We start from the raw sequence: 56,272 nt of genomic DNA on the forward strand, positions 1-56,272 counted from the left end.
ACCCCCCCCCCCCCCCCCCCCCCCCCCCCCCCCCCCCCCCCCCCCCCCCCCCCCCCCCCCCCCCCCCCCCCCCCCCCCCCGGCGCCTCAGCCGCGGTCGGCGCCTCCGCCGGACTCCAGGTCACCCCGGAAGCCGCGCAGGGCGACGGGCGTGGGTGTCGTCTGCTGCACCCAGGGCTGGTTCCACAGGAAGAGGGCGCCGTTGATGGCGCCCTTGGTCTGCCAGACTGTCCCCGTGGTGGTGACCACCTTCACGAAGGCGTCGTTCCCCTGGGCCTCGATCGCGATCCCGCAGGCGTTGGCCGGGTAGTTGGGGTTGCCCGGGTCCGTCCCGACGAGCGTCGGATTGGTGAGGTCCTGCCAGGCGATCGTCCCGCCGGGCACGCTCGCCTTCCCGACGAACGCCTTGCCGTTGTAGAGCACGGCCTGGAAGTCCTCGGTGTTGGACGGGCTGTACGTGTCGATGTCGATGCAGGGGGCGGTGGCTCCGGTCGCGCCCGTGGCGCCGGTGGCACCGGTGGCTCCCGTGGCGCCGGTGGCACCTGTGGCACCTGTGGCGCCGGTCGCGCCGGTGGCTCCCGTGGCTCCGGTCGCTCCGGTCGCTCCCGTGGCGCCCGTGGCGCCCGTCGGGCCGGTCTCGCCCGTGGCTCCGGTCGCTCCGGTGGCTCCCGTGGCGCCGGTCTCGCCCGTGGCTCCGGTCGCTCCGGTGGCTCCCGTGGCTCCCGTGGCTCCGATCGCTCCGGTCGCGCCCGTGGCCCCCGTCGCTCCGGTCGCCCCCGTCGCGCCGGTGTTGCCCTTGGGGCCGGTCGGGCCGGTCGGGCCGGTGTTGCCCTTGGGGCCGGTGGGGCCGGTGTTGCCCTTCAGTCCCTTGGGGCCAGTGGGACCAGTGGGTCCGGGCGGGCCGGGCTCGCAGCCGTCGTCGCCGCCGGCGAGGGCGCGGGGGGTGTGGAGGCGGGCGGCGTCGACGAGGGGCTGGACCTCGTGGTCCAGGAACTCCTGGAGGGCGTCCGTGGGCGCGTGCCCCGGCGCGGACGGGGCGCGGTGACCGTGCTTCTGGCAGCCGCCGCCGGAGGGGGCGGTCGTCAGGGGCGCGCTGGCCGCCCCGGGCGCGCCGGGGGCGGGCGTCCTGCCCCACGCGGCGGCCGAGGGGGTCGCGAAGCCGGTGAGCACGAGGGCGACCGAGGCGATCGCCCCGCCGCCGAGCCATGCGCGACGGCGGGGCAGCGGGCCCAGCGGGGTCCGGGTCCTGGCATCAGGGCGCATCCGTGCTCCTTCCTCCGCCGGCCTCCGGGCCGGCGCGAGCGATGTCCGGTAGGCACCTGTGTGCCCCCTTTGTCGGATCATCGGATCGCATGGTCGGCGGCTTGACCCCACGGCGGCACTGTCAGCGCCTTGGCGCAGCGCCGACAGCCGAACGGATGCGTACACGACGGGGAACTCGCGCCCGCCCACCGGCGTGCCGACGGCGCCGCCGGGCCCGGCGTCCGTAGGGTCGCGCAACCCCGACCGCTCCTCCGTTCCCTCCGGAAGTGGTGTTGCCGTGCAGCCGTCCATCTGCCTGTGCATGATCGTCAAGAACGAGGCCGCCGTGATCGAGCGCTGTCTCGCCTCCGTCCGCGGTCTCGTGGACACCTGGGTCATCTCCGACACCGGTTCCACCGACGGGACCCAGGAGCTCATCCGCACCGCGCTCGCCGGCATCCCGGGCGAGCTGCGGGAGGAGCCGTGGGTGGACTTCGGCCACAACCGCAGCCTGAACATCGCCCGCGCCCGCGGCCGGGCCGACTACCTGCTGCTCCTCGACGCCGACCACGTCCTGCGCCGGGAGGGGCCGTTCCCCGCGCCGACCGCCGACGCCTACATGATCCGTCACGAGGGGACGGTGGAGTACCGCATCAAACGCCTGGTCAGGGGCGATCTGCCGTGGCGGTACGAGGGGGTCACCCACGAGTACCTGACGGCCGACCGCGAGCACGTCCAGGCGAACCTGGACGCGCTCGTCGTCGAGGACCACGCCGACGGCGGCTCGCGCCACGACAAGTTCGAGCGCGACGCCCGGCTGCTGGGCGCCGAACTCGACCGCGACCCGGCCAACCCCCGCACGGTCTTCTACCTCGCGCAGACCCTCCGCGACATGGGCCGCTCCGAGGAGGCCGTCGCCCTCTACGAGCGCCGGGCGGCGATGGGCGGCTGGGGCGAGGAGGTCTACTACGCGCTGCTCCAGTCCGGCGTCCTGCGGGCCGAGGCGGGGGAGTGGCCCGCCGCGATGGACGCCCTCTCCCGGGCCTGGGAGTCGCGGCCCGACCGGCTCGAAGCCTGCTACGAACTGGTCGCGCGGCTGCGGAAGATGCGCCGGCACCACGCCGCCCACGCCGTCGTCTCCGCCGTCCTGGACCGGGAGCCCCCCGACGACCTGCTGTTCATCCAGCCCTGGGTGTACCGGTGGGGGCTGCTCTTCGAGTACTCGATCACCGCGTACTGGACGGGCGACCACGCCGCCTCGCTGGCCGCCTGCGACCGGCTGCTCGCCCTGCCGGACCTCCCCGAGGCGTACCGCGAGCAGACGCGCGCCAACCGCGAGTTCGCCGTGGCCCGGCTCGACGAGGCGGCCGCCCCCGCGCTCGTCTGACGGGCGCGGAGGCGTGGCGGGGCGTCAGCGCACCCGGGAGCGCGACTCCATCGCGTCGCGGGCGGCGCTCTCCGTCTCGTACACCTCGCACATGTGCCGGCCGTCCGGGGTCGCGGTGTGCTCGACCTCCCACAGGCTGGCCTCGCTGCCGTCGAGCAGCAGGAACTGGTGCTCGTAGAGGGTGAAGCCGGCGTCCCGGCCGCCCTCGGCCGGGCCGTGCCGCCCGAACGCCTGGGTGATGTGGTGTGCGAAGGCCAGTCGGAGGCGGCGGGCCGTCCGCTCGCCCGGTCGGTCCGCGTTCTCCGCGCGCCGCAGGACGCGGCGCGCGTGGTCGGCGGAGTCGTCCGGCACGTACATCCGGGGCTGGGCGGGTATCGGGCGGGCCAGCAGGGAGTTCAGCAGCTCCAGGTCGTCGTCCTCGCCGAAGACGGGCCGGTCCGAGAGGTCCGCGGTCCGGCCCGGCAGCGGCCCGGACGGCAGCCGTGACGCGGCGAGCCGCGCCTCCGACTCCTCGGCGTACAGCTCGTGCCGGCGGGCGCCGTCCCGGCCGGCGTTGTGCGTGAGCTCCCAGAGGCTGAGCGCGCTGCCGTCGGCGAGCAGGTAGGTGTGGCGGTGGGTGGTGCGGTGCAGCGACGCACTGTGGCGCGAGGAGTGCAGCGCGCTGGAGTGGGCGAGCGCCGTGCCGAGGCGCTCGACCGTCGAGTCGGGCAGGTCGAAGGAGTTGAGCGCCCGGCCGAGGAGGCGCTCAAGGTGCGTCTCGGTCGTCTCGAAGGGATCGTGGGGATCCTGCGGATCGTTCAAGAGGGTCTCCAGGCCGTCGCCGCATGTCACTTGGTGCTTGCTTAACGTAGTCCCTGGGTCCGACATCGTGTCCGGGGTTCGGAAAAACGAAGGGCCCGCCTGGGAAGTTCCCGACCGTTTCTTTCAACTCCCTTTATCTTACTGGGAGTACGCGGCCGCGTCCGCTCCGTACAGCTCGCGGTACGAGGGGAAGTCCCCGCCCGGACCCCGCAGACCGCCCGGGGCCGCGAGGACCGCGCGCACGATCGCGCGCGTCACCAGGTCGGCGCCGGCCGCCAGGATCTCGTTCAGGGCGAGCGGACCGCTCGCCGCCGGCAGCTCCCGCGCCCCGGTGGCGAGCGCGAAGACGGTGTCCCCGTCGTTCATCAGGTGCACCGGCCGGACCGCGCGCGCGATGCCGTCGTGCGCCGTGCCCGCGACCTTCAGGGCCTGCGCGCGGGTCAGGGCCGCGTCCGTGGCGACGACGGCGAGCGTGGTGTTCAGCGGCGGCGGCGCGGCCGCCTCCCGTGCCCGGGCGAGCCGCCGCAGCGCCGCCTCGTGCACCTCCCGCGGCGGGACCTGCCGGTGCCCGCCGTCGACCAGGCTGCCGTACGGCACCCCCGTCGCCGGATCGACCGCCGAGCCCACCGCGTTCACCACCACCAGCGCGCCGACCGTGATGCCCGACTCCAGGAGGGCGCTCGCCGTCCCCACACCGCCGCGCATCCCGCCGACCACGGCGCCCGTGCCCGCGCCGACCGCGCCCGTCTCCACGCGCGCGTGGTCCCCGCTCGCGTCCGCCGCCTCCACCGCCGCACGGCCCGTCGCCGCGTCCGGCCGGGCCGCGAAGTCACCGCCCCGTCCCAGGTCGAAGACGCACGCGGCCGGGACCACCGGCACCACGTGGGACGGGTCGGGGCCCACCCGCACGCCCCGGTGCCGCCCCTCCAGCCAGGCCATCACGCCGGCCGCCGCGTCCAGGCCGTAGGCGCTGCCGCCGGTCAGGACCACGGCGTCGATCCGCTCCACCACGTTCCGCGGGTCCAGCGCGTCCGTCTCCCGCGTCCCGGGACCGCCGCCGCGCACGTCCACCGCGGCCGTCATCCCGCCCGCCGGGGCCAGCACCACCGTCGTGCCGCTCAGCGCCCCGGGCCCGGCCACGCGCGCGTGGCCCACCCGCAGCCCCCGTACGTCGGTGAGCGCGTCCCGGCGGTTCCCCTCGGCGTCTGTCATGACCCCTGCCTACCACGGGCCGCCGGGCCCCGGTGGCGTCGGCCGCCGTGAGCGGTCCGAGGAGGCGGAAGAGCAGGAACCGGACGGCGCAGGGTCCCGCGTCCCTGTCACACCGGTGGGGGCAGGCCGTCCGGCGGGCCCCCACCGGCCCGCCGTCACTCCGCGGCGGGGTGGGTCGCCGGGTTGCGGGCCGTCAGCGTGACCCCGACCGCGACGGTGGCGGCGGCGACGAGCCCGGCGGCGAGGACCGCCCAGCGGCCGGCGAACGAACACATGAGGACGGCGAACGCCGACACCGGCAGCACGAGCTGCTGGGCGATGCCGACCTTGAAGTACCGGGCGTGCAGCAGCCACACGGAGAGCAGGAAGACGGCGGTCGGGATCGTGACGGCCGCGGAGGCGGCGAGGGCGGAGATGTGGGCCTTGCCCACCGCCTGCTCGACGGCGATCTCCAGGCCCGCGCCGACGGCGGCGGCCGAGGTGAAGATGACGTAGTGGCCGTATCCCCACAGGAAGCCCTGGCGGCTGGAGGTCAGCCGGTCGTGGGCGGGCACGACGAAGTAGATCCACCAGGCGGCGAAGACGATCAGCAGACCGCCGGCGGCGATCGGCAGCAGGTCGCCGAGCGCGTCGTGCTCGACGATGCCGGACTTCACGGCGACGGTGGCGGCGGCGACGGTCTCGCCGAGGACGATGATGGTGAACAGCCCGTACCGCTCGGCGATGTGGTGCGGGTGCCAGGTGCTGGGGGCGTCCTTCTCCGCGAACACGGGCACGGTCATCTCGGCCAGCGCCATGACGAGGAAGACCCAGGGGCGGGCGGGCTCGGGCGCGAGGACCAGCGCGAGCCAGCCGATCTGGCAGGCGAGGACCCCGCCCGCGTACCGCCGGCACATCGTCCGCTCGGCGGGGTCGGTGGCGTGGTGGGCGGCGCGCAGCCACTGCGAGGCGAGCGCCAGGCGCATGACGAGGTAGCCGAGGTAGACGACGAGGAAGTCGTGGTCCTGGGCGGCGCGCGAGACGCCGGCGGCGAGGACGAGGACGCCGGCGATCTGGACGAGGGTGACGACGCGGTACAGCACGTCGTCGTTGTCGTAGGCCGAGGCGAACCAGGTGAAGTTCATCCACGCCCACCAGATCGCGAAGAACACCATGGCGTAATCGGCGATCCCCTCGCCGGTGTGGCCCTCGGCCACGGCGTGCACGAGCTCGGCGCCCGCCTGGGCGACGGCGACGACGAAGCACAGGTCGAAGAAGAGCTCCAGGGGGGTCGCGGCCCGGTGCGACTCCTCGCGGGAGCGTGCGGTGAGGGGGAGAAACGGTTGTGTCATGGCCCCAGCACAGCAGAGCCGGAGGCCGGCCCGCTCCCGTGCCACGCGGTACGGCCGCCGACGGCGTCAGGCGGCCCGGTCCCCGGCCCGTCCCGCCGGGTCCCCGGAGGCGGCTCCCCGCCCGCCCGGGACCCGCCGGACGCCGCCCGCCGCCGCGGCGTACCGGGCCACCACCAGGCCCGCCAGGCGCGGATGGTCGGCGAGCGGCTCCGTGACGGCCCAGGTGTCCGGGACCGCGGCGAGGGCCCGGGTGAAGCGGCCCGGGGCCAGGAGGTGCGCGGCGAGCGCGACCCGCCGCGAGCCCCGCGCGCGGAGCCGGGCGACGGCGTCGGCCGGTGCGGGGGCGGCGGCGGAGCAGTACGCGGCCGTCACGGGTACGGAGAGGAGCGGACGGAGCTGCTCGACCGCCCGGAGCGTGCCGTCGTCGCCGCCCGGCCGGGAGGAGCCGGCCCCGGCGACGACGACCGCGTCGGCGGGGCCGCCGGCCGCCCGCTCGGCGGCGCGCAGCCGGTCGTACAGCGCGAGGGCCACGGCGCGTTCGCCGCTCAGCCCGGGCGTGACCGCGCAGTCGAAGCGGCGGGCGACGGCGGGCAGGTCGACCGTGCGGTGGTAGCCGTCGCCGAGCAGCAACGGCACCACGACCGCGCCGGGCCGCTCCGCGAGGACCTCGGACAGCGACGGGGCCCGGTGGTCGAGGTAGCCGACGGCGACGGGCGCCCCGCCCAGGCGCCGCACCGCCTCGGCGAGCCGCCCGACCGGAACCGCGGTCCCGGGCAGGGCGCTTCCGTGGACGGCCAACACCAGGTCCCTCATCCGTGCCTCCTCGAAACGGCCGTGCCGGCGCCCGCCTCGGACCGGCGCCCGCCTCGGACCGGCGCCCGCCTTGGACCGGTGGCCGCCTCGGACCGGCGCCCGCCCCGTGCCGGCGCCCGCCTCGGACCGGTGGCCGGACGCCCGGGCCGCCCGGAGTCCCGGGGCCCGGGCGCCCGGGGAACCCGGCCCGGCCGGCGCGGGTCCGCGGGGCCGCGCCCGGCGGTGTCGTTCGCCGGCGCGGCCCCACGGAGTCACGCTAGGCCCGCCGCGGGGGGCCGGGCCGCCGCCGGAAGACCCCGGAGGGAGGGCCACACGTCCCGTGATCCGGGGACCTTCTCGGCGCCGACACGCCCGTCCCGCGCTCCTACGGTCGGAGGGAAGAGACCCGCGACCCCCACGGAGACCGCCATGGCCGCCCCACGGACCCAGACCCTCGTGCTCATCGGCCACGGCATGGTGGGCCACCGCCTCCTGGAGGCGCTGGCCGAGCGCGGCGCGCTCGCGGACCCGGCGGACCCCGCGGGCCCCGGCTGGCGGGTGACGGTCCTGGCCGAGGAGGACGTGCCCGCCTACGACCGGGTGCACCTCTCGTCCGTCTTCACCGGTACCGATCCGGAGCGGCTCGGCCTGTCCGCCCCCGGCTTCCTCGCCGGGCACGGGGTCGACCTGCGGCTCGGCGACCCGGCGGAGCACGTCGACACCGCGGCCCGCACGGTCACGACCACCTCCGGCGCGGTCGTCGGGTACGACGCGCTGGTCCTGGCGACCGGCTCGTACCCGTTCGTGCCGCCGATCCCCGGCGCCGACGCCGCCGGCTGCTTCACCTACCGCACCCTCTACGACGTCGACGCGCTCACCGCGTACGCCGGGGACGCCCGGACCGGTGTCGTCGTCGGCGGCGGGCTCCTCGGCCTGGAGGCGGCCGGGGCCCTGCGCACGCTCGGACTGGCCACGCACGTCGTCGAGTTCGCGCCGCGGCTGATGCCGCTCCAGGTCGACGACGGCGGCGCGGCGGCGCTGCGGACCACCATCGAGTCGATGGGGGTCGCCGTCCACACCGGGGTGGGGGCCGCGGAGGTCGAGACGGACGCCGACGGGACGGTGCGGGGCCTGCGGCTGTCGAGCGGCGAGCGGCTCCCCGCCGACCTGGTCGTCTTCTCCGCCGGGGTCCGGCCGCGCGACCGCCTGGCCCGGGAGGCCGGGCTGGCGGTGGGCGACCGCGGGGGAGTGGCGGTGGACGAGCACTGCCGGACGACCGACCCGTACGTGTACGCGATCGGGGAGTGCGCCCAGACCTCCGACGGGCGGGTGTACGGCCTGGTCGCGCCCGGCTACCAGATGGCGGAGGCGGTCGCCGACCGGCTCGCGGGGGCGGGGACGACGGTGTTCACCGGCGCCGACACGTCGACGAAGCTGAAGCTGCTCGGCGCGGACGTGGCCTCCTTCGGCGATCCCTTCGCGGACGGCGGCGACGGCGGACCGCGCCCCACCGAGATCGTGTTCTCCGACGGCCGCGAGGGCGTCTACAAGAAGCTGCTGCTCGGCCCCGAGGGGCAGCTCATCGGCGGCATCCTGGTCGGCGACGCCGAGGCGTACGGCGCGCTCAGGCCGCACGCGGGGCGGCGGCTCCCGGCCCCGCCCGAGGCGTTCCTGCTGCCGGCCGGCGGGGGCGTCGAGCCGCCCGGCGCGGACGCGCTGCCCGACGACGCCGTCGTCTGCTCCTGCCACAACGTGACCAAGGGCGCGGTGGCCTCGGCGATCGCCGCCCACGGCCTCGACGACATCGGCGGGATCAAGCGGCACACGAAGGCCGGCACGGGCTGCGGCGGCTGCGTGAACACTCTCCGGGGCGTCCTCGACGCGGCGGGCGTGGAGCGGAGGCGCGGCCTGTGCGAGCACTTCCCCGACCTCTCCCGGCCCGAGGTCTACGCGCTGGTCAGGTCCGAACGCCTCCGCTCCTACACCGAGCTGGCCGAGCGGTACGGCGCCGGGGGCGCCGGCTGCACCGTGTGCAAGCCGGTCGTCGCCAACGTCCTGGGCACCCTGGCGCCGGAGCTGGGACTGCGGCACGTCCTCGACGGCGAGCAGGCCGCGCTCCAGGACTCCAACGACCTCTTCCTCGCCAACCTCCAGAAGGACGGCACCTATTCGGTGGTGCCGCGCGTCCCCGGCGGCGAGATCACCGCCGCACAGCTCATCGTCCTCGGCGAGGTGGCCCGCGACCACGGCCTCTACACCAAGATCACCGGCGGTCAGCGGATCGACCTCTTCGGCGCACGGAAGGAGGAACTCCCGTCCATCTGGCGCCGGTTGATCGCGGCGGGCTTCGAGTCCGGGCAGGCATACGGGAAGTCGCTGCGGACGGTCAAGTCCTGTGTCGGCTCGCGGTTCTGCCGGTTCGGGCAGGGCGACTCGGTCCGGCTCGCCGTCGACCTGGAGCTCCGCTACCGGGGCCTGCGCGCCCCGCACAAGATCAAGGGCGGCGTCTCGGGCTGCCTCCGCGAGTGCGCGGAGGCCCGCGGCAAGGACATCGGCGTCATCGCCACCGCCGGCGGCTGGAACCTGTACGTCTGCGGCAACGGCGGCACCGACCCGCGCCACGCCGAGCTGCTCGCCGCCGACCTGCCGGCCGCCGAACTCCTCGCCCTGACCGACCGCTTCCTCATGTACTACGTGCGGACCGGGGAACGGCTGGAGCGCACCTCCGCCTGGCTGGAGCGCCTCGGAGCCGCGCACGGCGGGACGGGCCGAGGCGCGGGCTCCGGCGCTTCGGGCGGCTCGGGCGCTTCGGGCGGCTCCGGCGGGTCCGGGGCCCCGGGCGGTTCGGCCGGCTCGGGCGGATCCGCGCGGGCCGCGGGGATCGCGCACCTCCGCGAGGTCCTGATCGAGGACTCCCTCGGGCTCCGCGACGAGCTGGAGGCCCAGATGGAGCGGCACGTGGCCGCCTACCGGGACGAGTGGCAGGCGGTCCTCGACGACCCCGCCGCCCTGGCCCGGTTCGCCCCGCACACGGCCGGGGCGGAGTTCCTGGAGCCGGGCCGCGGCCGGCCCGCCGTCCTCGCGGACGGCACCGAGGCGGCGCTCTTCCGCGCCGGCGACGGCACGGTGTACGCGGTGGGCAACCGGGACCCCTTCACGGGTGCGGCCGTCATCGCCGACGGGATCATGGGCAGCAGGGACGGGGTACCGGTGGTCGCGTCCCCCCTGCACAAGCAGGAGTTCGACCTGCGCACCGGCGCCTGCCTCGACGACCCCGAGGTCGCCCTGCCGGTCCTCCCGGTCCCTCAGTCCCTCCGCTGACGGGACCTTCACCCGGCCGCCCGGCGACCATCGGCACTCACCCGCCCCCGCGTCCCGGAGCAGCCTGGAAGGGCAAGGAAAGACCCGAACGCCAGGGAAGTCAGGGAAGCGCCATGAGTTCCGTACTCCAGGACAGCAGAGCGACGGGCGGGCCGGCCGGCTCGTACGACACGGAGCAGTACCGCCCCGGCAGGCCGATCACCGACTGGGAGCCGGAGAACGAGCTGTTCTGGAAGTCGATCGGCCGGAAGGTCGCCGCCCGCAACCTGTGGATCGCGGTACCGGCGCTGCTCGTGGCCTTCGTCGTCTGGCAGGTGTGGTCGGTCACCGCGACCAACCTGAAGGACGTCGGCTTCGGCTACTCGACCTCCCAGCTGTTCTGGCTGACGGCCGTCCCCGGCCTGACCGGCGGCACGGCCCGCATCCTCTACACCTTCCTCGGCCCGATGGTCGGGCAGCGCCGCTTCACCGCCCTGTCGACGGTGATCCTGATCGTGCCGCTGATCTGGCTCGGCGTCGCGATCCAGGACCCGACGACCCCCTACGGCGTGATGGCCGCCATCGCCGCCCTCTGCGGCATCGGCGGCGCGAACTTCGCCTCCTCCCTCGCCAACATCGGCTTCTTCTTCCCCAAGGCGCGGAAGGGCGGCGCGACCGGCGTCAACGGCGGCCTCGGCAACCTCGGCGTCTCCGTCGTCCAGCTGCTCACCCCGATCGTCATCACCTGGTCGGCCCTCGCGATCGGCTCCGCCCAGCACAGGGCCGACGGCACCGCCGTCCACCTGCAGAACGCCGCCTTCCTCTGGGTCCCGGTGATCCTCGTGCTCGCCGCCGTCGCCTGGTTCGGCCAGAACGACCTGAAGGTCGCTGCCACCCCGTTCAGCCGGCAGAAGGTCATCTTCGGGCGCAAGCACACCTGGCTGATGACCTGGCTGTACGTCGGCACCTTCGGCTCCTTCATCGGCTTCGCCGCCGCCCTGCCGATGCTGATCAAGACGACCTTCCCGGACTACTCCGTCGCCACCTACGCCTGGATGGGCCCCGCCGTGGGCGCGCTCGCCCGCTGGGGCGGCGGCTGGATCGCCGACCGCTGGGGCGGCGCCCGGGTCACCGTGCTGTCCTTCGTGGGCATGGCCGCCTCGATCGTCGGCGTCATCGCCTTCCTGCCCTCCGGCGGCGACGGCGGCTCGTTCCCGGGCTTCTTCCTCTGCTTCCTCGCCGCGTTCTTCTTCTCCGGGATCGGCAACGGCTCCACCTTCCGGCAGATCCCGGTGATCTTCCGCGGCACCCACCTCAGGGGTCTGACGGAGGGCACCCCGGAGCACGCCCGGGCGCTGAAGCAGGCGGAGATGGAGTCCGGCGCCGTCACCGGCTTCACCTCGGCCGTCGCGGCCTATGGCTTCTTCTTCATCCCCGCCCTCTTCGCCTCGGTGTCCGTGACCAGCGCCATGTGGGGGTTCGTCGCCTTCTACGCCGGCTGCACCCTCGTGACCTGGTGGTTCTACGCCCGAAGGAACGCCGAGGCGCCCAGCTGACCGACGCCCCGACACCCGGCCGACCGACGCCGGGACACCCGGCCGACCGGCCCTTCCGGGTCCGCCGAGGAAAGGCCCCGCCGCACGGCGGGGCCTTTCCGCACGCGCGGGCCGGGACCTACGGCCCTCGACCGGGGACCATTGCCGCCCGAAATGATCGATCAAAAGGAGTGGAATGGAGGCAAGCAACGACGCGATCGAATGACTCGAAGAAGGCGGTGCGGGCAGTGACTGCGACCCCTGCTGAGGCGACGGCGAACGGAACGGCCTGGAAGGGCTTCAAGGGCGGACTCTGGCGCGACGCCATCGACGTCCGCGACTTCATCCAGCAGAACTACACGCCGTACGAGGGCGACGGCTCCTTCCTCGCCGGACCCACCGAGCGGACCACCGCCGTGTGGAAGGCGATCACCGACCGCTTCCCCGAGGAGCGCGCCAAGGGCGTCCTCGACGTCTCCCACGACGTGCCCTCCACCATCACCGCCCACGCCCCCGGCTACATCGACCGCGACCGCGAGCTGATCGTCGGCCTCCAGACCGACGCCCCGCTGAAGCGCGCGATCATGCCGTACGGCGGCTGGCGCATGGTCGCCGGCGCGCTGGAGACCTACGGCTACCCGGTCTCGGCCGAGCTGGAGAAGGTCTTCACCGAGTACCGCAAGACCCACAACGCCGGCGTCTTCGACGCGTACACCCCCGAGATCCGCGCCGCCCGCAAGGCCGGCGTCGTCACCGGCCTCCCCGACGCCTACGGCCGCGGCCGCATCATCGGCGACTACCGCCGCGTCGCCCTCTACGGCGTCGACCGCCTCGTCGAGGTGAAGAAGGAGGAGAAGGCTGAGCTCGACTCCCTGCCCGCCGGCGGCCGTTCGCTGGAGGAGACGATCCGCCTCCGCGAGGAGCTCGCCGAGCAGATCCGCGCCCTCGGCGAACTCAAGGCGATGGCCGCCTCCTACGGCCACGACCTCTCCGGCCCCGCCACCACCGGCCACGAGGCCGTCCAGTGGCTCTACTTCGCCTACCTCGCCGCCGTGAAGGAGCAGAACGGCGCGGCGATGTCCCTCGGCCGGACCTCCACCTTCCTCGACGTCTACCTCCAGCGCGACATCGACTCCGGCGTCCTCACCGAGGAGCGGGCGCAGGAGCTCGTCGACGACTTCATCGTCAAGCTCCGCATCGTCCGCTTCCTGCGCACCCCCGACTACGACGAGCTGTTCTCCGGCGACCCGACGTGGGTCACCGAGTCCCTCGCCGGCATGGGCGAGGACGGCCGGCCGCTCGTCACGCGGACCTCCTTCCGCTACCTCCAGACCCTCTACAACCTCGGCCCGGCCCCCGAGCCGAACATGACGGTCTTCTGGTCGCCGCGGCTCCCGCGGGGCTTCAAGGAGTTCTGCGCCCGGGTCTCCATCGACACCTCCTCCGTCCAGTACGAGTCGGACGAGCTGATGCGCCCCCGCTTCGGCGACGACACCGCCATCGCCTGCTGCGTCTCCGCGATGCCGGTGGGCAAGCAGATGCAGTTCTTCGGCGCCCGGGTGAACCTCGCCAAGACCCTCCTCTACGCGGTCAACGGCGGCCGCGACGAGAAGTCCGGCGCCCAGGTCGGCCCGGCCACTGGTGCTCTCACCTCCGAGGTCCTCGACTACGACGAGCTCATGGAGCGCTTCGACGCCCAGCTGGAGTGGCTCGCCGAGGTCTACGTGCACGCCCTGAACGTCATCCACTACATGCACGACCGGTACGCCTACGAGCGGATCGAGATGGCGCTCCACGACCGCGACGTGCGCCGCACCATGGCCTGCGGCATCGCCGGCCTCTCCGTCGCCGCCGACTCCCTCGCCGCCGTGAAGTACGCCCGGGTCACCCCGGTCCGCGACGACACCGGCCTCGCCGTCGACTACGTGATCGAGGGCGACTACCCCGCCTTCGGCAACAACGACGAGCGGGTCGACGCCATCGCCGTCGGCCTGGTCGAGGAGTTCATGCGGAAGGTCCGCAAGCACCCCACCTACCGCGACGCCGAGCACACCCAGTCCGTCCTGACCATCACGTCCAACGTCGTCTACGGCAAGAAGACCGGCAACACCCCCGACGGGCGCCGCGCCGGCGAGCCCTTCTCGCCGGGCGCCAACCCGATGAACGGCCGTGACACCCACGGTTACGTCGCCTCCGCCCTCTCGGTCGCCAAGCTGCCCTACGAGGACGCCGAGGACGGCATCTCGCTCACCCACACCGTCACCCCTGACGGCCTGGGCCGCACCCCCGAGGAACGGATCGCCAACCTCGCGGGCGTCCTCGACGGCTACATGGCCAGCGACGGCTTCCACATGAACGTCAACGTCCTCAGCCGGGACGTCCTCCTGGACGCCATGGAGCACCCGGAGAACTACCCGCAGCTGACGATCCGGGTCTCCGGATACGCGGTGAACTTCGTCCGGCTCACGCGCGAGCAGCAGCTCGACGTCCTGAACCGCACCTTCCACGGCTCGCTGTAGCCCCCCTGAGCACCCGGGGCCGGAGGCCCCTCACCTCCGGCCCCGGGTCGCGCCCCCACACCCTCCGAAGGAGGACCCGCCATGACCGGCCTCGCCCTCGGGCCCGCGGCCCCCGCCACCCCGGCCGCCGCGGCGACCCACCGGCCCTCCTCGGGCTCGGTGCACTCATGGGACCTGTCCACCGGTGTCGACGGTCCCGGCACCCGCTTCGTCACCTTCCTGTCCGGCTGCCCCCTCACCTGCCTCTACTGCCACAACCCCGACACCTGGCGGATGCGCGGCGGCACGCGCACCTCCGCCGACGACGTGATCGCCGAGGCGCGCAAGTACGTCCGCTTCATCGCGGCCTCCGGCGGCGGCGCCACCCTCTCCGGCGGCGAACCCCTGCTCCAGCCCGTCTTCGCCGGCGAGCTGCTGCACCGGATGAAGCACGAGCTGGGCCTCCACACCGCCCTCGACACCTCGGGCTTCCTCGGGGTCCGCGCCACCGACGCCCTGCTGCGCGACACCGACCTGGTCCTGCTCGACATCAAGTCCTGGGACCCCGACACCTACCGCGGGGTGACCGGCCGGCCGCTGCGGCCGACCCTGGACTTCGCCCGCCGCCTCGCCGACCTCGGCCAGGACGTCCACGTCCGCTTCGTGCTCGTCCCGGGCCTGACCGACGACCCGGCGAACGTCGAGGGCGTCGCCGCCTTCGCCGCCGGGCTCGGCAACGTCTCCCGCGTGGACGTCCTCCCCTTCCACAAGCTCGGCGAGGCGAAGTGGAAGGCGCTCGACATGCCCTTCACCCTGCACGACACCCCGTCCCCGACGCCCCGACAGGTCGCCGCCGCCCGCGAGGTCTTCCAGGCCCACGGCCTGCACGCCGTCTGAGCGACGCCCTCACCCGCCGACCACGCAAAACAGGAAAAAGGGCCCGTATGGTCTTACCGTGGCCGCGTGACCGAGCCACCGCAGACAGTCGAGCCGACACCCGGACCGGGCGACCCGCCGCCCGGCACCACCGCCCCCGCACCGGGGGAGCCACCGGCGGCCGGAGCCCCGCCGCAGACCCCCGCCGCCGTGCGCCGCCGCGCCGGCCTCGCGGGGGCCGTCGTCTCCGTGCTCCTGATCATCGCGATCGTCTTCGGCAGCCGGCTGCTCCGCGACTTCGACTCGGCCCTGCTGCCCTACGCCGTCGCCACCGTCTTCCTCGCCTTCGGCATCGCCTACCGGTACACGGTGTGGATCTCCGCCCCCGGCGCCAAGCGCCTCTTCCGGCAGGGCTGGCGCTCCTTCTTCTCCGCCGCGAACTTCCGCAAGGCGCCCACCGCGCTGCCGAAGATGATCGCCACCTACCTCGGCTTCCAGAAGTTCCTCGGCGCCCGCTCCCACGCCCGCTGGGCCGCCCACCAGCTCGTCTTCTGGGGCTGTCTGCTCGCCGCCGCGATCACCTTCCCCCTCACCTGGGGCTGGTTCACCTTCACCTCCTCGACCGGCTCGGGCCCCGGCTACGAGATGCGGATCTGGGGCTTCAAGGTCCTCGGCTTCGACTCGCTCAGCCTCCTCGGCTGGCTGATGTTCCACGGCCTCGACATCGCCGCCGTCCTCGTCATCGCCGGCGCCGCCTACTTCCTCTGGCGCCGCATGAAGGACCGCGGCGCCATCACCGGCCAGCGCTTCGCCTACGACCTGGTGCCGCTGATCTGCCTCGTCGTCATCTCGGTGACCGGGCTCCTGCTGACCTTCTCGTCGATCTTCCTGCACGGCGGTGGCTACGAGTTCCTCGCCGTCCTGCACATGGTCTCCGTCGTCTTCACCCTCATCTACATCCCGTTCGGGAAGTTCTTCCACATCGTCCAGCGGCCCGCCGCCGTCGGCATGCAGCTCTTCAAGTACACCTCCCGCCGCAAGGACGAGGAGCAGGTGCTCGCCTGCCGGCGCTGCCACGAGCCCATCGACACCGCCCCCTACGTGGAGAACCTCCGGGGCACCATGCGCGACCTCGACCTCGGGTTCGACCAGTGGGCCGAGTACTGCCCCCGCTGCAAGCGCGTCCTACGCGGCAACGCCTACCTCGACCACGTGAAGAAGGGCTTCAAGTGACCGCGTCCGACCCCGCGACCACCCCCGGGCGGCCGGTGCCGCTCGACCCCTCGCTCGCCCCGCCCGGCACCCGCAACTTCCGCGACGCCGGAGGCATCCCGGCCGACCGCTGGCACGCCGACCAGAACGGCGAGACCCTCGTCCCCACCCACTGCTGCTTCTGCGGCGTCCAGTGCGGCATGTACCTCCGCGTCGACCGCGGCGGCAAGGTCTTCGGCGTCGAACCCCGCAACCACGACATCAACCGGATGCGGCTCTGCCCCAAGGGCATCAACGCCTACCAGCAGGTCAACCACCCCGACCGGCTCACCGCGCCGCTGATGCGCCGCAACCGCGACGAGGCGTTCCGCGAGGTCTCCTGGGACGAGGCCCTCGACCACACCGTCGCCGAGATCCGCCGCATCCAGGGAGAGCACGGCAACGACGCCTTCGGGCTCCTCGGCGGCGCCAGCCTCTACTCCGAGAAGACCTACCTCGTCGGCAAGTTCGCCCGCGTCGCCCTCAGGACCCGGCACGTCGACTACAACGGCCGCCTCTGCATGGTCTCCGCCGCCGGCGCCAACAAGCTCGCCTTCGGCATCGACCGGGCCGGCAACCCCTTCTCCGACATCCTCCTCACCGACTGCCTCCTCATCGCGGGCTCCAACGTCGGCGAGTGCTTCCCGGTCATGACCCAGTACCTCTGGGGGGCCCGCGACCGGGGCGCCAGTCTCATCGTCGTCGACCCGCGCGAGACCGCCATCGCGCGCACCGCGGACATCCACGTCGCCCTCAAGCCCGGCACCGACGCGGCCTTCTTCAACGCCGTCCTGCACGTCGTCGTCGCCGAGGGCCTCACCGACGAGGCCTACCTCGCCGCCCACACCACCGGCTGGGACGAGGTGCGCAAGACCGTCGCCGACTACCCGCCCGCGCGCTCCGCCGAGATCTGCGGCGTCCCCGAGGAGCAGATCCGCCAGGTCGCCCGCGTCTTCGCCGGCGCGGGAAAGGCCATGGCCTGGCACGCCCGCGGCGTCGAGCACCACTCCCAGGGCGTCGAGAACTGCCTCACCATCATCAACCTCTGCGTCGCCACCGGGAACATCGGCAAGCCCGGCGCCGGATACGGCACGATCACCGGCCAGGGCAACGGCCAGGGCGGCCGCGAGCACGGCCAGAAGTCCGACCTGCTGCCCGGCGGCCGTTCCATCACCAACCCCGAGCACCGCCGCCAGATCTGCGAGATCTGGGGCATCGACGAGGCCGACCTCCCGCTCGCCGGCACCTCCATGATGGAGATGGTCTGGCAGATGCAGCGCCGGGAGATCCGGGGCCTCGTGGGCATCTGCAACAACCCCTTCGTCTCGCTGCCGAACTACGCCACCGTCAAGGACGGTTACGACAGCCTGGAGTTCCACGCCCAGTTCGACTTCTTCCTCTCCGAGACCGCCGCCAACGCGCACGTGGTCTTCCCCGTCACCGTCTGGGCCGAGGACGAGGGCGTCATGGCCAACGCCGAGGCCCGGGTCGTCAAGCACAACAAGGCCCAGGAGCCCCCGGCCGGCGTCCGCACCGACACCTGGGTCATGTGCGAACTCGCCCGCCGGCTCGGCGCCGGGGACAAGTTCGCGTTCCCCGACTCGCGCTCCGTCTTCGAGGAGCTGCGGATCGCCTCCGCCGGAACCGTCAACGACTACTACGGCATCACCTACGAGCGCCTGGAGGAGACCGGCGGCATCGCCTGGCCCTGCCCGAGCACCGAGCACCCCGGCACCCCCCGGCTCTTCGAGAACGGCCGCACCTACCACCCCGACGGCAAGATCCACCTCCAGGTCGTCGAATGGCACCCGCCGATGGACCCGTACAGCGAGGAGTACCCCCTCTCGCTCACCACCGGCCGCACCGTCGCCCACTTCCTCTCCGGCAACCAGACCCGCCGGCTCGGCGCCCTCGTCGAACAGACCCCGCGGCCCTGGGTCGAGGTCCATCCCTCCCACGGCTTCCGCAACGGCGACCCCGTCCGCGTCGTCACCCGCCGCGGCAGCGAGGTCTTCCCCGCCCTGGTCACCGAGGCCATCCGGCCCGACACCGTCTTCGTCCCCTACCACTGGCCCGTCCCGACCGCGGCGAACGCCCTCACCATCGACGCCCTCGACCCCCGCTCCAAGATCCCGGAGTACAAGGTCTGCGCGGCCCGCATCGAGGCCGCCGAGCGGATCGACGAGGTCCCCGCCCCGCCCACCGCCCCCGGACACCGGGCATACCCGGAGACCCAGGTCTCCCGCACCGACCCGCTGCCCCCCACCTCCCCCCAGGGCCGCGGCACCGCGGAGAGGAGCTGACCCGCACATGATGGGCCGCACGATCTTCATCGACCCGGGCCGCTGCATCGGCTGCCAGGCATGCGTCTCGGCCTGCCGCGAATGCGACTCCCACCGCGGCAAGTCGATGATCCACCTCGACTACCCCGACGAGGGGCACTCCGTCGCCTCCCTCCCCACCGTCTGCATGCACTGCGAGGACCCCGTCGCCCCCTGCGCCGAGGTCTGCCCCGCCGACGCGATCCTCGTGACCGCCGACGGCGTCGTGCAGCAGGCCGACACCACCCGCTGCATCGGCTGCGCCAACTGCGTCAACGCCTGCCCCTTCGGCGTCCCCAAGATCGACCTCCAGGCGAAGCTCCAGATGAAGTGCAACCTCTGCTACGACCGCACCGCCTACGGCCTCGCCCCCATGTGCGCGACCGTCTGCCCGACCGGCGCCCTCTTCTACGGCACCCTCGACGAGCTCCGGGCCGAACGCCCCGGCGTCCAGGTCGCCGACTCCTTCACCTTCGGCTCCACCACCGTCTCCACCGGCGTGGCGATGGTCGTCCCCGCCGACAAGGTCCAGTGGCCGGTCCCCGGCGGGCTCCCCGTCGTCGAGATCAACGGAAAGGACGTCCGGTGAGCGTCACCGACCCACAGCCGCCCGCGCCGGACGCCCGCGACGCGGCACAGGAGGCCCTCCACGACCGGATCGCCGCCGACTCGCTGACCACCCGCCGCGACTACCTGCGGATCGTCGCCACCGTCTCCGGCGGGCTGGCCGTCGGCGGCGTCGCCGTCGCCTCCGGCATCCTGCACCGGCACGGCGACAGCGAGGACGCCCCCGAGCCCCAGCGGATCGCCGACCGGATCGAGCGGGGCGAGTCGCTCGCCTTCCGCTACCCCGGGGCCGAGGACCGGGCGATCGCCCTCCGCATGGAGGACGGCACCCTGGCCGGCTACTCCGCCGTCTGCACCCACCTCGCCTGCGCCGTCCTGTGGCGCAAGGACCGGGGGACCGAGGGCGAGCTGTACTGCCCCTGCCACGAGGGGATCTTCGACGCCCGCACGGGAGAGGTCACCGCGGGTCCGCCGCCGCGGGGCCTGCCCAAGGTGCTGCTCGTCGAGCAGCTCGACGGCAGCGTCTGGGCGGTCGGGACGGCCCGCTCGGGCGAGAGCGCGATCGAGGGCTTCTGCCGCCAGAACGGCCAGGACCGGCCGGGCTGCCCCGGCTTCGGCTCGGGCGCCCCGGGCCGCAAGGCGGCGGAGAGGAGTGAGCGGACATGAGCGACGGCACGTTCCCCCAGGACCCGGAGGCCCCCCGGCCGCCGGCCGGCCCCGCCGGGGACCCGGACCCCGAGCCCCGGCGGCCTCCCGCCTACACCCCGGGCAGCGCGCAGCCCCGGCTGAACCGGCCGGTGCGCGAGCGCTATCCCCAGATCCGCCCCACCAGCGGCTACGGCGACCCCCGGATCCGGCACACCGGGCCGGGGCCGGGCGCGGGCGCGGAGCAGGAGCCGGAGCGCTCCTCGAAGCTGTCCGCGCGTCTGGCGCTGGCGCTCACGGTCGTCATCGGCCAGCTCTGGGGCCTGACGATCGTGGTGGACGAGTGGATGACCGGCGACACCGGCACCGCCTGGTGGGGTGCGGGCTTCCTCGTCCTGTCGTTCCTGGTGGTGCTGGGGCTCTGGGCGCTCGACCCGAAGGACCGCTGAGTCCGGCGGGGAGCGGACGGGGGCGGGGCGGGGGAGCGGGCGTACCCTGAAGGCATGAGCACCGCCCCTGCCCACGGACCGCGAGACGCGAAGCGGCCCGGCACGCCGTCCGGCCCCACGGACAGGCCCAAGCCGGTGATCGTCTTCGACGATCCGCTGGACCGGCAGTCCGCGGACGACACGGACCGCGGGTGGGGCGAGCGGCCTCCCTCCGGCGGCGACAGCGCCGCCGACCTCGCGCGCTTCCTGGACGAGAAGCCGCCGCACCACCTCTGAGCCCCGCGCGCGACGCGGGTCAGGAGGTGGGGTGCGTCCCCGAACCGCCACCCGCGCCCGGTGCGGCGCCCGTGCCCGTGCCCGTCGAGGGGCCGCGCTGGGCGACGAGGGCGTCCCGGATCTCCTTGAGGACCTCCAGCTCGCTGATCTCCATGGTCTCCGCGACGCCCTCCTTCGCCTTGTCGTGCGCGGCGCGCTTGGCGAGGATCTTGGCCATCGGAAGGACCATCAGGAAGTAGACGACGGCCGCGGTGATCAGGAAGCTCAGCACCGCGCTGAGGACCAGACCCCACTGGATCTGGATGCCCTGCATCTCGCCGTCGACCAGCTTGCAGGGGTCCTTGAGGCAGGACGAGTAGCTCTCCAGGTCCTTGGTGCCGAAGGCGCCGACGACCGGGTTGATGATTCCCTTGACCACCGAGTTCACGATGTTGGTGAACGCGGCACCGATGACGACCGCGACCGCCAGGTCGATCACGTTGCCCCGCATCAAGAAGGCCTTGAAGCCTCCCAGCAAGCTTTCCTTCTTCTCGGCCACCGAGGTGCCTTTCGTCGGGTGCGGTCCTGCGTGCGCAGTCATTAGGCCGTGAACGGAGCGGGGCCGTCCAATCCGTACACACGGGACGGTGACTTGACAGGCATTCCGTGCGATTCAGCACCAGGTCACCGCCAGCCGGGAGCTCGCGCCGGCACCTGCCAGCGCGGTCGCCGTCGGCCGCGACACGGACAGGACGACGAGCGCCCCTCCGTCCGCACGAGTCCCGCCCGGAAGCGGAACCTCGGCCACCCGTACGCCCATTGCGACCACGCGCGCCGCGCCGGTCTCGCCCAGGGCCCCGTCGGGGGCGGCGATCACGTCGACCCGGTCACCGGGCCGTAGCAGCCGCACGGTGTCCGCGTCGGCGATCCGGACCGGTGCGGACACCAGCGCCGCGGGTCCGGGCGGCCGCGCCCGGGCGACGGCGGGCCCGCCCGTGTCCCCGGCGGCGAATCCGGCCGCGGGGGATCCCGCGGAGGATCCGGCCCGGGCGCCCGCCGCCGCTCCGACTGCGGACGTGCCGGGGACGGGACCCGGCGCCGGACCGCCGACGGAGCCGGTGCCGCTCGCGACGGCCGCCGCGGCCGCCGCCAGGGCGAGCAGGAGCGCCGGCGCGAGCCGTCCGCGCCGCAGCGCCCGCCGCAGCCGGTGCCGGGCGCCTCGGATCCGGAGCGGCTCGAAGGGCGGAACCGCGCGGGGCGCGGGAACGGAGGGGAGGGTGGTCGTCATGCGGGGCACCGCCTGTCCTGCCGGGAGCGTGAGGAGCGTCGTCCCGGCCCACTCTCCCGTCCCCGCCCGCGCCCCGCTCCGGCCTGGGGACCGCCCCTCGCCTGTGGACGACCGCGTCACTCCGCCGGGGGGTTCACGGCAGGGTGATCCCCAGGTCCCAGCCGTCGTGGGCACGGGTGCACAGACAGTCGCGGTCGAGCGTGGCGGGCAGCGCGGCCACCGCGTCGAAGAGCACCTCGCGCAGCCGTCCCACGTTCTCGCCGAAGACCCGCAGCACCTCCGTGTGGGAGACGCCCTCGCCGGTCTCGGCGCCCGCGTCGAGGTCGGTGACGAGCGCGAGGGAGGTGTAGCAGAGGCCGAGCTCGCGGGCGAGGACGGCCTCGGGGTGGCCGGTCATGCCGACGACGGACCAGCCGGCGGCTGCGTGCCAGCGCGACTCGGCGCGGGTGGAGAAGCGCGGTCCCTCGATCACGACCATCGTGCCGCCGTCGACCGGTTCCCAGCCGCGCCCCCGGGCCGCCTTGACCGCGACGCGACGCCCGTCGGGGCAGTACGGGTCGGCGAAGGTCACGTGGACGACGCGGGGCACGGCGCCGTCGGCCCGCCGCTCGCCGTCGAAGTAGGTCTGCGCCCGGCTCAGCGTGCGGTCGACGAGCTGGTCCGGCACGACGAGGGTGCCCGGTCCGTGCTCCTCGCGCAGTCCGCCGACCGCACAGGGCCCCAGGACCTGCCGGACGCCGAGGGAGCGGAGCGCCCAGAGGTTGGCGCGGTAGTTGACCCGGTGCGGCGGGACCGTGTGGGCGCGGCCGTGCCGGGGGAGGAAGGCGATCGGCCGGCCGGCGACCGTGCCGAGGAAGAGGGAGTCGCTGGGGCTGCCGTAGGGGGTGTCGACGGACACCTCCGTGACGTCCTCCAGGAAGGAGTAGAAGCCGGAGCCGCCGATCACGCCGATCTCCGCGTACGCGTCATGGGTCGCCATGGCCGTCACCCTATGCGCGGGCCCTGGAGATGCCGAGGGGCCCCGTCGCACGCGGCGACGGGGCCCCTCGGGGGATCGGTCTCAGGCGGCCGAGCTTCCGGTGCCCGACGAGGACGTCGAGGAGGCGGAAGAGGACGACGACGAGGTCGACGCGGCCGGCTTGGCGTCCGACGTCGTGGACGACGAGGACGAGGTCGACGGGGTCGAGGACTTCGACGCGGCCGGCGAGCTGCTGGACGACGAGCCGCGGCTGTCGTTCCGGTAGAAGCCGGAGCCCTTGAAGACGATGCCGACGGCCGAGAACACCTTCTTCAGGCGTCCCTTGCAGCTGGGGCACTCGGTCAGGGCGTCATCGGTGAACTTCTGCACCGCCTCGAGGCCTTCGCCGCACTCGGTGCACTGGTACTGGTAGGTCGGCACTGTGACTTCCTCCTGGCACTCACACTCATCGAGTGCTAACGACGATCCATACTGACGTATTCCGTGGGTTCAGTCCACCGCCACCGGCACGCGGTGACCGATGCCACGCGCGGCGACCCGGCTCGACTCGCGCGGCGTCAGTCGCGACCGGAGGGCCAGGAGCGTGGTCAGGGCGAGCGCCGTGCCCGCCATCGGCACCAGGAAACCGCTGCTCGCGCCCTGCGCGTCGGCGAGGCGGCCGGCGACCGTGACGGCGGCGGCCTGGCCGAGCGCGACGGCGCCGGTGAGCCAGGTGAACGCCTCGGTGCGGGCGGAGGCCGGGATCAGGGTCTCGACGATCGTGTAGCCGGTGATGAGGGCGGGGGCGATGCAGAGGCCCACGACCAGGCCCAGGGCGCCGAGGAGCAGCACGGAGTGCGCGGTCCACAGCAGGGAGGCGGCGGCGGTGAGCCCGGCGTAGCCGAGGATCAGCCGGCGGCGGGGGCCGGACTTCCAGGCGACGGCGCCCATGGCGATGCCCGCGAGCATGTTGCCGGCGGCGAAGACGCCGTAGAGCAGGCCGTTGGCGCCGGGGTTGCCGATCTCCTCGGTGAAGGCCGTGAGGGAGACCTGCATGCCGCCGAAGACGGAGCCGATGCCGAGGAAGGCGACGATCAGGACGCGGACGCCGGGGACGGACAGCGCGGAGCGGTGGGGCTCGGCGGAGGTGGCCGCGGCGTGGCCGTAGGCGGGCTGGGTGGCGCGCTGGGCGGCGAAGAACAGGCCGCCGACGAGGGTGAGGGCGGCCTCGGCGATCAGGCCGGCGGCCGGGTGGATGCCGGTGCACAGCGCGGTGGCGAGGACGGGGCCGACGACGAAGGTGAACTCGTCGGTGACCGACTCGAAGGCCGCGGCGGTCGGCATCAGCGGGGTGCCGTCGAGCTTGGCGGCCCAGCGGGCCCGGACCATCGGGCCGACCTGCGGCACCGAGGCGCCGGCGGGGACGGCGGCCAGGAACAGCGCCCAGAGCGGGGCGCCGCCGAGGGCGAGCACCACGAGCAGGGAGACCGACGCGGTGTGGACGAGGACGCCGGGGACCAGGACGGCGCGCTGGCCGAAGCGGTCGGCGAGCTTGCCGCTCTGCGGAGCGAAGAGCGCCATGGAGACGCCGGTGACGGCGGCGACCGCGCCGGCGCTGCCGAACGAGCCGGTGGTGTGCTGGACGAGCAGGACGATGCCGATGGTCAGCATCGCGAAGGGCTGCCGGGCGGCGAACCCGGGAAGCAGGAAGGACAGCGCGCCGGGGGTGCGCAGCAGCTGCCCGTAACCCGGACGCTTGTCCGAGATGACCGTGGACGCCACGGTCCTGGCCTTTCTGCCGCCTGGTAGCGCGCTCCCGCACGGTGGTGCGGGTGTCGCCGAGAGCTGTCCTCATGCGCGTTACTGCGGTAGATACCGGGCCGGCCCCACTGCGGAGGGGCGCCACGGCCGCCATACGGTCGCGCCAGCTCTGCGTCAGGCAGAGTTGGTTCGATCAGGTGTGCCTTCATGGTACAGGGAGGAGCGTCCTCCCGCCTGGGAAAACGCTCCTGCCCCTCAATTAATGCCTCGGATTAACCGGATGTTCTCCGATGGTGCTCGCCCGGACGGTGGAAGCGCGGAGCGGTGCCGACGGGGGCCGAGGCGGCCGTCGCGCCCCCGGTCCCGAGCCAGCCCGCGAGCTTGCCGCCCTGGCCGACCGCCCGCAGCCGGCGCTCGGTGGCGTCCCGCACCGGATCGGTGGCGACGACGAGGAGCTCGTCGTGGTGGCGCAGCACGGTCGCCGGGCCGGGGACGAAGCTCGCCCCGTCCCGGACGACGAGGGTGACGGCCGCTCCGGCCGGCAGGCGCAGCTCGGCGACCTCGACGCCGTGCATCCGGGAGTGCTCCGGGATGGCGACGGAGAGCAGGTGGCCGCGGAGCCGTTCCAGGGGGGCGGACTCGACGCCGAGGTCGGCCGCCTCCCCGGAGGCGCCGAGCTTCAGCGCCTTCGCCAGCCAGGGCAGGGTCGGCCCCTGGACGAGGGTGTAGACGACGACCAGGACGAAGACGATGTTGAAGATCCGCTCGCTGCCCTCGATGCCGGAGACCATCGGGATGGTGGCCAGGATGATGGGGACGGCGCCGCGCAGGCCGGCCCAGGACATCAGGGCCTGCTCCTGCCAGGGGATCCGGAAGGGCAGCAGGCTGACCAGGACCTCCATGGGCCGCGCGACCACCGTCAGGACGAGGCCGATGACGACGGCGGGCCAGAAGTCGTGGACGAGCTCGTGCGGGGTGACGAGCAGGCCGAGCAGGACGAACATGCCGATCTGCGCGATCCAGCCGAGCCCCTCGGCGAAGCCGCGGTTCGCGGGCGCGTGCGGCAGCTTGGCGTTGCCGAGGACCATCGAGGCCAGGTAGACGGCGAGGAAGCCCGAGCCGTGGGCCATGGCGCCGGCGGCGTAGGCGACCACCGCGATGGCCATGACGGCGATCGGGTAGAGGCCGGAGGCGGGCAGGGCGACGTGCCGCAGGCCGTAGGCGCCGACGAAGCCGACGGCGAGACCGACGGCGACGCCGATGGCGAGTTCGAGGGCGATCTCGCCGACGAGCACGTACCAGTGGTCGACGGGGCCCGCGGTGGAGAAGGCGACGACGAGGATGACGACGGGGGCGTCGTTGAATCCGGACTCGGCCTCCAGGACGCCGGTGACCCGGGAGGGCAGCGGCACCTTGCGCAGGACGGAGAAGACGGCCGCCGCGTCGGTGGAGGAGACGACGGCGCCGATGATCAGGGCCTGCCGCCAGTCGAGGCCGACGAGGTAGTGCGCGCCGGCGGCGGTGACGCCGACGCTGACCGCGACGCCGACGGTGGAGAGGACGACAGCGGCGGGGAGCGCCGGTCTGATCTCCTTCCACTTCGTGCCGAGGCCGCCCTCGGCGAGGATCACGACGAGGGCCGCGTAGCCGATGACCTGGGTCAGCTCGGCGTTGTCGAAGGCGACGTTGCCGATGCCGTCCTGGCCTATGGCGACGCCGATGCCCAGGTACAGCAGCAGGCTGGGGAGGCCGCTCCGGGAGGAGATCCGGACGGCCGCGACCGCGATCAGCAACACGAGCGAGCAGATCAGCAGGAGTTCGTTGAGCTGGTGGACAGTCAGTGGCCGTTCCTTCCCCTCGTGTGCAGCTGGATCGTTCCTCCAGCGGACGACACTTCGTTACCTTACCTAATCTTTAACGTTTTCTTGACGCCGTCTTTGCGCCTCCTCGCTCATCAGTACGGTTCTCTTCCTGACACCGCGTCCAGGCCGCCCGGACGCTGCGCCTAAGGTGGCTCCCGTACTCCAGGATCACCCTGCCCCTCGAAGGACAGCGATGCCCTCCAACACGACCGCGCCCCCTGCCAAGAAGAAAGGGCGGCGCGCCCGCCTGCTCCTGCTCGTCCTGGTCCTCGCACTGGTGGCCGGTGTCGGGTTCGGCGGGTACTGGGGTGTCAGCACCGTCCGGGCCTCGTTCCCGCAGACCACCGGAGAGATCCGGCTCGACAAGCTCTCGGGCCAGGTCGAGGTCAAGCGCGACGCCAACGGCGTCCCGCAGATCTACGCGGACAACGAGACGGACCTCTTCCGCGCCCAGGGCTACGTCCAGGCGCAGGACCGGTTCTACGAGATGGACGTCCGCCGGCACGTGACGGCCGGCCGGCTCTCCGAGATGTTCGGCGAGAGCCAGGTCGACACCGACGCCTTCCTGCGCACGCTCGGCTGGCGCCGGGTCGCGCAGCAGGAGTACGACTCCGTCCTGTCGCCGGAGACGAAGAAGTACCTCCAGGCGTACGCGGAGGGGGTCAACGCCTACCTGAAGGACCGCGACCCCGCCGACGTCTCGGTCGAGTACGCCGCCCTGGCCCTGACCAACGACTACGCGATCGAGCCCTGGACCCCGGTCGACTCGGTGGCCTGGCTCAAGGCGATGGCCTGGGACCTGCGCGGCAACATGCAGGACGAGATCGACCGCTCCCTGCTGACCAGCCGGCTGAGCGCGGCGCAGATCAAGCAGCTGTACCCGGCGTACCCGTACGCGCTCCACCAGCCGATCGTGGGCCAGGGCGCCGTCGACGAGTCCACCGGGAAGTTCGACCCGAAGGCCGAGGCAGGCGAGGGCGACGGGGCGACCACCGGGGACACCCCGGGCAGCGGTCCCGGCGGCTCCGGCGCGCAGTCCCAGCTCGGGGCGCTCTCCGAGGTCCTCGACACGATCCCCGCACTGCTCGGTCCCAACGGCAACGGCATCGGCTCGAACTCCTGGGTCGTCTCGGGGAACCTCACGACCTCCGGCAAGCCGCTGCTCGCCAACGACCCGCACCTCGCGCCCCAGCTGCCGTCCCTCTGGTACCAGATGGGCCTGCACTGCCGCTCGGTCTCGGCGACCTGCCGCTACGACGTCGCCGGCTACACCTTCTCCGGCATGCCCGGTGTGATCATCGGACACAACGACAAGATCGCCTGGGGTCTCACCAACCTCGGCGCCGACGTCACCGACCTCTACCTGGAGCGCGTCGGCCCCGACGGCTACCTCGTCGACGGCAAGGTCAAGCCCTTCAGCAGCCGCGAGGAGGTCATCAAGGTCGCGGGCGGCGAGGACCGCACGATCACCGTCCGCTCCACCGACCACGGCCCGCTCGTCTCCGACCGCTCCACCGAGCTGGAGAAGGTCGGCCGCCAGGCCCCCGTCGGCAACTCCGCCCCCGACCGCGGCACCGGCTACGGCGTCTCCCTCCAGTGGACCGCCCTCCAGCCGGGCAGGTCGATGGACGCGATCTTCGCCATCGACCGCGCGAAGGACTTCGCCACCTTCCGGGCGGCCGCGAAGAACTTCGAGGTCCCGTCCCAGAACCTGATCTACGCCGACACCGCGGGCAACATCGGCTACCAGTCCCCGGGCAAGATCCCGCAGCGCACCAAGGGCGACGGCACCCTGCCGGCCCCCGGCTGGGACTCCTCCTACCGGTGGAAGGGCTACATCCCCTTCGACCAGCTGCCCTACGAGTACAACCCGAAGCGCGGCTACATCGTCACCGCCAACCAGGCCGTGATCGAGGAGAAGACCTACCCCGACCTGCTCACCAAGGACTGGGGCTACGGCTCGCGCAGCCAGCGGATCAACGACCTCATCGAGTCGAAGACCCGGGACGGCGGCAAGATCTCGCCGGACGACATGCGGACCATGCAGACGGACAACCGCAGCGAGATCGCCACGCTGCTCAACCCGCTGCTGCTGAAGATCGACATCTCCGACCCCTCCGTCCGCGAGGCGCAGAAGCTCCTGGAGGGCTGGGACTACACCCAGGAGCCCGACTCGGCCGCCGCCGCCTACTTCAACGCGGTCTGGCGCAACGTCCTCAAGCTCGCCTTCGGCAACAAGCTCCCCAAGGAGCTGCGCGCCGAGGACGACTGCATCAACGTCCGTCCGGTCGACTCCACCGGACCGGTCGACGAGCAGAACAAGCTCGTGCGGGAGTGCGGCCAGCGCGACGCCGACTCGGCGCAGCCCGACGGCGGCGACCGCTGGTACGAGGTGGTCCGCCCGCTCCTCAAGCAGGAGAAGAGCGAGTGGTGGAAGACCCCGGGCGACCGGACGAACCAGCCCACCGCCAACCGCGACCAGCTGCTCGCCCAGGCCATGAAGGACGCGCGCTGGGAGCTGACGGCCAAGCTCGGCAAGGACGTCACCACCTGGAGCTGGGGCCGGCTGCACCAGCTGACCCTGAAGAACCAGACCCTCGGCACCGCCGGCCCCGGCGTCGTGCAGCAGCTGCTCAACCGCGGTCCGTGGAACCTGGGCGGCGGCGAGGCGGCGGTCGACGCCACCGGCTGGAACGCGGCCGGCGGCTACGAGGTCATCTGGGTGCCGTCGATGCGGATGGTCGTCAACGTCGGCGACTGGGACAAGTCCCGGTGGATCAACCTGACCGGCGCCTCCGGTCACGCCTTCCACTCGAACTACACCGACCAGACGGACGCCTGGGCCAGGGGCGAGCTCCTGGACTGGGCCTACGGCGCCGCGGCGGTCACCGCGGCGACGAAGGACACGCTGGTCCTCAAGCCCTGATCAGGGGCGGAACCGGGTGACCCCGGCCGGGGTCACCACGGCGTGCACGGGGTGGTCGTGCGGTTCCTCCGGGACCCGGGCGACCACCTCGTCCGCGTAGAGGAGGACCACCAGGGCGGGGTCGCGGCCGGCCCGCGCCAGCCGGGCGAGCACCCGGTCGTAGGAGCCGCCGCCCCGGCCGAGCCGCATGCCCCGCCCGTCGACGGCGAGGCCGGGCAGCAGGACCGCGTCGGCGGTGCGGACCGCCTCGGGGCCCAGCCGCGGTCCGACCGGTTCGAGGAGCCCGCGGCCGGCCTTCGCGAGCCGCCCGGGCCCCTCGTACGCGGCCCAGTCGAGGTCGTTGTCGGGGAGCAGGACGGGCAGCAGGACCCGGACCCCGCGCGCGTGGAGGGCGTCGAGCAGCGCGCGCGTGCCCGGCTCGCGGCCCACCGACACGTACGCGGCGACGGTGCCGGCCTCCGCGAGCTCGGGGAGCTCCACGCCGTGGCGGGCGAGGGATTCGGCGGTGTCCGTGAGGGAATCAGCGCTCAGGGCGGCGCGCGCCGCCAGAAGTCGCTTGCGGAGCACGGCTTTTTCGGACGGGTCGGGTGTCATGTCGGCCTCATGTGAATGCACGAATGTCTTGTAATTGTCTTTATGTGAAGGAAGTTAACCGAAGCCACATCTTCCTCTCATTCCGAACGACTAAGGTGCACCGCATGAATCAGTCGCTCCCCAGGCTCGGCCGGATCAGCAAGGCTGTCATCCCGGCCGCGGGCCTCGGCACCCGCTTCCTCCCGGCGACCAAGGCGACGCCCAAGGAGATGCTGCCGGTCGTCGACAAGCCGGCGATCCAGTACGTCGTCGAGGAGGCCGTCGCGGCCGGTCTCTCCGACGTCCTGATGATCACCGGCCGGAACAAGCGTCCCCTGGAGGACCACTTCGACCGGAACTACGAGCTGGAGGAGGCCCTGAGCCGGAAGGGCGACGCCGAACGCCTCTCCAAGGTCCAGGAGTCCAGCGACCTCGCCACCATGCACTACGTGCGCCAGGGCGCCCCGCGCGGCCTCGGCCACGCCGTCCTGTGCGCCGCCCCGCACGTCGGCGACCAGCCCTTCGCGGTCCTCCTCGGCGACGACCTGATCGACCCGCGCGACCCGCTGCTCGCGCGCATGGTCGAGATCCAGGAGCGCGAGGGCGGCAGCGTGATCGCCCTCATGGAGGTCGACCCCGCGCAGATCCACCTCTACGGCTGCGCCGCCGTCGAGGCGACCGTCGACGGCGACGTCGTGCGCGTGACGGACCTCGTCGAGAAGCCGGAGCCCGCGGAGGCCCCCAGCAACTACGCCGTCATCGGCCGCTACGTCCTGGACCCGGCCGTCTTCGAGACCCTGCGGGAGACCGAGCCGGGCCGGGGCGGCGAGATCCAGCTGACCGACGCCCTGCAGAAGCTCGCCGCCGACGAGAAGATCGGCGGCCCGGTGCACGGCGTCGTCTTCAAGGGGCGCCGTTATGACACCGGCGACCGCGGTGACTATCTGCGTGCCATTGTCAGACTCGCGTGCGAGCGTGAAGATCTGGGACCGGACTTCCGGGCCTGGCTCCGGAGATACGTCAGCGAGGAGATGTAGCACCTTGAGCAGCAGCACGGCACCGTCGCCGTCCCCCGACGACAGCGGCCACGACCACGGGGCGGGCTCCGCGGACCCCTGCGCGGGCCCGGCCCGCGGCCTGTGGTCGGTGGACGAGCACCTGGCCGACATCCTCGCGACCGTCGGCCCGCTCGAACCCATCGAGCTGCAGCTCCTCGACGCCCAGGGCTGCGTCCTCGTCGAGGACGTGACGGTGCCGGTCGCGCTGCCCCCCTTCGACAACAGCTCCATGGACGGGTACGCGGTCCGGGTCGCCGACGTCTCCGGGGCCACCGGGGAGTTCCCCGCCGTCCTCACGGTCGTCGGGGACGTCGCCGCAGGCGACGGCGGACCGCCCACCGTCGGCCCGGGCGAGGCCGCCCGCATCATGACCGGCGCCCCGCTCCCGCCCGGCGCCGAGGCCGTCGTCCCCGTGGAGTGGACCGACGGCGGCACCGGCGGGGGCGCGGCCACCGGCATGCGCGCCGCGAGCACCGCCCCGGAGGGCGCCGCGGGCGAGGTCCGCGTGCACCGCTCCGCCGAGGCCGGGGCCCACGTCCGCAGGGCCGGCAGCGACGTCCGGGCCGGCGAGCTCGCCCTGGCGGCGGGCACCGTCCTGGGACCCCCGCAGATCGGCCTGCTCGCGGCGATCGGCCGGGGCACCGTGCGGGTGCGCCCCCGCCCGCGGGTGGTGGTCATGTCCACCGGCAGCGAGCTGGTCCAGCCCGGCGAGGCGCTCGGCGAGGGCCAGATCCACGACTCCAACAGCTTCGCCCTCGCCGCGGCCGCCCGGGACGCCGGAGCGCTCGCCTACCGGGTGGGCGCCGTCGCCGACGACGCCGAGTCGCTGCGCGCCACCATCGAGGACCAGCTCATCCGCGCCGACCTCATCGTGACCACGGGCGGGGTCAGCGTGGGGGCGTACGACGTGGTGAAGGAGGCGCTGACCGCCGACGGCCAGGTCGACTTCCGCAAGCTGGCCATGCAGCCCGGCAAGCCGCAGGGCTTCGGCGCGATCGGCGCCGAGCAGATCCCGCTGCTCGCCCTGCCGGGCAACCCGGTCTCCTCGTACGTCTCCTTCGAGCTGTTCGTCCGGCCCGCGATCCGCGCGCTGATGGGCGTCGAGGACCTGCACCGGCCGCGCGTCCAGGCCGTCCTGGCCGCCGACGGGGCGCTGTCCTCGCCGCCCGGCCGCCGCCAGTTCCTGCGCGGCACCTACGACGCGGAGGCCGGCACCGTCACTCCCGTGGGCGGCGCCGGATCCCATCTGATCGCGGCCCTCGCGCACGCGGACTGCCTGCTCGTCGTCCCGGAGGAGGCCGAGGGCGTGGAGCCGGGCAGCACCCTGGAAGTGGTCCTCCTCCGCTGAGGGGGCGAGGGTGGGGGTACGGTGTCGTCCCCATACAGCGACCGGGAGTGTCACGGCCATGAGCACGCAGCAAGGTCTCACCCACATCGACGAGGCGGGTGCGGCCCGCATGGTCGACGTCTCCGCGAAGGACGTCACGTCCCGCACGGCGCGGGCCAGCGGGCGGGTCCTCGTCTCGCCGCGCGTGGTCGAGCTGCTGCGCGGCGAGGGCGTCCCGAAGGGCGACGCCCTGGCCACCGCGCGGATCGCCGGGATCATGGGCGCCAAGAAGACCCCCGACCTCATCCCGCTCTGCCACCCGCTGGCGCTCTCCGGCGTCACCCTGGACCTGGCGGTCACGGACGAGGCGGTCGAGATCCTGGCGACGGTCAGGACGACGGACCGCACGGGCGTGGAGATGGAGGCCCTGACGGCGGTCTCGGTGGCCGCCCTGACGGTCGTCGACATGGTGAAGGCGGTCGACAAGGGCGCGGTCATCTCCGACGTACGGGTGGAGGAGAAGACGGGCGGCAAGTCGGGCCACTGGACGCGGAGCACCTCGTGACGCGCGAGGTCCGGGGGGCGGGCACCGGCGGGCACGAGGGGCAGGCCGGCCCGGGGCGGGAGGCCCCGGCGCTCGGCGGTGCCCTGACCGGTCCGTACGCGGCCCTCGTGGTCACCGCCTCCAACCGGGCGTCCGCCGGGGTCTACGAGGACCGGGGAGGCCCGCTGATCGCCGAGGGCCTGACCGCCATGGGCTTCGCCGTCGACGGCCCGCAGGTCGTCCCGGACGGGGCTCCGGTGGAGGCCGCCCTGCGGGCGGCGGTGGCCGCGGGGTACGACGTGGTGGTCACCACCGGCGGCACGGGCATCTCGCCCACCGACGAGACGCCCGAGGTCACCCGCCGGCTCCTCGACCGCGAGATCCCGGGCATCCCGGAGGCGATCCGCGCCCACGGCCGGGAGAAGGTCCCGACGGCGGCGCTCTCGCGGGGCCTGGCCGGCGTCGCGGGCGGCACGCTGATCGTGAACCTGCCCGGGTCCCCGGGCGGGGTGCGGGACGGTCTGGCCGTCCTGGAGCCGCTGCTCCGGCACGCCGTCGACCAGATCCGCGGCGGCGACCACCCGAGACCGTCGTGATCCCGGCCTGGCCGGTGGCCCTCGTGGACGGGGACGTCGCGCTCCGGCCGATAAGAATGCGCGACCAGGGCGCCTGGCGCGAGGTCAACCGGCGCAACCGCGAGTGGCTGCGGCCCTGGGAGGCGACGGTCCCCCCGGCGCCGCCCGGCGGGCCGGTCGCGCAGCGGCCGACCTACCGTCAGATGGTGCGCCATCTGCGGTCGGAGGCGAACGCGGGCCGGATGCTGCCGTTCGTGATCGAGTACCGGGGGCGGCTCGTCGGGCAGTTGACGGTCGCCGGGATCACCTGGGGCTCGATGTGCTCGGGCCACGTGGGGTACTGGGTGGACAGCGAGGTCGCCGGACGCGGGGTGATGCCGACGGCGGTCGCGCTCGCCGTCGACCACTGCTTCCGCGCGGTCGGTCTGCACCGCATGGAGGTGTGCATCCGCCCGGAGAACGGGCCGTCGCGCCGGGTGGTGGAGAAACTCGGATTCCGCGAGGAGGGGCTGCGGCCGCGCTATCTCCATATCGACGGCGCCTGGCGCGACCATCTGGTTTTCGCCCTCACGGCGGAAGAGGTGCCGGAGGGGCTGTTGAGGCGCTGGCATCAGGCGAGAATGCGATAAGTGTTCGAATTTAATCGGCAGTTGGCACGCAAACGATCTGAACAATCACAAAAAAGTTCAGTGATATCAGCCAGATCGTGCGACACACCGGGCCAATTGGCCGATGGCCCCGCGCGAACCCCTCTACCGTGTGAGGCGTGAGCAGCAGCGGCCTCATCTACGCAGTCATCGTCGGGGCCTGGGCCGCCTACTTGGTGCCGATGTGGCTCCGCAGGCAGGACGAGCTGAACGAAGCCCGTCCGACGGAACGCTTCAGCACCGCCATCCGGCTGCTTTCCGGACGGGCGGGCATGGAGCGCCGGTACGCCAAGGAGCTCAAGGAGCGGGACCGTACGGCGGAGGACCCGACGCCCGACGTCGACCCGGACGCGGCGACCGAGCATCTCAGCTCGGTCGACGTCCGGGCCTTCTCCGCGCCCGCGGCCAGGACCGAGGCGCGCATGGAGCTCCCCGAGCCGGCCCCGGAGCCCGCTCCGGAACCGGCCCCCGCGCCGGCCGCGGGCCGCGCCGCCACCGGCGCCGCCGAGCGGGCCCGCCGGGGCAAGGTCCTCGCCCGGCGCCGGCGCACCACCACGCTCCTCTTCGCCGCCTTCACCCTCGGCGCGGTCGTCGCGGCCGTCGGCGGCGTCACCTTCCTGTGGGCGCCCGCGGTCCCCGCGCTGCTCCTGAGCGCGTACATCGTCCATCTGCGGGTCCAGGAGCGGCGGCGCTTCGTCTACGTGATGGACCGGCGGCGCGCCGAGGCCGCGGCCGCCCGGCTGCGCGAGAGCCGCCGTCCGGCCCCGACCCCGGAGCCCGTCCCCGACCCGGCGCCCTCCCCGCAGGAGGCCGACCGCCGCGCCCTCGTCGAGCAGACCGACCACGCCGAGTGGGTCGACCAGCAGCGCGAGCGCGGCCCGGCCCGCGGCGACAGCTGGGACCCGGTCCCGGTGCCGCTCCCCACCTACGTCACCGCCCCGGTGGCCCCTCGCGCCACCAGCGGCATCGACATCACCGACCCCGAGACGTGGAGCGCCGCCCGCTCCTCCACGGCGGCCGACCCCGCCCCGGTCTCGCCGGCGCCCCGCCGGCGCACCTCCGCGCCGCGCCGCCCCCGCGACCACGGCCGCACGCCCCTCTTCGACCAGTACGCCGACGAGGACGACCGCCCCCGGGCGGCCAACGAGTGACCCCGTCCGGGGGCCCGTGGCGGCCCCCGGCTGACCTGCGCGGGAACGGATTTTTGCCTGGGCCGGTCGGGATGCTAATGTTTCACACGTCGCAAGGGCCTGTGGCGCAGTCTGGTAGCGCACCTCGTTCGCATCGAGGGGGTCTGGGGTTCAAATCCCCACAGGTCCACAGACAGACGGGAATCCCGTCCGATCGAAAGATCGGGCGGGATTTCCGCTTTTCCGGGGGAGGTTGCGCCGGAAAGCCCGCACGCGGACGCGTACGGGCCGTCGGGGGCGCGGCTCAGTGCAGGGGCTTCGCGTAGCAGCGGCTGTTGGGGTATTCGCGGTAGTGGCCGAACTTGGGGCAGGCCGTGTATCCGCTGGAGAGGTAGAGCGCGATGGCCTCGGGCTGGGCGGTGCCGGTCTCCAGGACCATGCGGGTGCGGCCGGCGGCGCGGGCGTCGTCCTCCAGGGCGGCGAGGATGCGGCGGGCGAGGCCGATGCCGCGGGCCTCGGGGACGACGTACATCCGCTTGAGTTCGGCGTCGCCGTCGGAGTACCCCTCGGGGTTGGTGTCCTGGGTGCGCCAGCCGCCGGTGGCGACGGGGGTGCCGTCCTCGTCGTAGGCGACGAGGTAGAGGCCGTGGGGCGGGCGGAACATCCCGGCGTGCAGCGGTGTGACGTCGCCCTCGTCGCCGTAGCGGACGGCGTACTCCGCCTGCACGGCGTCCTCGAGTTTGACGGCGTCCGGGTGGTCATAGGGCACGGGCTGGATGTTCATGCGAAGCATCGTACATGTATGCAGATGGCAGGTGTCGGTATTCTCCCGGGATGCTCACTGTCACGACCGCGAATGTCAATGGCCTCCGTGCCGCCGCCAAGAAGGGCTTCGTCGAGTGGCTGGCCGGCACCTCGGCCGACGCCCTCTGCCTCCAGGAGGTGCGCGCCGAGGAGGCGCAGCTGCCCGCCGGGGTGCGGGCCCCCGAGGGATGGTTCGCCGTCCACGCGCCGGCCGCCGCCAAGGGGCGCGCCGGGGTCTCCCTCTACACGCGGCGCGAGCCGGACCGGGTGCGGATCGGCTTCGGGTCGGCCGAGTTCGACGGCAGCGGCCGGTACGTCGAGGCGGACCTGCCCGGCGTGACCGTGGCCAGCCTCTACCTGCCCTCCGGCGAGGTCGGCACCGAGCGCCAGGACGAGAAGTACCGGTTCATGGGCGAGTTCCTGCCCTACCTCAAGGAGCTCAGGGCGCGCTCCGCCGCCGACGGCCGCGAGGTCGTCGTCTGCGGCGACTGGAACATCGCCCACCGCGAGGCCGACCTCAAGAACTGGAAGTCCAATAAGAAGAACGCCGGCTTCCTGCCCGAGGAGCGGGAGTGGCTCGGCCGGGTCCTGGAGGAGGGCGAGGGCGGATACGTCGACGTCGTCCGCGCCCTGCACCCCGAGCAGGAGGGGCCCTACTCCTGGTGGTCCTACCGGGGCCGCGCCTTCGACAACGACAGCGGCTGGCGCATCGACTACCAGATCGCCACGCCCGGACTCGCCGCCAAGGCCGTGAAGGCCTACGTCGAGCGCGCGGCGACCCACGCCGAACGCTGGAGCGACCACGCGCCCGTGACCGCGGTCTACGACCTCTGACCCCCTCCCCGCGCGACGCGGTGGCCGCGGGCGGTCAGGGCAGGTCGCGCAGGTGGCGGTCGAGGGCCATCGAGAGCTCCGCCTCGACCACGCTCTTGGCGAGGGGGCGCAGCCGCCGCACGTCCTCCTCGCCCGCGTGCGTCCGGAGCAGTTCGGTGAAGAGCCGGGCGAGCGCGTCGGCGTGCTCGCGGACGCGGGCGCCGGCCTTGAGGACCTCGGCGAGGGGTACGCCCTCCCGGACGAGGGCGGCGGAGACGTCCAGGAGGCGGCGGCTGATGTGGACGATCTCCTCGCCGTCGGTGACGAGGTAGCCGAGGTCGAGTGCGGCGGCGAGGTTCTCGGGGGTGACCTCGCCGGCGAAGTGGTCGGCGAGCTCCTCGGGCGTGAGGCGGACCGGTTCCTCCTCGCTGGGCGCGCCGAGGGCGAGGACCTCGCGGACGTTGCGGCCGCTCTCGAACGCGGTGGTGAGGTCGGCGATGCCGTTGAGGGTGTGGCCGCGCTCCAGGAGGGCGGCGATGGTCCGCAGCCGGGCCAGGTGCTGTTCGTCGTACCAGGCGATCCGGCCCTCGCGGCGGGGCGGCGGGATCAGGCCGCGTTCGCGGTAGAAACGCAGGGTGCGCACGGTGATGCCGGCGGCGCTCGCCAGTTCCGCCATGCGGTATTCGCGTGCGCCGGTCTGCGCGCTGTCGGGTCCCGATCCTTCTGCCACGTCGGCCAGCCTATGTTGTACCGCCGGTAACTTTCCCTCGCCGTACCCCTACCGCTCGGTAGGGAGCTGCTCTACAGTCCCGACTGTGCCAGTGAATGCTGGCGTAATCAGCCGGCGCGCGGGAGGCGGCATGGCGAAGCACGAGCACGTACGGGTGGCGGTGATCGGATCGGGGTTCGGCGGCCTGGGCGCCGCCGTCCGGCTGCGCCGCGAGGGCATCACCGACTTCGTGGTCCTGGAGCGGGCCGACTCCGTGGGCGGCACCTGGCGGGACAACAGCTACCCCGGCTGCGCCTGCGACGTCCCGTCCCACCTCTACTCCTTCTCCTTCGCGCCCAACCCCGACTGGCCCCGCACCTTCTCCGGCCAGCGGCACATCCGCGCGTACCTGGAGCACGTCACCGACACCTTCGGCATCCGCCCCCACCTGCGCCTGAACCACGAGGTGCGGCGGATGGAGTGGGACGCCGAGGCGCTGCGCTGGGAGATCGAGACCAGCGGCGGCGGCTTCAGCGCCGACGTGGTCGTCTCCGCGACCGGCCCGCTGTCCGACCCCAAGGTCCCCGACGTCCCGGGGCTCGCCGACTTCCCCGGCAAGGTCTTCCACTCCGCCCGCTGGGACCACGACTACGACCTCACGGGCAAGCGCGTCGCCATGATCGGCACCGGCGCCTCCGCCATCCAGATCGTGCCCGCGATCCAGCCGCAGGTCGGCCGGCTCACCCTCTTCCAGCGCACGCCCCCCTGGGTCATGCGCCGCATGGACCGGGCCATCACCGGACCGGAGCGCTGGCTCCACCGCGCGCTCCCCGTCACCGGCACCCTCCGCCGCGGCCTGCTCTGGGGCATCCGCGAACTCCAGGTCGGCGCCTTCACCAAGCACCCGGGCGAGCTCGGGATCGTCGAGAAGCTCGCCAGGGCCAACATCGCCAAGGCCGTCAAGGACCCGGTGCTGCGGGCCAAGCTGACCCCCTCGTACCGCATCGGCTGCAAGCGGATCCTGCTCTCCAACACGTACTACCCGGCGGTCGCCCAGCCCAACGTCGACGTCGTCGCCGCCGGACTGCGCGAGGTCCGCGGCTCCACCCTCGTCGGCGCGGACGGCACCGAGACCGAGGTCGACGCGATCGTCTTCGGCACCGGCTTCCACGTCACCGACATGCCGATCGCCGAGCGGGTCGTCGGCGCCGAAGGCAAGACCCTCGCCGAGAGCTGGAAGGGCGGCATGGAGGCGCTGCGCGGCGCCACCGCCGTCGGCTTCCCCAACTTCATGACGGTCATCGGCCCCAACACGGGCCTCGGGAACTCCTCGATGATCCTCATGATCGAGTCCCAGCTGAACTACATGGCCGACTATTTGCGCCAGCTCGACGTGCTCGGCGGCCGCGCCGCCCTCGCCGCCCGGCCCTCCGCCGTGGGCGCCTGGAACCGCAAGGTGCAGACCCGGATGGAGCGCACGGTCTGGAAGTCCGGCGGCTGCGAGAGCTGGTACCTCGACGCCAACGGCCGCAACACCACCCTGTGGCCGGGCACCACCGGCGAGTTCCGCCGCGAGACCCGGCAGGTCGACCTCTCCGAGTACGAGGTGATCCGCGCCCCCCGCACGGCGCCCGCCGCCGAGGCCCGCCGCGACCGCACGAAGGAGACCTCCCGGTGAGCCGCCACCTGACCCCGCTGCCCGGGGCCCGCGCCCTCACCGCCGTCTCCGCCGACGGCGCCCGGATCCACGTCGAGGTCCACGGCCCCGAGGGCGCGCCCGCCGTCGTCCTCGCCCACGGCTGGACCTGCTCGATCGGCTTCTGGGCCGAGCAGATCCGGGCCCTCGCCGCCGACCACCGGGTCATCGCCTACGACCAGCGCGGCCACGGCCGCTCCCCGGCACCCGAGGCGACCGGCGGCGCGGGCTACTCCACGACGGCGCTCGCCGACGACCTGGAGGCGGTGCTGGCCGCCACCCTCGGCCCCGGCGAACGGGCCGTCCTCGTGGGCCACTCCATGGGCGGCATGACGATCATGGCCGCGGCCGGACGCCCCGGCCTGCGGCAGCACGCCGCCGCGGTCCTGCTCTGCTCCACCGGCGCCTCGCGCCTGACCGACGAGGCCACCGTCGTACCGCTGGCGCCGGGCCGGCTGCGCAGCCGGCTGACCGCCGCCGTCCTCGGCGCGAAGGCGCCGCTGGGCCCGGTCAACGCCGTGTCGAAGAAGGTCCTCCGGTACGCGACGATGGGACCGGGCTCGGCTCCGGACCGCGTCGAGACCTGCGCCCGGATCGTGCACGCCTGCCCGCGCGGCGCCCGCTACGGCTGGTCGCAGGTGCTGGCCGGACTCGACCTGGAGGCGGGGCTGCGGGAGCTGCGGGTGCCGACGGCCGTGCTGGTCGGCACCGCCGACCGGCTCACGCCGCCCGTCCACTCCGAGGTGCTGGCGGACGCGCTGCCGCACTGCACCGGAGTCGTCCGGCTGGCCGGCATGGGCCACATGACCCCGGTGGAGGCCCCCGAGGCCGTCACCGGACAGATCCGCGAACTGACCCTCACGTACCTGGGCGTGAAGTCCGGTGAGCGGGAGAAGGAGAGGGAACAGGCATGAGCAGGGTGAGCCTGGAAGGACAGGTGGCGGTCGTCACCGGAGGAGCCCGCGGCGTCGGTGAACTCCTCGCCCGCAAGCTCTCCGCGCGCGGGGCGAAGATCGCGCTCGTCGGTCTGGAGCCGGAGCTGCTGAAGGAGGTCGCCGGGCGGCTGCACACCGAGGCCGACTGGTGGCACGCCGACGTCACCGACCACGAGGCGATGGCGAAGGTCGCCGCCGAGGTCAAGGAGCGGTTCGGGAAGGTCGACATCGTCGTCGCCAACGCCGGTGTCGCGGCGGGCGGTCCGTTCGTCGACTCCGACCCGGTGGCCTGGCGGCGGGTCATCGAGGTCAACCTGATCGGCGGCGCCGTGACGGGCCGGGCGTTCCTGCCCGTCCTCATGGAGTCCCGGGGGTACTTCCTCCAGATCGCCTCGCTGGCCGCGATCACCCCGGCCCCGATGATGACGGCGTACTGCGCCTCCAAGTCGGGCGTCGAGGCCTTCGCGCACAGCCTGCGCGCCGAGGTCGCCTACAAGGGCGTGAAGGTCGGCGTCGGCTACCTCTCCTGGACCGACACCGACATGGTGCGGGGCGCGGACCAGGACGACGTGATGAAGGAGCTGCGGCAGCGGCTGCCGTGGCCGTCCAACCGCACCTATCCGCTCGGCCCGGCCGTCGACCGGATCGTGGCGGGCATCGAGCGGCGCTCGGCCCACGTGTACGCGCAGTGGTGGCTCCGCGGGATGCAGTCGGTCCGCGGCTACCTGCCCGGCATGATCGCGACCGTCGGGCAGCGGGAGATGCGGCGCTTCGAGCCGCGGCTCGCCACCGTCTCCAAGGGGCTCGTCGGCGCGGGCGGAGCGGCCGACGAACAGGAGCGCACCGAGCGGGCCTGACGCCCGCCGGGGCGCCCCGGCCGCGGCCCCTACGGACCGTGACTGATCGAAATGCGTGGAATGTCCGCCCGTGCAAGGCTGGTCGAGGCCCAGGGGGCCCCGCCCCCTCCCCTTCACAGCCTTCTAGGAGTGACTTTCCATGGGCATGCAGGACCAGTTCAAGGACAAGGCGGAGCAGCTCAAGCAGCAGGCCAAGCAGGCCGCGGGCAAGGCGAGGGACGAGGCGTCCGAACGCGCTTCCCAGGGCCGTGGCCGCTCCGAGGCGGAGACCGACCGGGCCCGCCAGGAGGCCCAGGACCGCGTGGACCGCGGCCGCGACGCCTGACGGCCGCCAGGCCGGTCCTCGACGGAGGCGCACCCGGGGCACCGGGTGCGCCTTCGCGCGTGCCGCCCCGCTCGGGGCCCGCTCGCGTCCCGGTCGCGCGGCGCGTCATGGCGCGTAACTCCCGCGCGTCGCGGCCCGGATCTTCGTACCGTGAGCGCCATGGCCGTACTTGAGCGACTCCGACCCGACCACGCTCCCGCCCTGCTCGCGTTCGAGCGGGAGAACCGGGGGTACTTCGCCGCGTCCGTCCCCGACCGGGGGGACGCGTACTTCGCCGACTTCGAGGGCCGGCACCGGGCCCTGCTCGACGAACAGGAGGCCGGCACGATCCACTTCCACGTGCTCGTGGGGGACGACGGGGAGGTCCTCGGCCGGTTCAACCTGGTGGACGTGGACGCCGAGGGCGGCGCCGAACTCGGCTACCGGGTGGCCGAGAAGGCGGCCGGCCGCGGCGTCGCCACGGCCGGGGTGCGGGAGGTGTGCCGACTGGCCCGCGAGGAGTACGGACTGAGCCGGCTGACCGCCGTCACGACCCTCGACAACACCGGGTCGAGGGCCGTGCTCGGGCGGGTCGGCTTCGGCGCCGTCGGCAGCGTCACCCTCGGCGGGCGCGCCGGCGCCTCCTACGAACTGGACCTCGCGGCCGCCGCCTGAGCGGTCAGGCCGGGCGGGGAGGCAGCTTCGGACGGGACCGGTCGGGCAGCCCTTCGTAGCCCGGGGGGCTCGCGGCGGGGGTCGCGACGAGCAGGGAGAGGGCCAGGTCGACGGCGTCGTCGAGCTGCGCGTGGCGCCCCTCGGCCCAGTCGAGGGGGGTGCGCAGGACCGCGAGGTCCGGTTCGACGCCGTGGTTCTCCAGGGACCAGCCGTACTCGGGGAACCAGGCGGCGTTCATCGGCACCGTGATCTGCGTGCCGTCGCCGAGCCGGTGGCGGCCGGTCATGCCCACCACCCCGCCCCAGGTGCGCTGTCCGACGACGGGACCGAGGCCGAGCAGCTTGAACGCGGCGGTGATCATGTCGCCGTCGGAGGACGTCGCCTCGTCGGCGAGGGCGACGACGGGGCCGCGCGGGGCGTTGGAGGCGTAACTGACGGGCTGGGCGTTGCGGGTGAGGTCCCAGCCGAGGATCCTGCGGGTCAGCTTCTCGATGACGAGTTCGCTGATGTTGCCGCCGGCGTTGCCGCGCACGTCGACGATGAGCGCGGGCCGGGAGACCTCCATCCGCAGGTCGCGGTTGAACTGGGCCCAGCCGGAGCCGCCCATGTCGGGGATGTGGAGGTAGCCGCAGCGGCCGCCGCTGAGCTCCCGGACCACCGCCCGGCGTTTGGCGACCCAGTCCTGGTAGCGCAGCGGGCGCTCGTCGACGAGCGGGACGACGGCGACGCGGCGGGCCCGGCCCCCGCCCTCGGCGGGGGTGAAGGTGAGCTCCACCGTGGTGCCGCCGGTGCCGGAGAGCAGCGGGTAGGGGCCGGCCACCGGGTCCACCGGCCGGCCGTCGACATGGGTGAGGACGGCGCCCTCGCGGATGCCGGTGCCGGCGAGCGGGGAACGGGCCTTGGAGTCGGAGGACTCGCCGGGCAGGATCCGCTTCACCGTCCAGCCCGCCTCCCGGGGCACGAGGTTGGCGCCGAGGAGACCCATCGGCCGCTGGTAGTGCGGCGGGCCCTCGTTGCGGCGGGCGGGGGTGACGTAGGCGTGGGAGGTGCCCAGTTCGCCGAGGACCTCGCGGAGCAGGTCGGCGAACTCGTCGGGGGAGGAGACCCGTTCGACCAGCGGCCGGTACTGGTCGAGGACGGCCGTCCAGTCGACGCCGCCCATGTCGGGCTCCCAGAAGTAGGCGCGGACGATCCGGCCGGCCTCGTCGAAGGCCTGCCGCCACTCCGCGCCGGGGACGATCTCGTGCAGGATGCGCCGCAGGTCCAGGTAGACGGTGGAGTCGCCGTCCCCGGACTCGGTGGCCGGCACGGCCCGCAGCTCACCCTCGTCGGCGACGACCAGCCGGGTGCCGTCGCCGCTGACCGCGAACCAGTCCAGGTCCTTGGCGAGTTCGGACTTGCGGGCCTTGGTGATGGTGAAGTGCTCCAGGGTCGGGCGGCCCGAGGTGTCGGCCGGGTTGGCGAAGGTCTCGCCGAGCGCGCCGGAGATGGGCCAGCGCAGCCAGACCAGACCGCCGCCGCTGACCGGGTGCAGCGCCGAGTACTTGGAGGCGGAGACCGGGAAGGGGGTGACCCGGTCGGGCAGGCCCTCGATCTCGACGGTGACCGTCCCGTCGCCGCTGTCCGTCTCGTCGTCGGCGGGGTCGAGGCCGCCGGCCGCCGGCCGCCCGTCGGGGAGCAGCGCGAAGGGGGAGGGCGTGGCGGAGGAGAGCGGGACGAGGTACGGGCGGCAGCCGAGCGGGAACGACAGGTCGCCGGTGTGCACGTCGTACACCGGGTCGAAGCCGCGCCAGGACAGGAACGCCAGATAGCGGCCGTCGCGGGTGAAGACCGGGTTCTCGTCCTCGAAGCGCCCGTTGGTGACGTCCACGACGGTCCGGGGCCCGGGTCCGGAGATGCGGGCCATCTTGATCGAGCGCAGGGAGCGGCCGATGCCGGGGTGGGACCAGGTGAGCCAGGCGCCGTCGGGGGAGAAGGCGAGGTCGCGGACGGGGCCGTTGAGGGACCGGATCAGCTCGGTGACCCGGCCGGGGCCGTCGCCCGGGGCGTCGGTCGCGGCCGTGGTCCCGGTGGTCCCCGCCTCCTCGTCCTCGCCGGCGCCCTCCGCCCCCTCGTCCCCGCCGCCGTCCTCGCCGGCGTCGAGCAGGAGGAGCCGTCCGTCGTGGGAGGCGACGGCGAGCCGCTCGCCGTCGGGGTCGGAGATCAGCTCCTCGACCCTGCCGAGGCCGCCCGAGGCGAGCCGGCGCGGCGGCCGGTCGCCGCTGGCGCGCGGCAGATAGGCGACCTCGACGGCGTCCTCGCCCTCGGCGTCGGTGACGTACGCGACCTGGCCGCCGCTGCCCAGCATCTCGGGGAGCCGGACGCGGACGCCCGGCTCGTCGATGATCGTGCGGGCGGGGCCGTCGCGGTGCGTCAGCCAGTACAGGCTGCCGCGCACGGAGACGGCGCTGGCGCGGCCGGTCTCGTCGACGGAGAGCGCGTCGATGTGGTGGGCGGCCGGCACCTGGTAGGCGCGCCGGCCGACGCGCTGGCCGCCGAGCCTGACCTCCAGGCGCCGCGGCCGGGAGTCGGGGGTGAGGGCGTCGACGATCCACAGTTCGCCCGCGCACTGGTAGACGACCCGGTGGCCGTCGCTGGAGGCGTGGCGGGCGTAGAAGGCGTCGTGGTCGGTGTGGCGGCGCAGGTCGGTGCCGTCGGGCAGGCAGGAGTAGAGGTTGCCGACGCCCTCGTGGTCGGAGAGGAAGGCGACCCGGCCGTCGACGGCCATGGGGCAGTCGAGGTGGCCGCCGAGGTCGGGCAGCAGCCGTTCGCCGTGCAGCCAGAGCCGTCCGGTGGCGCCGCCGCGGTACCGCTTCCAGGCGGCCGGTTCGTGCGGCGGTTTCCCGGTGAGCAGGAGGGTGCGGCGGTCGGTGCCCGGCTGCGCGCCGGGAGGGCCGAGGGCGGGGTCGTCGATGACGGTGATGTCGGAGACCGGTCCCCAGGGCATCCGGCCGCCGGGGGAGCCGTCGGTGGGGACGGTGTAGGCCCACGAGTAGTACGAGAACGGCTGCCCGTGCGACGAGACGGCGAGGATGTCGGACCGGCCGTCCCGGTCGGGGGGCGTCCAGCCGCAGACCCGGGTGTCGGTGGAGCCCCAGTGGGTCAGCCGGCGGGCGGGGCCGCCGTCGACGGGCACGAGGTGGATCTCGGGGTCGAGGCTGCGCCAGTTCGTGTACGCGATCCGGCGTCCGTCCGGCGAGAAGCGCGGGTGGCCGACCCGCGTCCGGTCGACGGTCAGGCGCCAGGCCCGGCCGGGGCGTCGGCCCTCGGCGACGAGCGGGGCGATCCAGAGGTCGTCCTCGGCGGCGAAGCACAGCAGATCGTCGTGGAGGTGCGGAAAACGGAGATACGCGACGTCGTCACTCACCTCCTCATGCTTTCCGCGGGGAGGGGGTCAGGCAACTCGTACGTTCTTGCGGGCGTCCTGTCCCGTGACGGGCGATGTGGCCCAGGACACGTACGAAACGGTTTCGTTTCGCTGGGGGCGGGGGTATCTTCGTACTGTACGAAACCGTTTCGTTCGGATCGGAGGCCGGAACATGGCACGCAGCAGGCTCACTCCCGAGCGGGAGTCCGAGCTGTACGCGGCCGTGCTCGACCTCCTCCGCGAGGTCGGCTACGACGCCCTCACCATGGACGCCGTCGCCACCCGCACCCACTCCAGCAAGGCCACCCTCTACCGCCAGTGGGGGAGCAAGCCCGAACTGGTGGCCCGCGCGCTCCGCGCCAACAAGCCCGCCGACCTCGCCGAGATCGACACGGGCTCGCTGCGCGGCGACTTCCAGGAGATGCTCGCGCGGACCGACGACTGTCAGATGGAGAAGGACTCCGCGCTGATGCGGGGCCTGGCCCATGCCGTCCACACCAACCCCGAACTGCACCGGGCGCTGCGCGAGCTGCTCATCGAACCCGAGCTCAACGGCTTCGACGAAGTGCTGCGCCGAGCGGTCCGCAGGGGAGAGGTCGACGCCGACAACCCGGCGCTCAAGCTCATCCCCCACATGCTGATCGGTGCGTTCATCGCCCGGCCCCTGATCGACGACCTGCCGGTCGACCACGCGTTCCTCAGTGCCTACGTCGACGCCGTCGTGCTCCCCTCACTCGGCGTCTGATCCGCCTTCCCCGGGCCGATCCGCACCACCCGCACCACCCGACTGCGCACCACCTGACTTCGCACCGCTCACGACGTCGGGCCGGCTCCCCATGCCCTGTTCCCTCCTCACTGGGAGTACGCCCCCGTGGCCACGTTCCTGTACAAGCTGGGCCGTTCCGCCTTCCGGCGCCGACGGCTCGTCGCCCTCCTCTGGGTGGCCCTCCTGGCGATCGCCGGGATCGGCGCGGCCACCGCGCCCGTCGCCACCTCCAGCTCCTTCTCCATCCCCGGCACCGAGGCCCAGCGCGCCTTCGACCTCCTCGAGGAGCGCTTCCCGGGCGCCGGCGCCGACGGCGCCACCGCCCGGGTCGTCTTCAAGGCGCCGGACGGCGAGAAGGTCACCGACCCGGCCCACAAGGCCGTCGTCGAGGAGACCGTCGCCGCGCTGAAGTCCGGCTCGGACCAGATCGTCTCGGTCGCCGACCCGTTCACCACCCAGGCCGTCTCGCAGAACGGCTCCACCGCCTACGTCTCCGTCGCGTACAAGGTCAACGCCATGGAGCTGACCGACGCGACCCGTGAGGCGCTGACCCAGGCCGGGGAGAACGCCCAGGGCAAGGGGCTGACCGTCGAGGTCGGCGGTGACGCCCTGCAGACCATGCCGGAGACCGGCGCGGGCGAGATCGTCGGCGTGGTCATCGCCGGCATCGTCCTGGTCATCACCTTCGGCTCGCTGGTCGCCGCCGGACTGCCGCTGCTCACCGCGATCGTCGGCGTCGGCATCGGCGTCTCCTCGATCACGGCGCTCGCCAGCGTCCTGGACCTCGGCAGCACCACCTCGACCCTCGCGATGATGATCGGCCTCGCGGTCGGCATCGACTACGCCCTGTTCATCGTCTCCCGCTACCGCGCGGAGCTCGCCGACGGCCGGGAGAAGGAGGAGGCCGCGGGCCGCGCGGTCGGCACCGCCGGCTCCGCCGTCGTCTTCGCCGGCCTCACCGTCGTCATCGCCCTCGTCGGCCTGGCCGTCGTCAACATCCCGATGCTGACGAAGATGGGCTTCGCCGCCGCCGGCACGGTCGTGATCGCCGTCCTCATCGCGCTCACCCTGATCCCCGCGCTGCTCGGCTTCGCCGGCGACAAGGTCGTCGGACGCAAGCAGCGCAAGGGCGTCGAGAAGGACGGCTCCAAGCCGAACGGCGGCACCCGCTGGGCCCGCTTCGTCATCCGCCGCCCCGTCATGGTGCTGCTGGTCGGCGTCCTCGGCCTCGGTGCGATCGCACTGCCCGCCGCCTCCCTGGAGATGGGCCTCCCGGACGACGGCGCCAAGCCGACCTCCACCACCGAGCGCCGCGCCTACGACACGCTGTCCGACGGCTTCGGCCCCGGCTTCAACGGTCCGCTGCTCGTCGTCGTGGACGGCGACAAGGCGACCGCCGACAAGACGGTCTCCACCATCAAGGGCCTGGAGGGCTGGGCCGCGGTCACCCCGCCGACCCCGAACAAGGCCGGCGACGCGGCGATGATCACGGTCGTCCCGAAGGACCGTCCGTCGTCCGTCGAGACCGAGGGCCTCGTCCACGACATCCGTGAGGCCACCGGCGACGACGTCCTCGTCACCGGCGCCACCGCGATGAACATCGACTTCTCGCAGAAGATGAACGACGCCCTGGTGCCGTACCTGGCCCTCGTCGTCGGCCTCGCCTTCGTCCTGCTGACCCTGGTCTTCCGCTCGGTCCTCGTCCCGCTGAAGGCGGCCCTCGGCTTCCTGCTCTCGGTGGTCGCGGCCCTCGGCGCGGTCGTCGCGGTCTTCCAGTGGGGCTGGCTCGGCAGCCTGTTCGGGGTGGAGCAGACCGGCCCGATCATGTCGATGATGCCGATCTTCATGGTGGGCGTGGTCTTCGGTCTCGCGATGGACTACGAGGTCTTCCTCGTCACCCGCATGCGGGAGGCGTACGTCCACGGCGAGCGGCCCGGCGAGGCGATCGTGACCGGCTTCCGGCACAGCGCCCGGGTGGTCGTCGCCGCCGCGGTGATCATGATCGCGGTCTTCTCCGGCTTCATCGGCATGACCGACCAGATGATCAAGATGATCGGCTTCGGCCTGGCCGTCGCGGTCCTCTTCGACGCCTTCGTGGTCCGCATGGCGATCGTCCCGGCCGTCCTGGCGCTCCTCGGCCACAAGGCCTGGTGGCTGCCGAAGTGGCTGGACCGCGTCCTGCCCAACGTGGACGTCGAGGGCGAGGGCCTCGCCCGCGCCGACGAGGGTGCGGGCCCGGGGCCGGGCGGCAAGCCGGACCTCGTGAAGGTCTGACCCTCCGCTCCCGCGGTCCGGTCCTCCGGGCCGCGGGACCGGCCCCGTACGCCGTCAGCCCGTCGTCACCGACGTGCCGGCGGCGTACGTGTGCCGCAGGAAGCGGAGCAGGGCCGTGGTGTCGAACTGGACGACGGTGACCCCGTCGTCGGTGTGGAGCTCCACCACCGTCTGGACCCGGCCGCACGGCCAGACCCCTATGTCGCCGCGGCGGGCGGGGGCGCGCAGGCCGGTCTCCAGGAGGGTGCGGGGGAGGGACCACTCGACGGCTCCGGGGAAGCAGAAGCGGACCGTCTCCGGGGCGGATTCGGGGTCGTAGCGGAGGGACACCGGCACCGGGCGGGAGAGGGGGGCGTCGCTGATGATCCGTCCCTTGGCGTAGTCGTCGACTTCGCGGTCGTGCGCGGTGGCCATCGGGGGCTCCTCACGGTTTGTCCTCTTATCGACCAATGTCCCACTCCTTCCCGGCCGATGCGCGTCGCATACCCGTGCGGCCGAGAGTGTGCGCGGGGTCACGTGCCCCCGTACGCCGCCGTTCTGTGACCGATGCGCTCTTGCAAGCCGTTCGCAGGAGCGCTCTATCATTCGGGACGTGCATGTACCCGACGGATTCATCAACGCCCCCGTATCGGCCGCGGCCGGCCTCGTCGCCGCCGGCGCCGTCGCCGTCAGCCTGCGCGGCGCCCGCCGCGAACTCGCGGGCACCGACGGCCTCGGGGGAGAGCGCACGGCGCCGCTCGCCGGCCTCGTCGCCGCCTTCGTCTTCGCCGTCCAGATGCTGAACTTCCCGGTCGCGGCCGGGACCAGCGGACACCTGCTCGGCGGCGCCCTCGCCGCGATCCTCGTCGGCCCCTGGACCGGCGTCCTCTGCATAGCCGTCGTCCTGCTGATGCAGGGCATCCTCTTCGCCGACGGCGGCCTCACCGCCCTCGGCGTCAACATCACCGTCATGGGCGTCGTCACCGTCGTCGTCGCCTACGCGCTCTTCCGCGGCCTCGTCCTCGTCCTGCCGCGCACCCGCCGCTCGGTGACCGTGGCCTCCTTCGTCGCCGCGCTCGTCTCCGTACCGGCCGCGGCCGCCGCCTTCACCCTGATCTACGCCATCGGCGGCACCACCGACGTCCCCGTCACCAAGGTCCTCACGGCCATGGTCGGCGTCCACCTCCTCATCGGCGTCGGCGAGGCCGTCATCACCATGCTGACCGTCGGCGCCGTCCTCGCGGTCCGCCCCGACCTCGTCTTCGGCGCCCGCGGCCTCACCGCCCCGCTCAAGCTCCGCGTCGCCGGCGAGCTCGTCGACGCCGCCCCGGCGGCCCCGGCCGCCGCACCGGCCCGCTCCCCGCGCACGCTGTGGATCGGCGGTGTCGTCACCGCCCTCGTCCTCGCCGGCTTCGTCTCCTTCTACGCCTCCGCCAGCCCCGACGGCCTGGAGAAGGTCGCCGCCGACAAGGGCATCGACCGCAAGGTCGAGGACCACGCGGCCGCCGACTCCCCGCTCGCCGACTACGGCGTCAAGGGCATCGAGGCCCCCCGGCTCTCCGGCGGCCTGGCCGGCGTGATCGGCGTCGGCGCCACCCTCGCCGTCGGCACCGGCGCCTTCTGGGTCGTCCGCCGCCGCCGCACCGCCACCGAGACGACGGCCTGACGTGGGAGCGGGGCACGCCCACAAGCTCTACCGGCACGCGCACTCGCCGGTCCACGAGCTGCCCCCGCACACCAAGCTCGCCGCCGTCCTCGCCTTCGTCGTGGTCGTCGTCTCCACGCCCCGCGAGGCCGTCTGGGCCTTCGCCCTCTACGCCGCGCTCCTCGCGGCCGTGGCGGCGAAGGCCCGCGTGCCCGCCGGCTTCCTGCTGAGACGGCTGCTCATCGAGGTGCCGTTCGTCGCGTTCGCGCTGCTCATGCCGTTCGTGGTCCCCGGCGAGCAGACCACCGTCCTCGGGGTCCCGCTGAGCGTCCCCGGCCTCTGGGGCGCCTGGAACGTCCTGGCCAAGGGCACCCTCGGCGTCGCCGCCTCCGTGCTCCTCGCCGCCACCACCGAACTGCGCGACCTGCTCCTCGGGCTCCAGCGGCTCAGGCTCCCGCCCCTGCTCGTGCAGATCGCCTCGTTCATGATCCGGTACGGCGACGTCATCACCGACGAGATGCGCCGCATGTCCGTCGCCCGCCGCTCACGCGGCTTCGAGGCCCGGGGCGTCCGCCACTGGGGCGTCCTCGCCAAGTCCGCGGGCGCGCTCTTCATCCGCTCCTACGAACGCGGGGAACGCGTCCACCTCGCCATGGTCAGCCGCGGCTACACCGGCACCATGCCCGTCATCGACGAGGTGACCGCCGACCGCGCCCAGTGGGCGTACGCCGCGGCGCTCCCTCTCACCGCACTGCCGATCTGCCTCCTCGGATGGACCCTATGACCGCCCCCTCGCTCGACGTCCGCGGGCTCGCCTACGCCTACCCCGACGGCCACCAGGCCCTCTTCGGGGTCGACCTGACCGTCGGCCGCGGCGAGCGGGTCGCCCTCCTCGGCCCCAACGGCGCCGGCAAGACCACCCTCGTCCTCCACCTCAACGGCATCCTCACCGGAGGCGCGGGCGGCGTCACCGTCGCCGGACTGCCGGTCGGCAAGAAGCACCTCGCCGAGATCCGCCGCAAGGTCGGCATCGTCTTCCAGGACCCCGACGACCAGCTGTTCATGCCGACCGTCCGCGAGGACGTGGCCTTCGGGCCGGCGGCGGCCGGGCTGCGCGGCGCCGAACTGGAGGCCGTCGTCCGCAAGGCCCTCGAACGGGTCGGCATGGCCGAGTACGCCGACCGCCCCCCGCACCACCTCTCCTTCGGGCAGCGCCGCCGAGTCGCCGTCGCCACCGTCCTCGCCATGGAGCCGGAGATCCTCGTCCTCGACGAGCCGTCCTCCAACCTGGACCCGGCCTCCCGCCGCGAGCTCGCCGACATCCTGCGCTCCCTCGACGTCACCGTCCTCATGGTCACCCACGACCTGCCGTACGCCCTGGAGCTCTGCCCCCGCGCGGTGATCCTCAGCGAGGGCGTCATCGCGGCCGACGGCCGCACCGGCGACATCCTCGCCGACGAGGAGCTGATGGCCCGGCACCGCCTGGAACTGCCGTTCGGCTTCGTGCCCGGCTCCGTCGCCTGACCCCGGAATCGGCCCCTCACCCGCCGCGTTGCACCATGGGAGCCGGTCGTACGAGAGGGAGCGTGAGTCGGGTGGACGTCCAGGGCACGGTGGCGGCGGGCTGGGAGCCCGTCAGGGACGCCTTCCTGCGCAACTTCGCACAGCGCGGCGAGCGCGGCGCGGCCGTCGCCGTCCACCGGGACGGCGTCCCGGTCGTCGACCTGTGGGCGGGAGCCCGGTCCGCCGACGGCACGGAGGGCACCGACGACGAGCCGTGGACGGAGGACACCGCCCAGGTGGTCCGCTCCGCCACCAAGGGCGTCGCCGCCGTCGTCCCGCTCCTCCTCCACGAGCGCGGGCTGCTCGACCTCGACGCCCCCGTCGCCGTCCACTGGCCCGAGTTCAAGGCCGCCGGCAAGGAGCGCGTCACCGTACGGCAGCTGCTCGCCCACCAGGCCGGCGTCCCCGTCCTCGACCACCCCCTCACCCTCGCCGAGGCGACCGACCTCACCACGTCGACCCGCGCCATCGCCGCCCAGGCCCCCGTCTGGGAGCCCGGCACCGCCCACGGCTACCACGCCCACACCTTCAGCTGGCTGCTCTCCGGCCTCGTCCACCGGGTCACCGGCCGCACCATCGGCCGCTGGGTCGCCGAGGAGATCACCGACCCCCTCGGCCTCGACCTGTGGATCGGCCTCCCGGCGGAGCAGGCCCACCGCGTCGGCCGGCTCGGCCCCGTCGAGGAGACCGAACCGCCCGGCGGCGCCCTCCGGCTGCGCCCCAAGCGCGCGGTCTCCGAGGCGTACGAGAACCCGGACTCGCTCACCCGGCGCGCCTTCGGCGTCATCCACCCGCAGCCCGACGAGAACGACCCCGCCTACCGGGCCGCCGAACTCCCCGGCTCGGCCGGCGTCGCCACCGCCCGCGCGCTCTCCCGCTTCTACGCCGCCACCCTCGGCCCCGTCGACGGCGCCGGCCGGCTCCTCGCCCCGGAGACGCTGGCCCTCGCCCGTACCGAGCAGGCCGCGGGCCCGGACCGGGTCCTGCTCGTCGCCACCCGCTTCGGCCTCGGCCACATGCTGCACGGACCGGCCTCCCCGCTCCTCGGCCCGTCGTCCTTCGGCCACCCCGGCCGCGGCGGCTCCCTCGGCTTCGCCGACCCCGACTCCGGCATCTCCTTCGGCTACGTCACCAACGGCATGCGCAAGACCGTCACGGCCGACCCCCGGGCCCAGGCCCTCGTGCGGGCGGTCCGGGCGGCGGCGCTCTGACGCGTAGGGTCGACGGGCCGGAGCAGCACACCCGTCGCCCAGGGGAGCGAGACGCATGACCGCCGAGGACCTGACACCCGCCACCGAGTCCGCCCACGACCCGCACGCCACCTACGAGAAGCTGCTCGCCCTGCTCGACGAGCGCGGGGCCGCCTACCGGGTGATCGAGCACGCCCCCGAGGGAGCCACCGAGGCGGTCAGCGCCCTGCGCGGCCACACCCCCGGGCAGGCGGCCAAGTGCATCATCGCCATGGTGAAGATCGGCAAGAAGGAGAAGCGCTTCGCGCTCGTCGTCGTCCCCGGCGACCGGCGGATCGACCTCGCCGCCGTGAAGGCGCTCTACGGCGGCACGTACGTCTCCTTCGCCTCCCCGGAGATCGCCGAGGAGCTCGCCGGCTCCCCGAGCGGCACCATCCTGCCCTTCGCCTTCGACGAGCGCCTCGACCTGTTCGTCGACCCCGGGCTCCTCGTCCACGAGGAGTTCTACTTCAACGCGGCACGCCTCGACCGCTCGCTCGCGCTGTCCGCGAAGGACTACACCGCGATCGCGGAGCCGCGCGTCGAGCCGGTCTCGACCGACTGACGGCGCCCGCCGCCCGCCGGGTCAGGCGACGGCCGGGGTGAGCGCGAGCACCATCCCGAGCCCGACCAGCACCGTCCCGATCACCTTGTTGAGCACGGCCTGCCTCCGCAGCAGCCGGGTCCGCAGGCCCTCCCGGGAGAAGAGGACGGCGGCGGTCCCGAACCACACCAGGTGCGCGAAGGACATGAACAGGCCGTAGCCCACCTGCTGGGCGACGGGCGTGTCGGCGCTCACGACCTGCGTGTACGTGCTCAGGACGAAGAGCATCGTCTTGGGGTTGAGCGCGTTCGTCAGGAAGCCGGTGCGCAGGGCCCCCGCCCGCGACAGGCCGGCGTCGTCCGACAGGTCGACGTCGGCCCGCGCGGTCGCGACGAACGTCCGGTACCCGATGTACACCAGGTAGGCGGCGCCGACCAGCTTCATCACGGTGAACAGCGCCGGCGAGCGGCTCACCAGCAGCCCCACGCCCAGCATCGTGTACGCGACGTGCACCAGGACGCCGAGGGCGATGCCTACGGCCGCCAGCACCCCCGCCGCCCGGCCGTACAGATAGCTGTTGCGGACGGTCATCGCGAAGTCCGCGCCGGGACTGATCACCGCCAGCACCGTGATGACCGCCACGGCGATCAGCTGACCCATGTTCCCGTTCCCCCCCCGTTCACCCGCTCCCCGAGCCGGAGCGGACCCGTGACGCTAGTCGATCGACGGCCCGCCACGCGAGGGCGAGTTGACGGAGTAGGGGTCCGCACCGCCCTCTGGCGCTCCGGTCCCCCCGGGTGCTGGGATCACCCCATGGAACGGGAACGCACACGGCGGTTCGAGGGGTACGGAGCACTGGTCACGGGCGCGGCGCGCGGCATCGGCGCGGCCACCGCGCGACGCCTGGCGGCGGAGGGCGCCCGGGTCCTGGTGACGGACATCGACGAGGAGCGGGCCCGCAGGACGGCCGCGGAGCTGCCCGGGGCCGTCGCCCTGCGCTGCGACGTCGGCGACCGGGCGGCCGTGGAGGCGGCGGTCGCGCACGCCGTGGAGACCTTCGGCGGACTCGACGTCCTCGTCAACAACGCCTTCGCGCCCGTCGTGCCCGACCGTGACCGGTTCGAGGACGAACCCGACGACGGCTGGGCCGGCCAGCTCGACGTCACGCTCCTGGGCGCGGTCCGCTGTGCCCGGGCGGCCCTTCCGCACCTCGCCGCGGCCGGCGGGCGCGGCGCGATCGTCACCATCGGCTCCGTCAACGCCGAGGCCGACTTCGGCAACCACGCCTACAGCGCGGCCAAGGCCGGCCTCGCCTCCTTCACCCGCACCCTGGCCGGCGACGCCGCCCCGCGCGGGGTGCGCGTCAACCAGATCAACCCGGGCACGATCGCGACCGCGGGCTGGGCCGGCAAGGAGGCCGAACTCGCCGTCCTCGCCGACCGGGTCTACCCGCTCGGCCGCGTCGGCACGCCGGACGACGTGGCCGCCGCCGTCGCCTTCCTCGCCTCCCGCGACGCGTCGTGGATCACCGGCACGGTCCTGCGGGTGGACGGCGGGCTGATGGCGGTCAACACCCACTTCGCCGAGGTCCTGGGCGACTGACGGCGGGAGCGGAAGAAAATCCGGGCCCGGGCGCAACCCCGGGAGGTGCCGCACGTCTGGTGGGTTGAAGGCGCCCTTCACCGCACCACCCAGACCGTGTTCCCTCACCTCCTCGGGAGACCCCATGTCCCGCCACGCAGCCCTGCGGACCCTCCGCGCCCGCCCCCGGGTCCTCGGCGCCGTCACCGGTGCCGCCCTCCTCCTCGGCGGCGCCTTCGCCGTCCAGGCCGCCGCCGACTCCGGTCCGCGGCCGGTCCCGGCGGCGCCGCAGGCGGCGCCCGCCCCGGAGGCCGCGCCGGCCCCCCGGGCGGTCCCGGCCCCGCAGGCCGCGCCGAAGGCCGCCCCCGCGCCCCGGCCGGCCACCGCCCCGGCTGTCGTGGCCGCCCCGGCCCCGGCTCCCGCCCCGGCCGCCGCCACCCCCGCCCCGGCCCCCGCCGTCGTCCCGGCCCCGGCCCCCGCCCGCCCGGCCCCGGCCCCCGTCCCGGCCGAGGCCGCGCCCACGGCGCCCCGGCCGGTGCCGGCCCCGGTCGCGCCCCAGGTGATCCGGCCGGGCGCCGGCACCACGAAGTAGCAGCGGACAGGGGCGGGGGGGGGGGGGGGGGGGGGGAGAGGGGGGGGGGGGGGGGGGGGGGGGGGGCCCCCCCCCTCCCCCCCCCCCCCCCCCGTTCGGTCTACGCGTGTCCTGCGGCCCGGGGCCCTCGCACGGCGCCGGCCGGGCCGGTGGACGGGTGTCTACGGGAGGCGGGCGCGCAGGACGCGGAAGGCGGCGTAGGCGGCGAGTGCGGCGAGGGCGAGGACGATGCCGGTCTCGATGAGCTGGGTGGGCCAGAAGTGGGACGAGGGGTGGAAGTCCACGAACTGGCCGGTCACCCCGTGCCGGGCCTGGCACTGGGCCTCGACCTTGCCCCAGAGGCCGTCGACGGCGTCGACGCCGGGGGTGCGGGCGGCCTCGTCCCAGCAGACCGACGGGTCGAAGCGGGCGCCGGAGGCGGTGAGCAGGCCCGAGTCCATGACGAGGCCGTCGCCGGGCGTCCAGACGGTGGGGCCGGCCGGGCCGGTGGCCGTCTCCACGCCGAGGAACGACCAGCGGAAGGTGCCCATGACCAGCAGGACCACGCCCATGACGACGCCGGTGGCGGCCATGGCGACGAGCGTGCGGCGGACGAGCAGGCCGATCAGGGCGCCGACGGCGATCGCGGCGAGCAGGTAGGCGACGTGGACGACGCCGGTGGCCTCGTACGGGCCGCGGTCGGCCCAGCTGAGGCCGTAGCTGCCGGAGACCCGGTTCCAGCCGATGCGGTAGACGGCCACGAGGGCGAGGAGGGTGAGGAGGCCGGCGACGGTCGCGGAGACGAGTTTGG

51 protein-coding genes and 1 tRNA gene (1 of these 52 cut by a window edge) are annotated in these 56,272 nt (G+C 73.7%); 34 read left to right on the top strand and 18 right to left on the bottom strand.

The annotated features are described in order from the left end of the window. Window positions 1-86: 86 nt before the first annotated feature. Complete coding sequence (locus ACZ60W_RS17400) at window positions 87-1,262, bottom strand: hypothetical protein (protein WP_469756181.1); 1,176 nt, start codon at window positions 1,260-1,262, stop codon at window positions 87-89. 277 nt (window positions 1,263-1,539) lie between these two features. Here ACZ60W_RS17400 and ACZ60W_RS17405 point away from each other — a divergent pair, with 277 nt between their 5' ends. Then, a complete protein-coding gene (locus ACZ60W_RS17405) occupies window positions 1,540-2,628 on the top strand; it encodes a glycosyltransferase (protein WP_469756182.1) in 1,089 nt (362 codons plus the stop codon). 24 nt (window positions 2,629-2,652) lie between these two features. On the opposite strand, the gene ACZ60W_RS17410 is transcribed toward ACZ60W_RS17405, so the two are convergent. The 4 genes from ACZ60W_RS17410 to ACZ60W_RS17425 form a co-directional block, all read right to left on the bottom strand. Beyond that, the gene (locus ACZ60W_RS17410; protein ID WP_469756183.1) at window positions 2,653-3,495 is read right to left on the bottom strand and encodes a DUF6227 family protein; all 843 of its coding nucleotides are present in this window, start codon (window positions 3,493-3,495) and stop codon (window positions 2,653-2,655) included. 72 nt (window positions 3,496-3,567) lie between these two features. After that, entirely contained in the window at window positions 3,568-4,641 is a 1,074-nt protein-coding gene (locus ACZ60W_RS17415; RefSeq protein WP_469756184.1) for a P1 family peptidase, read from the bottom strand. Between the two features lie 155 nt (window positions 4,642-4,796). Further along, the gene (locus tag ACZ60W_RS17420; protein ID WP_469756185.1) at window positions 4,797-5,972 is read right to left on the bottom strand and encodes a low temperature requirement protein A; all 1,176 of its coding nucleotides are present in this window, start codon (window positions 5,970-5,972) and stop codon (window positions 4,797-4,799) included. 66 nt (window positions 5,973-6,038) lie between these two features. Next, window positions 6,039-6,785 carry a sirohydrochlorin chelatase gene (locus ACZ60W_RS17425; protein ID WP_469756186.1) on the bottom strand — a complete coding sequence of 249 codons (747 nt, stop codon included), beginning with the start codon at window positions 6,783-6,785 and terminating at the stop codon, window positions 6,039-6,041. A gap of 408 nt (window positions 6,786-7,193) precedes the next feature. Here ACZ60W_RS17425 and nirB point away from each other — a divergent pair, with 408 nt between their 5' ends. From nirB to ACZ60W_RS17475, 10 genes are all read left to right on the top strand, one after another. Then, the gene (gene nirB, locus ACZ60W_RS17430; RefSeq protein WP_469756187.1) at window positions 7,194-10,085 is read left to right on the top strand and encodes a nitrite reductase large subunit NirB; all 2,892 of its coding nucleotides are present in this window, start codon (window positions 7,194-7,196) and stop codon (window positions 10,083-10,085) included. A 113-nt stretch (window positions 10,086-10,198) separates the two neighbouring features. Further along, window positions 10,199-11,620, top strand: a complete 1,422-nt coding sequence (locus ACZ60W_RS17435) for an MFS transporter (RefSeq protein ID WP_469756188.1) — start codon at window positions 10,199-10,201, stop codon at window positions 11,618-11,620. A 218-nt stretch (window positions 11,621-11,838) separates the two neighbouring features. Next, window positions 11,839-14,118: a formate C-acetyltransferase gene (gene pflB / locus ACZ60W_RS17440; RefSeq protein WP_469756189.1), complete on the top strand. Its 2,280-nt coding sequence runs from the start codon at window positions 11,839-11,841 to the stop codon at window positions 14,116-14,118. A gap of 81 nt (window positions 14,119-14,199) precedes the next feature. Further along, window positions 14,200-14,994 carry a pyruvate formate-lyase-activating protein gene (gene pflA, locus ACZ60W_RS17445; RefSeq protein WP_469756190.1) on the top strand — a complete coding sequence of 265 codons (795 nt, stop codon included), beginning with the start codon at window positions 14,200-14,202 and terminating at the stop codon, window positions 14,992-14,994. A 66-nt stretch (window positions 14,995-15,060) separates the two neighbouring features. Then, the gene (locus tag ACZ60W_RS17450; protein ID WP_469756191.1) at window positions 15,061-16,206 is read left to right on the top strand and encodes an MFS transporter; all 1,146 of its coding nucleotides are present in this window, start codon (window positions 15,061-15,063) and stop codon (window positions 16,204-16,206) included. Next, complete coding sequence (locus ACZ60W_RS17455) at window positions 16,203-18,527, top strand: molybdopterin oxidoreductase family protein (RefSeq protein WP_469756192.1); 2,325 nt, start codon at window positions 16,203-16,205, stop codon at window positions 18,525-18,527. The genes ACZ60W_RS17450 and ACZ60W_RS17455 overlap by 4 nt, the downstream gene beginning before the upstream one ends. A 7-nt stretch (window positions 18,528-18,534) precedes the next feature. Beyond that, on the top strand, window positions 18,535-19,134 hold the full coding sequence (locus tag ACZ60W_RS17460; RefSeq protein WP_469756193.1) for a 4Fe-4S dicluster domain-containing protein: 600 nt from the start codon (window positions 18,535-18,537) through the stop codon (window positions 19,132-19,134). Next, entirely contained in the window at window positions 19,131-19,778 is a 648-nt protein-coding gene (locus ACZ60W_RS17465; RefSeq protein WP_469756194.1) for a QcrA and Rieske domain-containing protein, read from the top strand. Before ACZ60W_RS17460 ends, ACZ60W_RS17465 begins: the two co-directional genes overlap by 4 nt. After that, complete coding sequence (locus tag ACZ60W_RS17470; RefSeq protein ID WP_469756195.1) at window positions 19,775-20,206, top strand: hypothetical protein; 432 nt, start codon at window positions 19,775-19,777, stop codon at window positions 20,204-20,206. Before ACZ60W_RS17465 ends, ACZ60W_RS17470 begins: the two co-directional genes overlap by 4 nt. Window positions 20,207-20,260: 54 nt before the next feature. Beyond that, entirely contained in the window at window positions 20,261-20,482 is a 222-nt protein-coding gene (locus ACZ60W_RS17475) for a hypothetical protein (RefSeq protein ID WP_469756196.1), read from the top strand. A 19-nt stretch (window positions 20,483-20,501) separates the two neighbouring features. Here ACZ60W_RS17475 and mscL read toward each other — a convergent pair whose 3' ends face one another. From mscL to ACZ60W_RS17505, 6 genes are all read right to left on the bottom strand, one after another. Then, window positions 20,502-21,020, bottom strand: a complete 519-nt coding sequence (mscL, locus tag ACZ60W_RS17480; protein ID WP_469756197.1) for a large conductance mechanosensitive channel protein MscL — start codon at window positions 21,018-21,020, stop codon at window positions 20,502-20,504. Between the two features lie 114 nt (window positions 21,021-21,134). Next, on the bottom strand, window positions 21,135-21,749 hold the full coding sequence (locus tag ACZ60W_RS17485; RefSeq protein WP_469756198.1) for a hypothetical protein: 615 nt from the start codon (window positions 21,747-21,749) through the stop codon (window positions 21,135-21,137). Window positions 21,750-21,882: 133 nt separating this feature from the next. Beyond that, the gene (locus ACZ60W_RS17490; RefSeq protein WP_469756199.1) at window positions 21,883-22,728 is read right to left on the bottom strand and encodes an S-methyl-5'-thioadenosine phosphorylase; all 846 of its coding nucleotides are present in this window, start codon (window positions 22,726-22,728) and stop codon (window positions 21,883-21,885) included. Window positions 22,729-22,809: 81 nt separating this feature from the next. After that, a complete protein-coding gene (locus ACZ60W_RS17495) occupies window positions 22,810-23,148 on the bottom strand; it encodes an FmdB family zinc ribbon protein (protein WP_469756200.1) in 339 nt (112 codons plus the stop codon). A gap of 69 nt (window positions 23,149-23,217) precedes the next feature. Next, window positions 23,218-24,489 (bottom strand): MFS transporter, encoded by a 1,272-nt coding sequence (locus tag ACZ60W_RS17500; RefSeq protein WP_469756201.1) that lies wholly within the window; start codon window positions 24,487-24,489, stop codon window positions 23,218-23,220. A gap of 251 nt (window positions 24,490-24,740) precedes the next feature. Continuing rightward, the gene (locus ACZ60W_RS17505; RefSeq protein ID WP_469756202.1) at window positions 24,741-26,264 is read right to left on the bottom strand and encodes a potassium/proton antiporter; all 1,524 of its coding nucleotides are present in this window, start codon (window positions 26,262-26,264) and stop codon (window positions 24,741-24,743) included. A 259-nt stretch (window positions 26,265-26,523) separates the two neighbouring features. Between ACZ60W_RS17505 and ACZ60W_RS17510 the strand changes: the two genes are divergently transcribed. Then, window positions 26,524-29,256, top strand: a complete 2,733-nt coding sequence (locus ACZ60W_RS17510; protein WP_469756203.1) for a penicillin acylase family protein — start codon at window positions 26,524-26,526, stop codon at window positions 29,254-29,256. Here the strand turns inward: ACZ60W_RS17510 and ACZ60W_RS17515 are convergent, their stop codons facing one another. Continuing rightward, window positions 29,257-29,850 (bottom strand): 5-formyltetrahydrofolate cyclo-ligase, encoded by a 594-nt coding sequence (locus tag ACZ60W_RS17515; protein ID WP_469756204.1) that lies wholly within the window; start codon window positions 29,848-29,850, stop codon window positions 29,257-29,259. A 104-nt stretch (window positions 29,851-29,954) separates the two neighbouring features. On the opposite strand from ACZ60W_RS17515, the gene galU reads away from it, so the two are divergent. From galU to ACZ60W_RS17550, 7 genes are all read left to right on the top strand, one after another. Further along, window positions 29,955-30,866 carry a UTP--glucose-1-phosphate uridylyltransferase GalU gene (gene galU, locus ACZ60W_RS17520; RefSeq protein ID WP_469756205.1) on the top strand — a complete coding sequence of 304 codons (912 nt, stop codon included), beginning with the start codon at window positions 29,955-29,957 and terminating at the stop codon, window positions 30,864-30,866. Between the two features lie 4 nt (window positions 30,867-30,870). Further along, window positions 30,871-32,235, top strand: a complete 1,365-nt coding sequence (gene glp / locus ACZ60W_RS17525) for a molybdotransferase-like divisome protein Glp (RefSeq protein ID WP_469756206.1) — start codon at window positions 30,871-30,873, stop codon at window positions 32,233-32,235. Between the two features lie 58 nt (window positions 32,236-32,293). Then, entirely contained in the window at window positions 32,294-32,779 is a 486-nt protein-coding gene (gene moaC / locus ACZ60W_RS17530; RefSeq protein ID WP_366310049.1) for a cyclic pyranopterin monophosphate synthase MoaC, read from the top strand. Then, complete coding sequence (locus ACZ60W_RS17535; protein WP_469756207.1) at window positions 32,776-33,354, top strand: MogA/MoaB family molybdenum cofactor biosynthesis protein; 579 nt, start codon at window positions 32,776-32,778, stop codon at window positions 33,352-33,354. Before moaC ends, ACZ60W_RS17535 begins: the two co-directional genes overlap by 4 nt. 14 nt (window positions 33,355-33,368) lie before the next feature. Continuing rightward, the gene (locus tag ACZ60W_RS17540; RefSeq protein ID WP_469756208.1) at window positions 33,369-33,962 is read left to right on the top strand and encodes a GNAT family N-acetyltransferase; all 594 of its coding nucleotides are present in this window, start codon (window positions 33,369-33,371) and stop codon (window positions 33,960-33,962) included. 137 nt (window positions 33,963-34,099) lie between these two features. Continuing rightward, the gene (sepX, locus tag ACZ60W_RS17545) at window positions 34,100-35,131 is read left to right on the top strand and encodes a divisome protein SepX/GlpR (protein ID WP_469756209.1); all 1,032 of its coding nucleotides are present in this window, start codon (window positions 34,100-34,102) and stop codon (window positions 35,129-35,131) included. 95 nt (window positions 35,132-35,226) lie between these two features. Beyond that, a tRNA-Ala gene (locus ACZ60W_RS17550) sits at window positions 35,227-35,300 on the top strand. Between the two features lie 114 nt (window positions 35,301-35,414). On the opposite strand, the gene ACZ60W_RS17555 is transcribed toward ACZ60W_RS17550, so the two are convergent. Continuing rightward, window positions 35,415-35,894: a GNAT family N-acetyltransferase gene (locus tag ACZ60W_RS17555; RefSeq protein WP_469756210.1), complete on the bottom strand. Its 480-nt coding sequence runs from the start codon at window positions 35,892-35,894 to the stop codon at window positions 35,415-35,417. Window positions 35,895-35,944: 50 nt separating this feature from the next. Between ACZ60W_RS17555 and ACZ60W_RS17560 the strand changes: the two genes are divergently transcribed. After that, window positions 35,945-36,748 carry an exodeoxyribonuclease III gene (locus ACZ60W_RS17560; protein ID WP_469756211.1) on the top strand — a complete coding sequence of 268 codons (804 nt, stop codon included), beginning with the start codon at window positions 35,945-35,947 and terminating at the stop codon, window positions 36,746-36,748. A gap of 34 nt (window positions 36,749-36,782) precedes the next feature. On the opposite strand, the gene ACZ60W_RS17565 is transcribed toward ACZ60W_RS17560, so the two are convergent. Continuing rightward, complete coding sequence (locus tag ACZ60W_RS17565; protein WP_469756267.1) at window positions 36,783-37,403, bottom strand: MerR family transcriptional regulator; 621 nt, start codon at window positions 37,401-37,403, stop codon at window positions 36,783-36,785. 184 nt (window positions 37,404-37,587) lie between these two features. On the opposite strand from ACZ60W_RS17565, the gene ACZ60W_RS17570 reads away from it, so the two are divergent. The 5 genes from ACZ60W_RS17570 (at window position 37,588) to ACZ60W_RS17590 (ending at window position 41,903) form a co-directional block, all read left to right on the top strand. Next, window positions 37,588-39,114, top strand: a complete 1,527-nt coding sequence (locus ACZ60W_RS17570; protein ID WP_469756212.1) for a flavin-containing monooxygenase — start codon at window positions 37,588-37,590, stop codon at window positions 39,112-39,114. After that, a complete protein-coding gene (locus ACZ60W_RS17575) occupies window positions 39,111-40,046 on the top strand; it encodes an alpha/beta fold hydrolase (RefSeq protein WP_469756213.1) in 936 nt (311 codons plus the stop codon). The genes ACZ60W_RS17570 and ACZ60W_RS17575 overlap by 4 nt, the downstream gene beginning before the upstream one ends. Then, window positions 40,043-40,924: an SDR family oxidoreductase gene (locus tag ACZ60W_RS17580; protein ID WP_469756214.1), complete on the top strand. Its 882-nt coding sequence runs from the start codon at window positions 40,043-40,045 to the stop codon at window positions 40,922-40,924. Before ACZ60W_RS17575 ends, ACZ60W_RS17580 begins: the two co-directional genes overlap by 4 nt. A gap of 139 nt (window positions 40,925-41,063) precedes the next feature. Beyond that, window positions 41,064-41,249 carry a hypothetical protein gene (locus ACZ60W_RS17585; protein ID WP_469756215.1) on the top strand — a complete coding sequence of 62 codons (186 nt, stop codon included), beginning with the start codon at window positions 41,064-41,066 and terminating at the stop codon, window positions 41,247-41,249. A 159-nt stretch (window positions 41,250-41,408) separates the two neighbouring features. After that, window positions 41,409-41,903 (top strand): GNAT family N-acetyltransferase, encoded by a 495-nt coding sequence (locus ACZ60W_RS17590; protein ID WP_469756216.1) that lies wholly within the window; start codon window positions 41,409-41,411, stop codon window positions 41,901-41,903. Window positions 41,904-41,907: 4 nt separating this feature from the next. Here ACZ60W_RS17590 and ACZ60W_RS17595 read toward each other — a convergent pair whose 3' ends face one another. Next, entirely contained in the window at window positions 41,908-45,309 is a 3,402-nt protein-coding gene (locus ACZ60W_RS17595; RefSeq protein ID WP_469756217.1) for a S41 family peptidase, read from the bottom strand. A gap of 172 nt (window positions 45,310-45,481) precedes the next feature. On the opposite strand from ACZ60W_RS17595, the gene ACZ60W_RS17600 reads away from it, so the two are divergent. Together ACZ60W_RS17600 and ACZ60W_RS17605 are read left to right on the top strand one after the other, a co-directional pair. Continuing rightward, on the top strand, window positions 45,482-46,054 hold the full coding sequence (locus ACZ60W_RS17600) for a TetR/AcrR family transcriptional regulator (protein WP_469756218.1): 573 nt from the start codon (window positions 45,482-45,484) through the stop codon (window positions 46,052-46,054). A 126-nt stretch (window positions 46,055-46,180) separates the two neighbouring features. Continuing rightward, window positions 46,181-48,349, top strand: a complete 2,169-nt coding sequence (locus tag ACZ60W_RS17605) for an MMPL family transporter (RefSeq protein WP_469756219.1) — start codon at window positions 46,181-46,183, stop codon at window positions 48,347-48,349. Window positions 48,350-48,403: 54 nt separating this feature from the next. Here the strand turns inward: ACZ60W_RS17605 and ACZ60W_RS17610 are convergent, their stop codons facing one another. Continuing rightward, the gene (locus ACZ60W_RS17610; RefSeq protein WP_469756220.1) at window positions 48,404-48,763 is read right to left on the bottom strand and encodes an SsgA family sporulation/cell division regulator; all 360 of its coding nucleotides are present in this window, start codon (window positions 48,761-48,763) and stop codon (window positions 48,404-48,406) included. A 178-nt stretch (window positions 48,764-48,941) separates the two neighbouring features. Here ACZ60W_RS17610 and ACZ60W_RS17615 point away from each other — a divergent pair, with 178 nt between their 5' ends. Genes ACZ60W_RS17615 through ACZ60W_RS17635 form a run of 5 tightly spaced genes read left to right on the top strand, consistent with a single transcriptional unit; the run spans window position 48,942 to window position 53,330 of the window. Continuing rightward, on the top strand, window positions 48,942-49,994 hold the full coding sequence (locus ACZ60W_RS17615) for an energy-coupling factor ABC transporter permease (RefSeq protein WP_469756221.1): 1,053 nt from the start codon (window positions 48,942-48,944) through the stop codon (window positions 49,992-49,994). A 1-nt stretch (window position 49,995) separates the two neighbouring features. Next, the gene (gene cbiQ / locus ACZ60W_RS17620; protein ID WP_469756222.1) at window positions 49,996-50,757 is read left to right on the top strand and encodes a cobalt ECF transporter T component CbiQ; all 762 of its coding nucleotides are present in this window, start codon (window positions 49,996-49,998) and stop codon (window positions 50,755-50,757) included. After that, window positions 50,754-51,497 (top strand): energy-coupling factor ABC transporter ATP-binding protein, encoded by a 744-nt coding sequence (locus ACZ60W_RS17625; protein ID WP_469756223.1) that lies wholly within the window; start codon window positions 50,754-50,756, stop codon window positions 51,495-51,497. Before cbiQ ends, ACZ60W_RS17625 begins: the two co-directional genes overlap by 4 nt. Window positions 51,498-51,532: 35 nt before the next feature. Beyond that, window positions 51,533-52,747 carry a serine hydrolase domain-containing protein gene (locus ACZ60W_RS17630; RefSeq protein WP_469756224.1) on the top strand — a complete coding sequence of 405 codons (1,215 nt, stop codon included), beginning with the start codon at window positions 51,533-51,535 and terminating at the stop codon, window positions 52,745-52,747. Between the two features lie 55 nt (window positions 52,748-52,802). After that, window positions 52,803-53,330 carry a YbaK/EbsC family protein gene (locus tag ACZ60W_RS17635; protein ID WP_469756225.1) on the top strand — a complete coding sequence of 176 codons (528 nt, stop codon included), beginning with the start codon at window positions 52,803-52,805 and terminating at the stop codon, window positions 53,328-53,330. A gap of 21 nt (window positions 53,331-53,351) precedes the next feature. Here ACZ60W_RS17635 and ACZ60W_RS17640 read toward each other — a convergent pair whose 3' ends face one another. Continuing rightward, entirely contained in the window at window positions 53,352-53,969 is a 618-nt protein-coding gene (locus ACZ60W_RS17640; RefSeq protein WP_469756226.1) for a LysE family translocator, read from the bottom strand. A gap of 153 nt (window positions 53,970-54,122) precedes the next feature. On the opposite strand from ACZ60W_RS17640, the gene ACZ60W_RS17645 reads away from it, so the two are divergent. Beyond that, the gene (locus ACZ60W_RS17645) at window positions 54,123-54,911 is read left to right on the top strand and encodes an SDR family NAD(P)-dependent oxidoreductase (protein ID WP_469756227.1); all 789 of its coding nucleotides are present in this window, start codon (window positions 54,123-54,125) and stop codon (window positions 54,909-54,911) included. A 124-nt stretch (window positions 54,912-55,035) separates the two neighbouring features. After that, complete coding sequence (locus ACZ60W_RS17650; protein WP_469756228.1) at window positions 55,036-55,482, top strand: hypothetical protein; 447 nt, start codon at window positions 55,036-55,038, stop codon at window positions 55,480-55,482. A 161-nt stretch (window positions 55,483-55,643) separates the two neighbouring features. Here ACZ60W_RS17650 and ACZ60W_RS17655 read toward each other — a convergent pair whose 3' ends face one another. Then, window positions 55,644-56,272, bottom strand: the 3' portion of a protein-coding gene (locus ACZ60W_RS17655; protein ID WP_469756229.1) for an ABC transporter permease. The gene runs 355 nt beyond the window's last position; 629 of the gene's 984 nt are visible here — the last part of the coding sequence; the start codon falls outside the window, past its right edge — the gene reads right to left on this strand; it ends in the stop codon at window positions 55,644-55,646.

The organism is Streptomyces sp. NPDC104202 (assembly GCF_055584185.1).

What these genes read in the sequence shown, in the direction of transcription:
- ACZ60W_RS17645 (WP_469756227.1), top strand. Translation starts at nt 54,123, where the DNA reads ATGGAACGGGAACGCACACGGCGGTTCGAGGGGTACGGAGCACTGGTC.
- ACZ60W_RS17400 (WP_469756181.1), bottom strand. Translation starts at nt 1,262, where the DNA reads ATGCGCCCTGATGCCAGGACCCGGACCCCGCTGGGCCCGCTGCCCCGC.
- ACZ60W_RS17585 (WP_469756215.1), top strand. Translation starts at nt 41,064, where the DNA reads ATGGGCATGCAGGACCAGTTCAAGGACAAGGCGGAGCAGCTCAAGCAG.
- moaC (WP_366310049.1), top strand. Translation starts at nt 32,294, where the DNA reads ATGAGCACGCAGCAAGGTCTCACCCACATCGACGAGGCGGGTGCGGCC.
- ACZ60W_RS17435 (WP_469756188.1), top strand. Translation starts at nt 10,199, where the DNA reads ATGAGTTCCGTACTCCAGGACAGCAGAGCGACGGGCGGGCCGGCCGGC.
- ACZ60W_RS17630 (WP_469756224.1), top strand. Translation starts at nt 51,533, where the DNA reads ATGGGAGCCGGTCGTACGAGAGGGAGCGTGAGTCGGGTGGACGTCCAG.
- ACZ60W_RS17470 (WP_469756195.1), top strand. Translation starts at nt 19,775, where the DNA reads ATGAGCGACGGCACGTTCCCCCAGGACCCGGAGGCCCCCCGGCCGCCG.
- ACZ60W_RS17490 (WP_469756199.1), bottom strand. Translation starts at nt 22,728, where the DNA reads ATGGCGACCCATGACGCGTACGCGGAGATCGGCGTGATCGGCGGCTCC.
- ACZ60W_RS17515 (WP_469756204.1), bottom strand. Translation starts at nt 29,850, where the DNA reads ATGACACCCGACCCGTCCGAAAAAGCCGTGCTCCGCAAGCGACTTCTG.
- ACZ60W_RS17580 (WP_469756214.1), top strand. Translation starts at nt 40,043, where the DNA reads ATGAGCAGGGTGAGCCTGGAAGGACAGGTGGCGGTCGTCACCGGAGGA.
- ACZ60W_RS17570 (WP_469756212.1), top strand. Translation starts at nt 37,588, where the DNA reads ATGGCGAAGCACGAGCACGTACGGGTGGCGGTGATCGGATCGGGGTTC.
- ACZ60W_RS17590 (WP_469756216.1), top strand. Translation starts at nt 41,409, where the DNA reads ATGGCCGTACTTGAGCGACTCCGACCCGACCACGCTCCCGCCCTGCTC.
- ACZ60W_RS17510 (WP_469756203.1), top strand. Translation starts at nt 26,524, where the DNA reads ATGCCCTCCAACACGACCGCGCCCCCTGCCAAGAAGAAAGGGCGGCGC.
- ACZ60W_RS17635 (WP_469756225.1), top strand. Translation starts at nt 52,803, where the DNA reads ATGACCGCCGAGGACCTGACACCCGCCACCGAGTCCGCCCACGACCCG.
- ACZ60W_RS17600 (WP_469756218.1), top strand. Translation starts at nt 45,482, where the DNA reads ATGGCACGCAGCAGGCTCACTCCCGAGCGGGAGTCCGAGCTGTACGCG.
- ACZ60W_RS17460 (WP_469756193.1), top strand. Translation starts at nt 18,535, where the DNA reads ATGATGGGCCGCACGATCTTCATCGACCCGGGCCGCTGCATCGGCTGC.
- ACZ60W_RS17410 (WP_469756183.1), bottom strand. Translation starts at nt 3,495, where the DNA reads ATGTCGGACCCAGGGACTACGTTAAGCAAGCACCAAGTGACATGCGGC.
- ACZ60W_RS17640 (WP_469756226.1), bottom strand. Translation starts at nt 53,969, where the DNA reads ATGGGTCAGCTGATCGCCGTGGCGGTCATCACGGTGCTGGCGGTGATC.
- ACZ60W_RS17415 (WP_469756184.1), bottom strand. Translation starts at nt 4,641, where the DNA reads ATGACAGACGCCGAGGGGAACCGCCGGGACGCGCTCACCGACGTACGG.
- nirB (WP_469756187.1), top strand. Translation starts at nt 7,194, where the DNA reads ATGGCCGCCCCACGGACCCAGACCCTCGTGCTCATCGGCCACGGCATG.
- galU (WP_469756205.1), top strand. Translation starts at nt 29,955, where the DNA reads ATGAATCAGTCGCTCCCCAGGCTCGGCCGGATCAGCAAGGCTGTCATC.
- pflA (WP_469756190.1), top strand. Translation starts at nt 14,200, where the DNA reads ATGACCGGCCTCGCCCTCGGGCCCGCGGCCCCCGCCACCCCGGCCGCC.
- ACZ60W_RS17610 (WP_469756220.1), bottom strand. Translation starts at nt 48,763, where the DNA reads ATGGCCACCGCGCACGACCGCGAAGTCGACGACTACGCCAAGGGACGG.
- ACZ60W_RS17475 (WP_469756196.1), top strand. Translation starts at nt 20,261, where the DNA reads ATGAGCACCGCCCCTGCCCACGGACCGCGAGACGCGAAGCGGCCCGGC.
- ACZ60W_RS17650 (WP_469756228.1), top strand. Translation starts at nt 55,036, where the DNA reads ATGTCCCGCCACGCAGCCCTGCGGACCCTCCGCGCCCGCCCCCGGGTC.
- ACZ60W_RS17485 (WP_469756198.1), bottom strand. Translation starts at nt 21,749, where the DNA reads ATGACGACCACCCTCCCCTCCGTTCCCGCGCCCCGCGCGGTTCCGCCC.
- ACZ60W_RS17565 (WP_469756267.1), bottom strand. Translation starts at nt 37,403, where the DNA reads ATGGCGGAACTGGCGAGCGCCGCCGGCATCACCGTGCGCACCCTGCGT.
- ACZ60W_RS17420 (WP_469756185.1), bottom strand. Translation starts at nt 5,972, where the DNA reads ATGACACAACCGTTTCTCCCCCTCACCGCACGCTCCCGCGAGGAGTCG.
- ACZ60W_RS17425 (WP_469756186.1), bottom strand. Translation starts at nt 6,785, where the DNA reads ATGAGGGACCTGGTGTTGGCCGTCCACGGAAGCGCCCTGCCCGGGACC.
- ACZ60W_RS17555 (WP_469756210.1), bottom strand. Translation starts at nt 35,894, where the DNA reads ATGAACATCCAGCCCGTGCCCTATGACCACCCGGACGCCGTCAAACTC.
- ACZ60W_RS17560 (WP_469756211.1), top strand. Translation starts at nt 35,945, where the DNA reads ATGCTCACTGTCACGACCGCGAATGTCAATGGCCTCCGTGCCGCCGCC.
- ACZ60W_RS17625 (WP_469756223.1), top strand. Translation starts at nt 50,754, where the DNA reads ATGACCGCCCCCTCGCTCGACGTCCGCGGGCTCGCCTACGCCTACCCC.